General features: G+C 72.4%; 44 protein-coding genes and 1 pseudogene. 24 read left to right on the plus strand and 21 right to left on the minus strand.

Translation table 11 applies throughout. The annotated features are described in order from the left end of the window. Positions 1 to 55 precede the first annotated feature (55 nt). Positions 56 to 832, minus strand: a complete 777-nt coding sequence (locus tag AB0L25_RS36575) for an enoyl-CoA hydratase/isomerase family protein (protein ID WP_500177664.1) — start codon at positions 830 to 832, stop codon at positions 56 to 58. A 4-nt stretch (positions 833 to 836) separates the two neighbouring features. Beyond that, the gene (locus AB0L25_RS36580) at positions 837 to 1,739 is read right to left on the minus strand and encodes an SDR family oxidoreductase (protein WP_500177665.1); all 903 of its coding nucleotides are present in this window, start codon (positions 1,737 to 1,739) and stop codon (positions 837 to 839) included. A gap of 247 nt (positions 1,740 to 1,986) precedes the next feature. Between AB0L25_RS36580 and AB0L25_RS36585 the strand changes: the two genes are divergently transcribed. The 7 genes from AB0L25_RS36585 to AB0L25_RS36615 all read left to right on the plus strand — a co-directional run bounded on the left by AB0L25_RS36585 (position 1,987) and on the right by AB0L25_RS36615 (position 10,941). Beyond that, positions 1,987 to 3,027 carry an NAD(P)H-dependent amine dehydrogenase family protein gene (locus tag AB0L25_RS36585; RefSeq protein ID WP_500177666.1) on the plus strand — a complete coding sequence of 347 codons (1,041 nt, stop codon included), beginning with the start codon at positions 1,987 to 1,989 and terminating at the stop codon, positions 3,025 to 3,027. A gap of 41 nt (positions 3,028 to 3,068) precedes the next feature. Continuing rightward, on the plus strand, positions 3,069 to 3,959 hold the full coding sequence (locus AB0L25_RS36590) for a glutathione S-transferase family protein (protein ID WP_500177668.1): 891 nt from the start codon (positions 3,069 to 3,071) through the stop codon (positions 3,957 to 3,959). Positions 3,960 to 4,037: 78 nt separating this feature from the next. After that, complete coding sequence (locus tag AB0L25_RS36595; protein WP_026401192.1) at positions 4,038 to 4,709, plus strand: AIM24 family protein; 672 nt, start codon at positions 4,038 to 4,040, stop codon at positions 4,707 to 4,709. A gap of 533 nt (positions 4,710 to 5,242) precedes the next feature. Continuing rightward, entirely contained in the window at positions 5,243 to 8,926 is a 3,684-nt protein-coding gene (locus tag AB0L25_RS36600) for a multifunctional oxoglutarate decarboxylase/oxoglutarate dehydrogenase thiamine pyrophosphate-binding subunit/dihydrolipoyllysine-residue succinyltransferase subunit (protein ID WP_500177670.1), read from the plus strand. 75 nt (positions 8,927 to 9,001) lie between these two features. Continuing rightward, positions 9,002 to 9,181, plus strand: coding sequence for a DUF6104 family protein (locus tag AB0L25_RS36605; protein WP_378297840.1), 180 nt, complete (start codon positions 9,002 to 9,004; stop codon positions 9,179 to 9,181). Positions 9,182 to 9,332: 151 nt separating this feature from the next. Beyond that, positions 9,333 to 10,160, plus strand: coding sequence for a DUF4097 family beta strand repeat-containing protein (locus AB0L25_RS36610; protein ID WP_500177672.1), 828 nt, complete (start codon positions 9,333 to 9,335; stop codon positions 10,158 to 10,160). Between the two features lies 1 nt (position 10,161). Further along, a complete protein-coding gene (locus AB0L25_RS36615) occupies positions 10,162 to 10,941 on the plus strand; it encodes a PadR family transcriptional regulator (protein ID WP_500177673.1) in 780 nt (259 codons plus the stop codon). Between the two features lie 24 nt (positions 10,942 to 10,965). Here AB0L25_RS36615 and AB0L25_RS36620 read toward each other — a convergent pair whose 3' ends face one another. The 4 genes from AB0L25_RS36620 to AB0L25_RS36635 all read right to left on the minus strand — a co-directional run bounded on the left by AB0L25_RS36620 (position 10,966) and on the right by AB0L25_RS36635 (position 14,676). Continuing rightward, positions 10,966 to 11,934 (minus strand): zinc-binding dehydrogenase, encoded by a 969-nt coding sequence (locus AB0L25_RS36620; protein ID WP_500177675.1) that lies wholly within the window; start codon positions 11,932 to 11,934, stop codon positions 10,966 to 10,968. Positions 11,935 to 12,025: 91 nt separating this feature from the next. Beyond that, entirely contained in the window at positions 12,026 to 12,778 is a 753-nt protein-coding gene (locus AB0L25_RS36625) for an amino acid ABC transporter ATP-binding protein (protein ID WP_500177718.1), read from the minus strand. A gap of 70 nt (positions 12,779 to 12,848) precedes the next feature. After that, complete coding sequence (locus AB0L25_RS36630) at positions 12,849 to 13,760, minus strand: amino acid ABC transporter permease (RefSeq protein WP_500177677.1); 912 nt, start codon at positions 13,758 to 13,760, stop codon at positions 12,849 to 12,851. A 4-nt stretch (positions 13,761 to 13,764) separates the two neighbouring features. Further along, positions 13,765 to 14,676 carry an ABC transporter substrate-binding protein gene (locus tag AB0L25_RS36635; RefSeq protein WP_500177679.1) on the minus strand — a complete coding sequence of 304 codons (912 nt, stop codon included), beginning with the start codon at positions 14,674 to 14,676 and terminating at the stop codon, positions 13,765 to 13,767. A gap of 449 nt (positions 14,677 to 15,125) precedes the next feature. Here AB0L25_RS36635 and AB0L25_RS36640 point away from each other — a divergent pair, with 449 nt between their 5' ends. Next, positions 15,126 to 16,232, plus strand: a complete 1,107-nt coding sequence (locus AB0L25_RS36640; RefSeq protein WP_500177681.1) for an NAD(P)-dependent malic enzyme — start codon at positions 15,126 to 15,128, stop codon at positions 16,230 to 16,232. Positions 16,233 to 16,361: 129 nt separating this feature from the next. Beyond that, positions 16,362 to 16,925, plus strand: a complete 564-nt coding sequence (locus tag AB0L25_RS36645) for an ABATE domain-containing protein (RefSeq protein ID WP_500177682.1) — start codon at positions 16,362 to 16,364, stop codon at positions 16,923 to 16,925. Positions 16,926 to 17,005: 80 nt separating this feature from the next. Here the strand turns inward: AB0L25_RS36645 and AB0L25_RS36650 are convergent. Next, positions 17,006 to 17,260, minus strand: a pseudogene (locus AB0L25_RS36650) (S24/S26 family peptidase); the annotation flags it as partial. 102 nt (positions 17,261 to 17,362) lie between these two features. Here AB0L25_RS36650 and sodN point away from each other — a divergent pair. Continuing rightward, on the plus strand, positions 17,363 to 17,791 hold the full coding sequence (sodN, locus tag AB0L25_RS36655; RefSeq protein WP_500177684.1) for a superoxide dismutase, Ni: 429 nt from the start codon (positions 17,363 to 17,365) through the stop codon (positions 17,789 to 17,791). Positions 17,792 to 17,837: 46 nt separating this feature from the next. Here sodN and AB0L25_RS36660 read toward each other — a convergent pair whose 3' ends face one another. Beyond that, positions 17,838 to 18,323: a GNAT family N-acetyltransferase gene (locus tag AB0L25_RS36660; protein ID WP_500177685.1), complete on the minus strand. Its 486-nt coding sequence runs from the start codon at positions 18,321 to 18,323 to the stop codon at positions 17,838 to 17,840. Between the two features lie 498 nt (positions 18,324 to 18,821). Between AB0L25_RS36660 and AB0L25_RS36665 the strand changes: the two genes are divergently transcribed. Together AB0L25_RS36665 and AB0L25_RS36670 are read left to right on the plus strand one after the other, a co-directional pair. Next, positions 18,822 to 19,250: an ATP-binding protein gene (locus AB0L25_RS36665; protein ID WP_500177686.1), complete on the plus strand. Its 429-nt coding sequence runs from the start codon at positions 18,822 to 18,824 to the stop codon at positions 19,248 to 19,250. Continuing rightward, a complete protein-coding gene (locus tag AB0L25_RS36670) occupies positions 19,247 to 20,059 on the plus strand; it encodes an RNA polymerase sigma factor SigF (RefSeq protein ID WP_192760836.1) in 813 nt (270 codons plus the stop codon). Before AB0L25_RS36665 ends, AB0L25_RS36670 begins: the two co-directional genes overlap by 4 nt. A 36-nt stretch (positions 20,060 to 20,095) precedes the next feature. On the opposite strand, the gene AB0L25_RS36675 is transcribed toward AB0L25_RS36670, so the two are convergent. Next, complete coding sequence (locus AB0L25_RS36675) at positions 20,096 to 20,584, minus strand: hypothetical protein (RefSeq protein ID WP_500177687.1); 489 nt, start codon at positions 20,582 to 20,584, stop codon at positions 20,096 to 20,098. 122 nt (positions 20,585 to 20,706) lie between these two features. Between AB0L25_RS36675 and AB0L25_RS36680 the strand changes: the two genes are divergently transcribed. Then, entirely contained in the window at positions 20,707 to 21,645 is a 939-nt protein-coding gene (locus AB0L25_RS36680; protein WP_500177688.1) for a diacylglycerol/lipid kinase family protein, read from the plus strand. Positions 21,646 to 21,937: 292 nt separating this feature from the next. Then, positions 21,938 to 22,198 (plus strand): WhiB family transcriptional regulator, encoded by a 261-nt coding sequence (locus tag AB0L25_RS36685; RefSeq protein WP_026401217.1) that lies wholly within the window; start codon positions 21,938 to 21,940, stop codon positions 22,196 to 22,198. 121 nt (positions 22,199 to 22,319) lie between these two features. Here the strand turns inward: AB0L25_RS36685 and AB0L25_RS36690 are convergent, their stop codons facing one another. Continuing rightward, the gene (locus tag AB0L25_RS36690; RefSeq protein WP_500177689.1) at positions 22,320 to 23,999 is read right to left on the minus strand and encodes a GAF domain-containing sensor histidine kinase; all 1,680 of its coding nucleotides are present in this window, start codon (positions 23,997 to 23,999) and stop codon (positions 22,320 to 22,322) included. 74 nt (positions 24,000 to 24,073) lie between these two features. Between AB0L25_RS36690 and AB0L25_RS36695 the strand changes: the two genes are divergently transcribed. The 3 genes from AB0L25_RS36695 (at position 24,074) to AB0L25_RS36705 (ending at position 26,845) form a co-directional block, all read left to right on the plus strand. Then, positions 24,074 to 25,234, plus strand: coding sequence for an 8-amino-7-oxononanoate synthase (locus AB0L25_RS36695; RefSeq protein ID WP_500177690.1), 1,161 nt, complete (start codon positions 24,074 to 24,076; stop codon positions 25,232 to 25,234). Between the two features lie 112 nt (positions 25,235 to 25,346). Beyond that, entirely contained in the window at positions 25,347 to 26,078 is a 732-nt protein-coding gene (locus AB0L25_RS36700; protein ID WP_500177720.1) for a GntR family transcriptional regulator, read from the plus strand. A 113-nt stretch (positions 26,079 to 26,191) separates the two neighbouring features. After that, entirely contained in the window at positions 26,192 to 26,845 is a 654-nt protein-coding gene (locus tag AB0L25_RS36705) for a Uma2 family endonuclease (protein ID WP_500177691.1), read from the plus strand. A gap of 51 nt (positions 26,846 to 26,896) precedes the next feature. Here AB0L25_RS36705 and bioB read toward each other — a convergent pair whose 3' ends face one another. The 3 genes from bioB to AB0L25_RS36720 form a co-directional block, all read right to left on the minus strand. After that, positions 26,897 to 27,892 (minus strand): biotin synthase BioB, encoded by a 996-nt coding sequence (gene bioB / locus AB0L25_RS36710; protein ID WP_500177692.1) that lies wholly within the window; start codon positions 27,890 to 27,892, stop codon positions 26,897 to 26,899. Beyond that, positions 27,889 to 28,620, minus strand: coding sequence for a dethiobiotin synthase (bioD, locus tag AB0L25_RS36715; RefSeq protein ID WP_500177694.1), 732 nt, complete (start codon positions 28,618 to 28,620; stop codon positions 27,889 to 27,891). Before bioD ends, bioB begins: the two co-directional genes overlap by 4 nt. Before the next feature lie 80 nt (positions 28,621 to 28,700). Next, positions 28,701 to 30,368, minus strand: coding sequence for a carotenoid oxygenase family protein (locus tag AB0L25_RS36720; protein ID WP_500177695.1), 1,668 nt, complete (start codon positions 30,366 to 30,368; stop codon positions 28,701 to 28,703). A 156-nt stretch (positions 30,369 to 30,524) separates the two neighbouring features. Here AB0L25_RS36720 and AB0L25_RS36725 point away from each other — a divergent pair, with 156 nt between their 5' ends. After that, on the plus strand, positions 30,525 to 31,019 hold the full coding sequence (locus AB0L25_RS36725) for a GNAT family N-acetyltransferase (protein WP_500177697.1): 495 nt from the start codon (positions 30,525 to 30,527) through the stop codon (positions 31,017 to 31,019). Between the two features lie 12 nt (positions 31,020 to 31,031). Here AB0L25_RS36725 and bsaP read toward each other — a convergent pair whose 3' ends face one another. The 7 genes from bsaP to AB0L25_RS36760 form a co-directional block, all read right to left on the minus strand. Then, positions 31,032 to 31,265 (minus strand): biotin synthase auxiliary protein BsaP, encoded by a 234-nt coding sequence (gene bsaP / locus AB0L25_RS36730; RefSeq protein ID WP_500177699.1) that lies wholly within the window; start codon positions 31,263 to 31,265, stop codon positions 31,032 to 31,034. Between the two features lie 6 nt (positions 31,266 to 31,271). Then, the gene (locus AB0L25_RS36735; RefSeq protein ID WP_500177700.1) at positions 31,272 to 32,621 is read right to left on the minus strand and encodes an acetyl-CoA carboxylase biotin carboxylase subunit; all 1,350 of its coding nucleotides are present in this window, start codon (positions 32,619 to 32,621) and stop codon (positions 31,272 to 31,274) included. 116 nt (positions 32,622 to 32,737) lie between these two features. Continuing rightward, a complete protein-coding gene (locus AB0L25_RS36740; protein ID WP_500177702.1) occupies positions 32,738 to 34,087 on the minus strand; it encodes an HD-GYP domain-containing protein in 1,350 nt (449 codons plus the stop codon). Between the two features lie 22 nt (positions 34,088 to 34,109). Then, complete coding sequence (locus tag AB0L25_RS36745) at positions 34,110 to 35,456, minus strand: HD-GYP domain-containing protein (protein WP_500177704.1); 1,347 nt, start codon at positions 35,454 to 35,456, stop codon at positions 34,110 to 34,112. 595 nt (positions 35,457 to 36,051) lie between these two features. Then, positions 36,052 to 36,957, minus strand: coding sequence for an NAD-dependent epimerase/dehydratase family protein (locus AB0L25_RS36750; RefSeq protein WP_500177721.1), 906 nt, complete (start codon positions 36,955 to 36,957; stop codon positions 36,052 to 36,054). A 71-nt stretch (positions 36,958 to 37,028) separates the two neighbouring features. Continuing rightward, positions 37,029 to 37,334 (minus strand): mycothiol system anti-sigma-R factor, encoded by a 306-nt coding sequence (gene rsrA / locus AB0L25_RS36755; protein ID WP_500177706.1) that lies wholly within the window; start codon positions 37,332 to 37,334, stop codon positions 37,029 to 37,031. Between the two features lie 89 nt (positions 37,335 to 37,423). Next, positions 37,424 to 38,029, minus strand: a complete 606-nt coding sequence (locus AB0L25_RS36760) for a sigma-70 family RNA polymerase sigma factor (protein ID WP_026401230.1) — start codon at positions 38,027 to 38,029, stop codon at positions 37,424 to 37,426. Between the two features lie 354 nt (positions 38,030 to 38,383). Between AB0L25_RS36760 and AB0L25_RS36765 the strand changes: the two genes are divergently transcribed. Then, positions 38,384 to 39,178 carry a class I SAM-dependent methyltransferase gene (locus AB0L25_RS36765; protein WP_500177708.1) on the plus strand — a complete coding sequence of 265 codons (795 nt, stop codon included), beginning with the start codon at positions 38,384 to 38,386 and terminating at the stop codon, positions 39,176 to 39,178. Between the two features lie 6 nt (positions 39,179 to 39,184). On the opposite strand, the gene AB0L25_RS36770 is transcribed toward AB0L25_RS36765, so the two are convergent. After that, a complete protein-coding gene (locus AB0L25_RS36770; RefSeq protein ID WP_500177710.1) occupies positions 39,185 to 39,946 on the minus strand; it encodes an SOS response-associated peptidase in 762 nt (253 codons plus the stop codon). Between the two features lie 51 nt (positions 39,947 to 39,997). Between AB0L25_RS36770 and AB0L25_RS36775 the strand changes: the two genes are divergently transcribed. From AB0L25_RS36775 to AB0L25_RS36795, 5 genes are all read left to right on the plus strand, one after another. Continuing rightward, a complete protein-coding gene (locus tag AB0L25_RS36775; protein ID WP_500177711.1) occupies positions 39,998 to 40,984 on the plus strand; it encodes a DoxX family protein in 987 nt (328 codons plus the stop codon). Between the two features lie 36 nt (positions 40,985 to 41,020). Beyond that, a complete protein-coding gene (gene aroA, locus AB0L25_RS36780; protein WP_500177712.1) occupies positions 41,021 to 42,304 on the plus strand; it encodes a 3-phosphoshikimate 1-carboxyvinyltransferase in 1,284 nt (427 codons plus the stop codon). Between the two features lie 57 nt (positions 42,305 to 42,361). Further along, the gene (gene rsgA / locus AB0L25_RS36785) at positions 42,362 to 43,339 is read left to right on the plus strand and encodes a ribosome small subunit-dependent GTPase A (protein WP_500177714.1); all 978 of its coding nucleotides are present in this window, start codon (positions 42,362 to 42,364) and stop codon (positions 43,337 to 43,339) included. Positions 43,340 to 43,377: 38 nt separating this feature from the next. Continuing rightward, the gene (locus tag AB0L25_RS36790; protein ID WP_500177715.1) at positions 43,378 to 45,012 is read left to right on the plus strand and encodes a serine/threonine-protein kinase; all 1,635 of its coding nucleotides are present in this window, start codon (positions 43,378 to 43,380) and stop codon (positions 45,010 to 45,012) included. A 115-nt stretch (positions 45,013 to 45,127) separates the two neighbouring features. Further along, positions 45,128 to 46,666: a serine/threonine-protein kinase gene (locus tag AB0L25_RS36795; RefSeq protein WP_500177717.1), complete on the plus strand. Its 1,539-nt coding sequence runs from the start codon at positions 45,128 to 45,130 to the stop codon at positions 46,664 to 46,666. The last annotated feature ends 115 nt before the right edge of the window (positions 46,667 to 46,781 follow it).

The following is a 46,781-nucleotide window of genomic DNA, read 5'->3' on the forward strand; positions in this document are numbered from 1 at the left end:
AGCCGGATCACGAACGGGCGCTCGTCGCGGGCGACCGCGCGCAGGTGGCGGTCGATCACGCCGAGCGCGGCCGCGTCCACCTCCGTCGGCGGCTGAAGAACGCGAGGGTCTGCACGCCCGTCTCCGCCGCGAGCTGGCGCCGCAGGCCGGGGGCGTCCAGCGCCATGTTGAGCAGTTCCTTCGTGCGCCGCAGCCCGTACGGCGACTTGGTGAGCAGTTCGTCGGCGAGCGCGTGCGCGCCCGCGAGGTCCCCGCCCTCGTCGACGATCTCGGTCAGCAGCCCGAGGTCGAGCGCGCGCGCCGCGTCCAGCCGCTGCGCCCGGTAGGAGATCTCGGCGGCCTTCGCGGGGCCGACGAGCCGGGGCAGCAGCCAGGACAGCCCGCAGTCCCCGGCGGACAGGCCGAGGTCGGTGAACGGGACGACGAACCGGGTGGTCGGGTCGGCGACGCGCAGGTCGCAGGCCAGCGCCCACGACACGCCCATCCCGGCGACCGGCCCGTGCAGCGCCGCGATCACCGGCTGCGGGATCTCCCGGAGCCGCGCGGTGACCTCGCCGCCGTTCGCGATGCCCCGGTAGAGCCGCTGGACGCGCCCCTCCCGGGCCTCCGCGCCGTCGCCGTCCACGCCGCCGCCCTGGATGTCCATCCCGGAGCAGAAGCCGCGGCCCTCGCCGGTGAGCACGACGATCCGGGTGTCGGGGTCGCGCATGAGGCCGTTGAGGACGTCGAGCATCTCCTCGGTCAGCGCGCCGTCGACGGCGTTGAGGCGGTCCGGCCGGGACAGGGTGATCGTGAGGACCCCGTCCCGCCGGTCGAGCTTCAGCCCGCTCAACGGATCAGGAGGTGAGCTGCTTGATGAGCGGGCCCATCTGCTCGCCCACGTTCTTGAAGACCGTGAGCGGGTCGCCGGCGTTGATGGCCGCCCAGTTGTCCCGGACGTCCTCCACCGACAGCGTCGTCTTCTGCCCGTAGCCGGGGCCCTCCGCCACGAAGATCTTGGCGATGCGGCCGCCGCCGACCGTGTAGACCTCGCCGGAGTCCTCGACGCCGTCGTGCACGAGGTAGGCGACCAGCGGCGTGACCTGGTCGACGCCGAGCTTGTCGGCGAAGTCGGCGGGGAGGAGGTCCTCGGTCATCCGGGTCCAGGCGACCGGGGCGATCGCGTTGGCCTTGATGTTGTACTTGGCGCCCTCCTGCGCGAGGGTCTTGGTGAACCCGACGAGGCCCATCTTCGCCGTCGAGTAGTTGGCCTGGCCGAAGTTGCCGAACAGGCCCGCGGGGGACGAGGTGTTGACGATCCGCCCGTAGCTCTGCTCGCGCAGGTGCGGCCAGGCGGCGCTGGAGACCAGGAACGAGCCGCGCAGGTGCACGGCGATGACCGCGTCGAACTCCTCCGGGGTCATGTTCTTGAACGACTTGTCGCGCAGGATGCCCGCGTTGTTGATGACGATGTCGACCTTGCCGAACGTGTCCAGCGCGGTCTGGACGATCGCCTGCGCGCCCTCGGGGGTGGCGACGTTGTCGGGGTTGGCGACGGCCTCGCCGCCGTTCTTCTTGATCTCGTCGACGACCTGCTGCGCCGGGCCGGCGTCGGCGCCGACGCCCGAGCGGTCGCCGCCGAGGTCGTTCACGACGACCTTCGCGCCGCGGGAGGCCAGCTCCAGCGCGTGCTGCCGGCCGAGCCCGTGCCCCGCACCGGTCACGACCGCGACCCGGCCGTCGTAGCGCAGTTCCGCCATCTGTGTCTCCTCACATCGAGCACCGACTACGCCCCCCAGATAATCACCCGGGGGTTACCCAGTGGTACCACCTAACCGAATCCCGCTCGGGAGCGGCCCCCGTGGTTCCTTCCCGCCTGGACGGGACAGCAGTCCCGCGTACAGTGGGACAAGAGGGAAAGTTGCGTCAATTGCCGTATTCCGCCGGACGCCCGGCGTAGTCTCCTCCCCCATCGGCTCGCCCGTTCGACGCCGCGAGGAGCAGCCCATGAGCCCTTCCGACCGCCCGATCCGCGTCGTGCAGTGGGCCACCGGCGCGCTCGGCCGCAGCGTCATCCGCGGCGTCCTCGACCGTCCCGACATGGAACTGGCCGGCGTGTGGGTGCACACCCTCGCCAAGGAGGGCTCCGACGCCGGGACGCTCGCCGGGCGCGCGCCGACGGGCGTCCTCGCGACCCGCGACCTCGACGACGTCCTCGCCCTGGACGCCGACTGCGTCGTCTACGCGCCCGGACGGCCCCCGCTCGACGACATCGACACCGTCTGCGCCCTCCTCGCCTCGGGCAAGAACGTCGTCTGCACCAACGGCCTCGTCTACCCCGCGGCCCACGGCCCCCACCTCGTCGACGAACTCGAACGGGCGTGCAAGCAGGGCGGCACGTCCGTCCACGGCACCGGGTTCAACGGCGGCTTCATGGCCGACGTCCTCCCCCTCGTCCTGGCCCGGCTGGTCCGCCGCATCACGCACGTGTACTCGCGCGAGTGCTCCGATCTCTCCGGGCACCCGTCCTGGGGGATGGTCCACCACATGCTCGGGTTCGGCCGCGACGAGGACGCCTTCCTGCGCTCCCTCCGCCCGGCCCGCACCGCCATGCGCACCCTCTACTCCGAATGCCTCCACCTCGTCGCCGCCGGCCTCGGCGCCGACCTCGACGAGATCGACGTGGACGTCGACCACCGGCTCGCCGGGACCGACCTGGAGATCGCGGCCGGCCGCATCCCGCACGGCACCGTCGCGGCGGCCCGCTGGACGTTCAGCGGCCTCATCGGCGCCCGTCCCGCGATCACCGCCGAGGTCATCTACAAGGCCGACGCCGCGCGCGTCCCCGACTGGGGCGACCCGGGGCATTCCGTCCGCGTCGACGGCCGCCCGTCCCTCGCCCTCACCACCGACGACGCCTGGGTGTCCGACGACGTCTCGGCCGCCGCCGCGCACGCGCTGAACTCGATCCCCGCCGTCTGCCGCGCCGCCCCCGGCGTCCGCACCTACCTGGACCTCCCGGTCTTCTCCGGACGCATGGAGATCTGACTATCGTGGCGAGCAGCACCTTCTCCGAAGGAGGAATCGGCATGTCCGTGCAGGAGGTCGAGGGCGGCCGGTTCGTCCGGCAGCCGAACCGCTTCACCGACCGCATCACCGCCGACGGCTCGTCCGGATACCCCGCCGAACCCGGCCGCTACCGGCTGTTCGTGTCCTACGCGTGCCCGTGGGCCCACCGCACGCTGATCGTCCGCCGCCTCCTCGGCCTCGAGGACGTCATCGGCGTGAACGTCGTCGACCCCATCCGGGACGAGCGCGGCTGGCGGTTCCCCGAGCGCGACCCGGTCACGAACGCCGAGTTCCTCTCCGAGCTCTACCTGGCGCGCGACCCGTCCTTCGAGGGCCGCTACACGGTGCCCTGCATCTGGGACGCCCGCACCGAACGCCTCGTCACGAACGACTTCCCGAACATCACCACCACGTTCGAGACCGAGTTCGCCGCGTTCCACCGTCCCGGCGCGCCCGACCTCTACCCGGAGGCCCTCCGGCCCGAGATCGACGAACTGAACGACCTCGTCTACCGGACCGTCAACAACGGCGTCTACAAGGCGGGCTTCGCGACCTCGCAGGCCGCGTACGAGGAGGCGTTCGACGCCCTCTTCGCCACCCTCGACGCCCTCGAGGAACGCCTCGCCGACCGCCGGTTCCTCTTCGGCGACGACCTCACCGAGGCGGACGTCCGGCTCTACCCGACCCTCGCGCGCTTCGACGCCGTCTACTACTCGCACTTCAAGTGCAACCTGCGCCGCCTCACCGACTACCCGAACCTGTGGGCGTACGCACGCGCCCTGTACGCGATCCCCGCGTTCGGCGAGACGACGAACTTCGACCACATCAAGCGGCACTACTACGTGACGCAGCGCAACATCAACCCGTCCGGGGTCGTCCCCAAGGGGCCCGCGATCGCCTGGGACGAATGATCACGGTCTGGTCACCACTGTCCCGACCCATCGTTATGCTGCGGAACCGTTAGATACCAGCACCGAGAGGCCCCGACCATGCGCAGCCAGTTCTTCGGAAACATGGACCAGGGACAGCAGCTCCCCGGCCACTTCGCCCTCCAGAACTCCAAGATGCTCCGGATCCACCTGAACGGCGACGTCCTGGCCCGGCAGGGCTCGATGGTCGCGTTCCAGGGCCAGATGGACTTCGACTACGAGGGCTCCGGCGGCATGGGCAAGTTCCTCAAGAAGGCCCTCACCGGCGAGGGCGTGCCCCTGATGCGCGTCCGCGGCCAGGGCCTGCTGTTCGTCGCCAACGACGCCGACGACATCCACCTCTTCTACCTGGAGAACGAGGGCCTCACCGTCAACGGCTCCAACATCCTCGCCTACGACTCCCACCTGCAGTCCGACATCCAGCGGGTGCAGGGCGCGGGCATCGCCGCGGGCGGCCTGTTCAACACGACCCTCCAGGGCACCGGCTGGGTCGCCCTCACCACCCACGGCACCCCGGTCATGCTCGACTGCGGCCGCGCCCCGACCTTCGCCGACGGCCAGTCCGCCGTCGCCTGGAGCACCACCCTCCAGGTCGGGGTCAACAAGACCTTCAAGGCGGGCGCCCTCATCGGCCGCGGCAGCGGCGAGGCCATGCAGCTCGCCTACCAGGGCCAGGGCTTCGTCCTCGTCCAGGCCAGCGAGGGCCCCACGGTCGCCCCTCACACCCACTGAGCACGACCGCGTGCCCCAGGCGCCGCCTCCGGCCGAAGGCCGCGAGGCGGCCTTCCGTCTCGGCCCCTGGGCACGGGACGGGACGGTTCGGGCCTGACGGCACCCTTGACTCGGGGGGCGTCGCCGCCGGGGCGGGGCGGCTCTCCGCCGGGGATACGGAGGCGTGGCCGTCCGGCCTGATCCGCGACGATTTCGGCGTTTCAAACCGTGACCTTGGCCACACTATGGGAGGCTTCGTCCTGGGATGCGAGCGCCGATCTCGCCGGGACGGGCGCGGCGCTCGTCCCGTCCGGCCGACCGAGCACGAGCGGACCTGCACCACTGCGACTGCGAGCGAAGCCGGGGCGGCGCCTGCGCGAAGCCGGTCGCCGAGGGAGCCCTCGGGCGAGTCTGAGCGACGCGGCGATCGGACGCGGCGTCCGTCGGAGAAAGGCCCCCCGGTGTGCGACACCGAGGACGCCGCAATAAACACACGATAGCCTTGACACGTCTCAACACTTACCTGCGAGCTGCGGAAGAGGGCGATCTCCGCCGTGTCGACAGAGTCGTCGCAACCTAGTGCCGACCCGAAGATGACAGATTTCGGCGCCAACGAGTGGTTGGTCGACGAGCTGTACCAGAAGTACCTCGAAGACCCGAACTCGGTTGACGAAGCCTGGTGGAACTTCTTCGCGGACTACCAGCCGGACAGCCGGCCTGCCGCGACCACCCCGGGCCCGTCGACGGGCGCCGTTGCCCCCAAGGGCGCGAACGGCACGGCGGCTCCGCCGACACCGAAGCAGCAGCCGCCCGCGAAGCCGGCGCCGAAGGCCGAGAAGAAGCAGCCGGCGCCGCCGCCGGTGCCGGCGGGCGCGGAGGAGGTCAAGCTCCGCGGCGTCGCCGCCCGGACGGCCACCAACATGGAGGCCAGCCTGGCGGTGCCGACGGCGACGAGCGTGCGCGCCGTCCCGGCGAAGCTGCTGATCGACAACCGCATCGTCATCAACAACCACCTCAAGCGCGGGCGCGGCGGGAAGGTCTCCTTCACCCACCTGATCGGGTACGCGATCGTCAAGGCGCTCGTGGCGATGCCCGAGATGAACGCGGCGTTCACCGAGGTGGACGGCAAGCCGGTGCTGATCCGGCCCGAGCACGTGAACTTCGGGCTCGCGATCGACCTGCAGAAGCCGGACGGGTCGCGGCAGCTGGTCGTGCCGAGCATCAAGGCCGCCGAGACGCTGGACTTCCGCCAGTTCTGGGCCGCCTACGAGGAGATCGTCCGCAAGGCCCGCGGCAACAAGCTCACCCTGGACGACTTCCAGGGGACGACGATCAGCCTGACGAACCCGGGCACCATCGGCACCGTGCACTCCGTGCCGCGGCTGATGCCCGGCCAGGGCACGATCATCGGCGTGGGCGCGATGGAGTACCCGGCGGAGTTCGCGGGCGCGTCCGGCGAGACGCTGTCGCGCATGGGGATCAGCAAGGTCATGACGCTGACCTCCACGTACGACCACCGGATCATCCAGGGCGCGCAGTCCGGCGACTTCCTGCGCCGCATCCACGAGCTGCTGCTCGGCGAGGACGGCTTCTACGACGAGATCTTCGAGGCCCTGCGCATCCCGTACGAGCCGGTGCGCTGGGTCAAGGACATCTCCGCCACGCACGAGGACGACGTCGCCAAGGTCGCGCGCGTCCACGAGCTGATCCACGCCTACCGGGTCCGGGGCCACCTGATGGCCGACACCGACCCGCTGGAGTACAAGCAGCGCCGCCACCCGGACCTCGACATCCTCAAGCACGGGCTCACCCTGTGGGACCTGGAGCGGGAGTTCGCGACGGGCGGGTTCGGCGGCAAGCCGACGATGAAGCTGCGCGACATCCTCGGCGTGCTGCGGATGGCCTACTGCCGGACCGTCGGCATCGAGTACATGCACATCCAGGACCCCGAGGAGCGCGCCTGGATCCAGGAGCGCGTCGAGGTCCCGCACGACAAGCCGTCCCGCGAGGAGCAGCTGCACGTGCTGCGGCGGCTCAACAACGCCGAGGCGTTCGAGACGTTCCTGCAGACGAAGTTCGTCGGGCAGAAGCGGTTCTCGCTGGAGGGCGGCGAGTCCGTCATCCCGCTGCTGGACTCGGTGATCTCCGCGGCGGCGAAGGCCAGCCTGGACGAGGTCGTCATCGGCATGGCGCACCGCGGCCGGCTGAACGTGCTGGCGAACATCGTCGGCAAGTCCTACGGGCAGATCTTCGGCGAGTTCGAGGGCAACCTCGACCCGCGCAGCGCGCAGGGCTCCGGTGACGTCAAGTACCACCTGGGGGCGTCCGGCGACTTCGTCGCCGACGACGGCTCCAAGATCCACACCGAGCTGGTCGCGAACCCGTCCCACCTGGAGACGGTCGACCCGGTGCTGGAGGGCGTCGTCCGCGCCAAGCAGGACCTGCTGGACGTCGGCGAGGCGGGCTTCAGCGTGCTGCCGATCCTCGTGCACGGGGACGCGGCGTTCGCGGGGCAGGGCGTCGTCGCCGAGACGCTGAACCTGTCGCAGCTGCGCGGCTACCGGACGGGCGGCACCGTCCACGTGATCATCAACAACCAGGTCGGGTTCACCACGGCGCCCGAGTACTCGCGGTCCAGCGTGTACTCGACGGACGTCGCGCGGATGATCCAGGCGCCGATCTTCCACGTCAACGGGGACGATCCCGAGGCGTGCGCGCGGGTGGCGCGGCTGGCGTTCGAGTACCGGCAGACGTTCAAGAAGGACGTCGTCATCGACATGGTCTGCTACCGGCGGCGGGGCCACAACGAGGGCGAGAACCCCTCGTTCACGCAGCCGCTGATGTACGACCTGATCGACGCGAAGCGGTCGGTGCGCAAGCTGTACACCGAGGCGCTGATCGGCCGCGGCGACATCACGGTCGAAGAGGCCGAGCAGGCGCTCCGCGACTACCAGGAGCAGCTGGAGCGGGCCTTCACCGAGACCCGCGAGGCGGTCAAGAAGCCGCTGGAGCCGGGTTCGGTCGTCAAGCCGGACGTCGAGGAGAGCATCCCGATCGACCACGGGTCGGCGGGGACGGCGATCCCGGTGGAGACGGTCAAGCGGATCATCGAGACGCAGGTCACGCTGCCGGACGGCTTCACCGTGCACCCGCGGCTCCAGCCGATCCTGCAGCGCCGCGTGCAGTCGATCGACGACGATGCGTTCGACTGGGCGACCGGCGAGCTGCTCGCGATGGGCTCGCTGCTGATCGACGGGCACCCGGTGCGGCTCGTCGGGCAGGACACCCGGCGCGGCACGTTCGGCCAGCGGCACGCCGTGCTGGTGGACCGGAAGACGGGCGAGGAGTACACCCCGCTCAAGCGGTTCGACCAGGGCGTGTCGAAGTTCTACGTGCACGACTCGCTGCTCAGCGAGTACGCGGCGATGGGCTTCGAGTACGGCTACTCGATGACCCGCCCGGACGCGCTCGTGGCGTGGGAGGCCCAGTTCGGCGACTTCGCGAACGGCGCCCAGAACATCGTCGACGAGTACATCTCGTCCGGTGAGCAGAAGTGGGGCCAGCACTCCAGCGTCGTGCTGCTGCTGCCGCACGGCTACGAGGGCCAGGGGCCGGACCACTCGTCCGCGCGCATCGAGCGTTACCTGCAACTGTGCGCGCAGGACAACATGACGGTGGTCTACCCGACGACCCCGGCGAACTACTTCCACCTGCTGCGCTGGCAGGTGCTGTCGGGCCGCGGCAAGCCGCTGGTCGTGTTCACGCCGAAGTCGCTGCTGCGGCTGAAGGCGGCGACGTCGAAGGTCGCCGACATCACCGAGGGCGCGTTCCAGCCGGTCATCCCGGAGAGCGACCCGGCGATCGAGGCGAAGAACGTCCGGCGGGTGCTGCTGACCACCGGCAAGATCTACTACGACACGGTGAAGGCGCGGGAGGCCGCCGGCGCCACCGACACCGCGATCGTCCGGGTCGAGCGGCTGTACCCGCCGCCGGTCGACGAGATCAAGGCGGAGCTCGCGAAGTACCCGGCGGACGTCGAGGTCGTCTGGGTGCAGGACGAGCCGGCGAACATGGGCGCCTGGCCGTTCATGGCGCTGAAGCTGCCGCACCACATCGAGGGGCTGAAGATGTCGCGGGTGTCGCGCCCGGCGTCGTCGTCCCCCGCGGTGGGTTCGGCGAAGCTGCACCAGGCGGAGCAGGACGCGCTGATGGCGCGGCTGTTCGGCGAGCAGAAGTAGCGGAACGCGACACCCGAGGGCTCCGGCGCACGCGTCGGAGCCCTCGGCGTCCCTGGACATAGAGGATCTATCGGCATGTACTTCACCGACCGCGGCATCGAGGAGCTGACGGACCGGCGCGGCGAGGAGGAGGTGTCGCTCGCCTGGCTCGCCGAGCGCCTCCGCGAGTTCGTCGACCTCAACCCGGAGTTCGAGACCCCGGTCGAACGCCTCGCCACCTGGCTGGCCCGCCTGGACGACGAGGACGAGGATTGATTTCGCCCAGGGGGACGACCCCCTGGAACCCCCGTCAGTCGCCGGGCGCCTCCGGCCGCGCGCACCCATGGACACGCGATATGTCTTGACTTTCCGGTGACGCGACATATCGTGTTGAGTGGAACGGGTCCTCGGCGGAAGGGCAGGCGACATGTCGCGTTGGACGATCGACGAACCGACCACCCTCGACTTCGACGGCGTGGTGGCGCTGCGCGCGACGCTGATCGCGGGCAGCGTCTCGGTGCTGGCCTCCGACGAGCGGCCGTCGATCATGATCGGTGACGTGGAGGGGCCGCCGCTGGCGGTCTCGCACGAGGCCGGGATGCTGACGGTCAGCCACGAGAAGCTGTGGGAGGGCGTCCTCACCTGGCTGCGCACGCAGAAGGCGCGGGCGACGATCACCGTGACCGTCCCGCACGACTGCCCGGTGAGCCTGAACCTCGTGTCGGCGGACGCGGTCGTCACGGGGATGACGGTCCGGACGTCCATCAAGAGCGCGTCGGGCGACGTGACGCTCGACGGGGTGGCGGGCGCGATCGACGCGAACACCGTGTCCGGGGCGATCGAGGCGCAGGGACTGGACGGCACGGTCTCGTTCACGTCCGTGTCCGGGGACCTCGCGCTGGCCGGCGCGTCGATCGAGCGGCTCGGGGCGCGGACGGTCAGCGGGCGCATCGCCGCGGACGTCGACCTGCCCGGCGGGTGCCGGATCGAGGTCAACAGCGTGTCCGGGGAGGTGGCGCTGCGGATCCCCGAGTCGGCGGGCGCGCACGTGTCGCTGAACTCGGCCGCCGGGCGCATCGAGACGTCGTTCCCCGAACTGGACCACCAGGACCGGACGGTCTCGCGCAGCGTCAACGGCAAGATCGGCGACGGTTCCGGGCGGGTCGCGGTCAACACCGTGTCCGGCGCCGTCACGCTCCTCGGGCGCGCCGAGGACGACGCGCCGGGGATCGACGCCCCCGGAATGGAGAAGTGAGTTGAGCCCCGTTTTCGGCCACGGCCGCCTCCGCCTCTACCTGCTGAAGCTGCTGCAGGAGAGCCCGCGCCACGGCTACGAGATGATCCGGCTGCTGCAGGACCGCTTCCTCGGCGTCTACTCCCCGTCCCCCGGCACGATCTACCCGCGGCTGGCCCGGCTGGAGTCGGAGGGCCTGGTCACCCACGAGGTGATCAAGGGCAAGAAGGTGTACTCGCTGACCGACAAGGGTCGCGAGGAGCTGGAGCACCGGATGGACGAGCTCGCCGACCTGGAGGAGGAGATCTCCGCGTCGGCGCAGGAGTTCGCCCGCGGCGTCCAGCAGGACGTGCGGGAGACCGTCCGGACGCTGCGCGAGGAGCTGAGCCAGGCAGCCAAGACGATGCGCGACCAGGGCCGCGCGACGTCGAAGGACGCGTGGCGCGAGACGTCCGAGCGGCAGAAGGACGTGTGGCGGGAGACCACCGAGCGGCAGAAGGACGAGTGGCGGCGGCAGAAGGACTACTGGCGCGACCAGACGCAGGCGTGGAAGGAGGAGTGGCGGCAGACCTGGGAGGACGCCTGGAAGACGGCGACCGGGTCCACGGAGGACGTCGCCCGCCTCAAGCTCGAGCGGCACCTGCGGCGGTTCGTGGAGGACGTCCGCAAGGCCGCCGGGGACGCGCGGCTCGACGACGACGCCCTCGCCGCCGCCCGCGCCCTGCTGGACGAGACGCGCGAGCGGCTGCGGCGGGACGTCTTCGGCGGCCCGGACGGCCGGAACGGCGACGGGGGGCCGTGACGCGCACGGCCCCCCGCAGGGCCGTCAGGGCGTGAAGACGATTTTGCCGAAGAGGTCGCCCTCGGCCATCGCCGCGAACCCGGCGCGGGCGTCCCGCAGCGGCAGCACCCGGTCGACCGTCGGGCGGACGCCCGTCTTGACCAGGAACCGCGCGAGCCGTTCGAGCTGCCCGCGGGTGCCCATGGTGGAGCCGATGACCTGGAGCTGCAGGAAGAACACCCGGTTCAGCTCGGCCGGGGGCACCTGCCCGCTCGTCGCGCCGGACACCACGACGCGCCCGCCGGGCCGCAGCGACTTCAGCGAGTGCGCCCAGGTGGCCTGCCCGACCGTCTCGATCACCGCGTCGACCCGCTCGGGCAGCCGCGCGCCGGTCTCCAGCGCCGCGTCCGCGCCGAGTTCTTCCGCGCGACGGCGCTTGTCCGCGCTGCGGCTGGTGGCGTAGACGCGGAACCCGGCGGCGGACGCCAGCGCGATCGCCGCCGAGGCGACGCCGCCGCCCGCGCCCTGCACGAGGACGCTGCCGCCGGGCTCGAGGCCGGCCTTGTCGAACAGCATCCGGTACGCGGTGAGCCACGCCGTCGGGAGGCAGGCGGCCTCCTCGAACGACAGCCCGGCCGGCTTGGGGACGAGGTTGCGGCGCGGCACCGCGACCTTCTCGGCGAGGGTGCCGGGGTGCACCTCGGAGAGCAGCGACCGCTTCGGGTCGAGGGTCTCGTCGCCGCCGCCCCGGTCCGGGTCGCCGATCACCGAGTGGACGATCACCTCGTTGCCGTCCTCGTCGATCCCGGCCGCGTCGCAGCCGAGGATCATCGGGAGCCGGTCGGCGGGCAGCCCGACGCCCTTGAGCGACCAGAGGTCGTGGTGGTTGAGGGCGGCGGCCTTGACGGTGACGGTCGTCCAGCCGTCCGGCACCTCGGGTTCGGGGCGCTCCCCCGTCGTCAGGCCGGACAGCGGGTCGTCTGCGTCGATCTTCGTGGCGGTGACAGCGAACATGAACGCACACTAACGGCCCGTCCGGGACGCCGGACGGCCCGCCCCCGTGCGGGAGCGGGCCGTCCGAGCAACGCCGTCAGAGCACCCTGGATCAGAGCACCTTGGACAGGAAGTCCTGGGTGCGCGGGTGCTGCGGGTTCGCCAGCACCTCGCGGGGCGCGCCCTTCTCGACCACGACGCCCTCGTCCATGAAGACGAGGGAGTCGCCGACCTCGCGGGCGAACCCCATCTCGTGCGTGACGACGATCATCGTCATGCCGTCCAGGGCGAGCTGCTTCATGACCTCGAGGACCTCGCCGACGAGCTCGGGGTCGAGCGCCGACGTGGGCTCGTCGAACAGCATCAGTGCGGGCTCCATGGCCAGCGCCCGCGCGATCGCCACCCGCTGCTGCTGCCCGCCGGACAGCTGCGCCGGGTAGCTGTTCGCCTTGTCGCCCAGCCCGACCCGGGTCAGCAGGGCCGTCGCCCGCTCGCGGACCTCCGCCTTGGGCTGCCGCTTGACCCGGACGGGCGCCTCCATGACGTTCTCGAGCGCCGTCATGTGCGGGAACAGGTTGAACCGCTGAAAGACCATGCCGATCTCGCGGCGCTGCGCGGCGACCTCCTTGTCGCGCAGCTCGTACAGCTTCCCGCCCTTCTCCCGGTAGCCGACCAGGTGCCCGTTCACGTACAGGCGTCCCGCGTTGATCTTCTCGAGGTGGTTGATGCAGCGCAGGAAGGTGGACTTGCCGGACCCGGACGGGCCGATGACGCACATCACCTCGCCCGGCCTGACCTCCAGGTCGATCCCCTTGAGGACCTCCGTGCGGCCGAACGACTTGTGCACCTGCTCGGCGCGCACCATCGGGCCGCCGGACGCGGGGCCCTTCGCCAGAGCGTCGCTCACGGATTCCTCACCTCGCTCGTCCCGCCGGTCACTGGCCGCCACCGCCGCCGCGGAACCGGAGGCCCGCCCGGGCCGTCTCGCCCTTGCTGGTGCCCTTGCTGTAGTGCCGCTCCAGGTAGTGCTGGCCGATCATCATGATCGAGGAGATCAGCAGGTACCACAGGCACGCCATCACCAGCATCGGGATGATCTTGTACGTGGTGGCGTAGATCGTCTGCGCGGTGAACGTCAGCTCCGCGTACGGGACGGCCGCGACGAGCGACGTGTTCTTCAGCATCGAGATCGACTCGTTGCCCGTCGGCGGGACGATCACCCGCATCGCCTGCGGCAGCACGATCCGGCGCATCGTCTGCGCCCGCGACATGCCGAGGGCGCTCGCGGCCTCCTGCTGCCCCTCGTCCACCGAGAGGATCCCGGCGCGGACGATCTCGGCCATGTAGCCGGCCTCGTTGAGGATCAGCCCGAGGGCCGCCGCGCTCGCGGCGTTGATGAGCGCCTGCGTCTCCCAGGTCTTGAACTCGGGCCCGAACGGGACGCCGATCCCGACCGTGGGGAACAGCGTTCCGATCGCGCCCCAGATCAGCAGCTGGGTGTAGAGCGGGGTGCCGCGGAAGAACCACAGGTAGATCCAGGCCGCGCCGCTGAGCAGCGGGTTGGACGACAGCCGCATCAGGGCGAGCACGATGCCGATCGCCGTCCCGCCGACCATCGCGGCGAGCGTCAGCCAGACCGTGTTGCGGACGCCCTCCAGCACCGGCTCGGAGAACAGGTACTCCCACTGCTCGGACCACTCGAGGGCCTTGCTGGTCAGCAGGAAGTGGATGAACATCGCGACCAGCACCAGCACGACGGCCGCGCCGACCCAGCGTCCGGGGTGCCGGACGGGGACGGCCTTGATGGGGTCGGGCCGTCCCTTCCCGACGTCGTCGCCGATCGTCATGCGATCAGCTCTGCGCCGCGTTGATCGCCGGTTCGGTGATCGCGCCGCTCTCGACCCCGTACTCCTCGAGGATCTTCTTGTAGGTGCCGTCGGCCATCAGCGCCTTCAGCGCGCCCTGCACGGCCTCCTTGAACTGGCCGCTCTGCTTGTTGAGCGCGTAGCCGTAGGGTGCCGTGTCGTACGCCTCGCCGATGATCTCCAGCTTGTCGCCGGTCTGCTTGACGGCGTAGCCGACGATCGGCGAGTCGGCGGCCATCGCGTCGATCTTGCCCGCCACCAGGTCGTTGTTGACCTCGGTCTGCTGCTTGCGGACGACGCTCTTGATGGCCGGCTCGCCGCCGTCGGTGCACTCCTTGCTGCGGGCCTCCAGGTCCTCGACCTGGACCGTGCCCTGCTGGACGCCGACGCTCTTGCCGCACGCGTTGTCCGGGTCGACCTGCTTGGGGTTGCCCTTGAGCGCGGCCCACGCGGTGCCCGCCGAGTAGTACGTGACGAAGTCGACGGCCTGCTCGCGCTCCTTGGTGTCGGTGAAGGAGGAGACGCCGATCTCGTACTTGCCGGACTGCACGCCCGGGATGATCGTGTCGAAGCCCGCGTTCTGGAACTCGGTCTTCAGGCCGAGCTTGGCCGCGACGGCCTCGAACAGCTCGACGTCCCAGCCGACGATCTCCTGCGAGGCCGGGTCCACCGACTCGTTGGGCGGGTACGAGGCGTCCGAGCCGATCATGATCTTGCCGTCGCTCTTGATGTTCTCGGGGACCATGCCGGCGAGCTTGGAGTCGACGGCCACCCCGGACGCGGCCTCCGAACCACCGCCGCCGTCCTCCTCGGAGCCGCACGCGGAGAGGGCGAGGGCCCCCGTCAGGACGAGCGCGCCTGCCGCGACGGCGCGGCGGCGCAGAGAACCGGTGATCACGGGTTCCCCCTCCAGTCGAAGTCAGCGGATCCACGAGGATCCGGAGGTCAGGAGCACATTTTGGCGCATAACGGGCATTGCCTCGGTTAAGGGTGCGACACAATCGGACAACGAGGCAGCTCCGATCACGTCTCAGTCGTGCCCATGATCACCACGAGGTGTAACCGTCCGGCGACGATTCGCTCTCCCTTACGTGACGGCCGCCACCGCCCCGGCCCCCGGACCGGCAGCGGACGGTATGGCACAATCGGACAACGGGTGACCCCCGTACGTCGCGAGATGACCACCATGGTGACGGCCACCAGACCACACCACCGCGGCGGCATCACTCGAAAGCAGATCAACTTTCACAGACAGGGGTCGCTGTGGCTGCTCAGCCCATTCCCACAGAACCGCGCACACTGGACGACGATCCGGCATTTCCGCTGCACCGGGGCGGAAAGCTCGAAATGCGCTCGACCATCCCGGTGCGCAACAAGGAAGACCTCTCCCTCGCCTACACGCCCGGCGTCGCGCGCGTCTGCACCGCCATCGCCGACCGTCCCGAACTCGCGTACGAGTACACGTGGACGTCCAAGGTCGTCGCCGTCGTCACCGACGGCACCGCCGTGCTCGGGCTCGGCGACATCGGCCCGGCCGCGTCCATGCCCGTCATGGAGGGCAAGTCGCTCCTGTTCAAGGAGTTCGCCGACGTCGACTCGGTGCCGATCGCACTGAGCTGCACGGGCGTCGACGAGATCGTCGACACGGTGATCCGGATGGCGCCGAGCTTCGGCGGCATCAACCTCGAGGACATCAGCGCACCCCGCTGCTTCGAGATCGAGGAGCGGCTCCGCGAGGCCCTCGACATCCCCGTCTTCCACGACGACCAGCACGGCACCGCGATCGTCGCGCTCGCCGCGCTCACCAACGCCGCCCGCTACGTCGGCAAGCCCCTCTCGGAGCTGCGCGCCGTCGTGGCCGGCGCGGGCGCCTCCGGCATCGCCGTCTCGCAGATCCTCATCGAGGCCGGCATCGGCGACATCGCGCTGTCCGACAGCAAGGGCCTCATCTACGCGGGCCGCGACGGGCTCAACCCGATCAAGGAGCGGATCGCCGCGATCACCAACCGGACCGGCCTCAAGGGCTCGACCGAGGAGGCGCTCAAGGGCGCCGACGTGTTCATCGGCCTGTCCGGCAGCACGGTGCGCGAGTCCTGCGTCGCCACGATGTCCGACAACGCCATCGTGTTCGCGCTGTCCAACCCCACCCCCGAGGTGCACCCCGACGTCGCGCGCCGGCACGCCAAGGTCGTCGCCACCGGCCGCAGCGACTTCCCGAACCAGATCAACAACGTGCTGGCGTTCCCGGGCATCTTCCGCGGCGCCCTGGACGTCCGCGCCCACTCGATCACCGAGGGCATGAAGCTGGCCGCCGCGAACGCGCTGGCCGGCATCGTCGGCGACGACCTCACCGCCGACTACGTCATCCCCGGCCCGTTCGACGACCGGGTCGCGCCGGCGGTCACCGCCGCGGTCGCCGCCCAGGCCCGCAAGGAAGGCGTCAACCGGATCTGAGCTTTCCCGGCGGCCCGTGTTCCCGCGGAACACGGGCCGCCGCTTTTTCCGTACGAAACGGTGTAATTTCCGCCACGAGGGAATGCTCTTCGCCACTCGCCCCCCAGGACGACGCCGTCAGGAGCGACTGTGGATCTCGCCTCGTACGCGGACCTGGCGGTCGATCTCGTGAACACGCGGCGCCCGCACATCGACGAGCTGCACGACCTCGACGCCCTGCGGGCCCTGCTGGCGGACCGGCCGCACTTCACCGGACGCATCGCGCTCCGCGACCTGCACTCCATGCGCGAACTGCGCGCCCTGCTCCGCGCGATCTTCGACGCCGCCGCGGACGGCGCCGACGACGACGCCGTCCGACGCCTCAACACGCTCCTGATCCGCCACCCGATCCACCCGCAGATCGCCCGGCACGACGACCGCGGCTGGTACCTGCACTGCAACGAGCACGGCTCGATCCCCGACCGGTACGCCGCCCGCGCCGCGATGGGCCTCGCCGCCGAGATCGACGTGCACGGCGTCGCGCGCCTCGGCGTCTGCCGCTCCCGCCCGTGCGGCCGCGCCTTCTACGTCCGCTCCCCCGGCGGCGACCGCCGCCACTGCTCCGTCCGCTGCGCCGCGCGCGCCCGCGCGTCCGCCGCACTCCGCCCGAGCCTGCCCCGCGTCACCGTCCCCCACCGCGACGGGGGCCAGTAGCGCGCCACGACCCGGCCGAGCACGAGCCCGTCCGGGACGGCGCCGAAGTCCCAGCTGTCCCGCCGCCCGGGCGCCCGCTGGTTGTCGCTCTCCAGCCACCAGCCGTCCGCCTCCCGCCGCACCGCGCGCTTGACGATCAGCAGGTCCGTCCGCTCGGGATGCCGCGCCACCACGACGTCCCCCACCGCCGGCGCACCGTCCCGGACGACGAGCCAGTCCCCCGGCCGCAGCCCGGGCAGCATCGACTCCCCCTCGACCAGCGCCGTCCGCAGCCGCCCCCGCGCCCAGCAGGCTGCGAGCACGCCGACCACGAGCAGCGCCCCCCAGATCCGCATGTCCCTCCTCACCGGCGGCCGCCGGCCCGGGTCTTAGGCCGAAATACCGAGTCCCTGGCCGCACGCGGCCGGGGCCACAAGGGTAATGTCGGTGACCTGAGCATGATCCGCAACGAGGGAAGGGAATCGCAGGTGTTCAAGCTTCTGCGCCCGAAGACGACGGTCTCCGCGCACTGCGACCTGCCGTGTGGCGTCTACGACCCGGCGCAGGCCCGGATCGAGGCCGAGTCGGTCAAGGCGATCTGCGAGAAGTACGCCGCCAACGAGGACCCGGAGTTCCGCACTCGGGCGATCCTGATCAAGGAGCAGCGCTCCAACCTGGTCAAGGAGCACCTCTGGGTGCTGTGGACGGACTACTTCAAGCCGCCGCACTTCGAGAAGTACCCGCAGCTCCACGAGCTGTTCAACAAGGCCACCAAGCTGGCCGGTGCCGCCGGCACCAAGGGCAGCATGGACGTCGAGACGGCCGACGAGCTGCTGTCCCACATCGCGGAGATCGACAAGATCTTCTGGGAGACCAAGCAGGGCTGACCCCCGTGCTTCAAGGCCCGGCCCGACGGGGGCCGGGCCTTGGTCGTTACCGGACCGACGCCGAGGGCGCCGCCAGCGAACGCAGCGCGTCGCCGGTCAGGCGATAGACCGTCCACTCGTCCTGCGGACGGGCGCCCTGGGACTCGTAGAACTTGATGGCCGGTTCGTTCCAGTCGAGCACGGACCACTCGACCCGCTCGTAACCGCGTTCGTCCGCGACCCGGGCCAGCTCGGTGAGCAGGAGCTTGCCGTACCCGTGGCCCCGGACGTCCGGGTCGACGTACAGGTCCTCCAGGTAGATCCCGTGCGTCCCGTTCCACGTGGAGAAGGTCAGGAACCACAACGCGAACCCGACGACCCGATCATCGTGCTCGACGACGTGCGCGAACACCTTGGGCTCGTCGCCGAAGAGCCGCTCGCGCAGCTGCTCCTCGGTGGCCTTCACCTCGTGCAGGGCTCGCTCGTACTCGGCGAGGTCGCGGACGAGCCGCAGGATGTCGGGAACATCATCGGGTATCGCACGTCGAATCACGGCGGCCAGGCTACCCCGCCCCAGCTCAACCGACCGCTCCCAGACCCCGAACGCCCGACCAGCCGCCCCGCCCCCGGCCCCGGCCCCGAGGAGGGCCGCCCCAAAGCAGCAAAATCTCAACCAGCTTCCACCCAAACAACCAACACCCCGGGCACCCACCCCGGCCATCACGCCAGCCAGAGCGGACCGGAACCACTGCGATTGCGAGCGAAGCCAGGTTCGAGCGGAGCGAGAACCTGATCGCGCAGCGAGCCCCCTGGGGCGAGTCGGAGCGATGCAGCAATCGCACGCGGTGCCGGAGGCGCAGGGCGCCCAGCGCCCGGAGCCGCAGGCGACGCCATGAACACAGCAGCGATCGCACGCGCCGCCCGTTGAAGGAAGGCCGCCTCGCGGCCTGACGCCGAGGGTGGCGCAGGAAAACACGCGCGTTGGAGTCTCGCGGAGTGCTTCGCAGGCGGTAGTTTCGATGACAGCGGGACCATCCTGCGAGGGAGTGACGTGACCGAGGAAACCGCTGCAATGCCGGCCAGTACGAAGTTGTCCGTCCGCGACGTGGTGACGGTGAAGTTGCCCGCCGCGAGCGCGTACCTGTCCGTCCTGCGGACCGCCACCGCGGGGCTCGCCGCGCGGCTGGACTTCACGCTGGACGAAATCGAGGACCTGCGCATCGCGGTCGACGAGGCCTGCGCGATGCTGCTGGCCCAGGCCGTCCCCGGGACGGACCTGTCGTGCGAGTTCGAGCTGACCGGGGAGGCGATGCGCATCTCCGTGTCGGTGCTGACCGTGGACGGCCGGGAGCCCAGCCGTGACACGTTCGCGTGGACGGTCCTCTCGTCGCTGGCCGGCGAGGTGGACGCCCGGGCGGGCTCCGACGACCGGGTCACCGTGACGCTGCAGAAGCGGCGCGGTGCGGGTGTGGCCCAGTGACGGAGAAGACGACCCTGGCGGGCGAGGACAACGAGCGGTCCGACAGCGCGGTCCCGGACCGCGCGCGGGCGCGCGCCCTGTTCGAGCGCCTCGCCGAGCTGCCGGAGGGCGACCCGGAGCGCCAGCGCATCCGCGACCAGCTCGTGGAGCTGCACCTGCCCCTGGTGGAGTACCTCGCGCGGCGGTTCCGGAACCGCGGCGAGTGGCTGGACGACCTGATCCAGGTCGCCACGATCGGGTTGATCAAGTCGATCGACCGGTTCGACCTGGAGCGCGGCGTGGAGTTCTCCACCTACGCGACGCCGACGATCGTCGGCGAGATCAAGCGGCACTTCCGCGACAAGGGCTGGGCGGTGCGGGTGCCGCGCCGGCTGCAGGAGCTGAAGCTGTCGCTCACCAAGGCGATCAGCGACCTGGCGCAGCGGGAGGGCCGCGCGCCGACGGTCAGCGAGCTGGCCGCCCACCTGCAGATGAGCGAGGAGGAGGTGCTGGAGGGCCTGGAGTCGGCGAACGCCTACTCCACCGTGTCCCTGGACGCGCCCGACTCCGGTGACGAGGACGCGCCCGCGGTGGCGGACTCGCTCGGCATGGTGGACGAGTCGCTGGAGGGCGTCGAGTACCGGGAGTCCCTCAAGCCGCTGCTGGAGAAGCTGCCCGCGCGGGAGAAGAAGATCCTGCTGCTGCGGTTCTTCGGCAACATGACGCAGTCGCAGATCGCGGCCGAGCTGGGCATCTCGCAGATGCACGTGTCGCGGCTGCTGGCGCGGACGCTGGCGCAGCTCCGCGAGGGCCTGACCGCGGACGAGTGACCCGTGCGGGCCCGGTGGCTTCGGCCGCCGGGCCCGTTACTTTCCGCCGGACGACTTCCCCGCGGGCTTCTCCGCGTCCGTGCCGCCGTCCGAGTCGCCGCCGTCCGAGTCATCGCCGTCGTCGTCCTCGTCGTGGTCGGTGACGAGCCAGGCGGTGCTGGGCGGGCTGAGCACGGCGATCAGGGCGAGGACGGCGACGACGCCGAGCGGGACGCCGATGGCGTACTGCTCGGCCTGCCACAGCGACCACGCCACCGGCAGCGCGAACAGCTGGGTGAGGACGGCGGGGGCGCGGCTCCACTGGTCGGCGCGCAGCAGCCCCCGGGCGCAGGCGAGCATCCCGATCCCGCCGGCGAGGGCGAGGACGGTCACACCGATCGCGCTGACCGGGTCGACGGGTTCGCCGATGGCGGTCTCCACGCCGACGTACGCGCCGTACACGACGGCGGCGGCGCCCTCCGCGGCTTCGAGGCCGGCGGCGGCGTACACGGTCTTGGGGCGGGCGGCGCTCAGACGCTTGGACACAACGAAACCCTACTCGGCCCGGCCCGGTGGGCTCTCCCGGGTCGCCGCCCGGACGAACGCGCGGCGGCCGTCCGGGCGAACTCCGGGGGAACGTCCGGTGCGACTCTCGGTAACCTGGCGCCGTGCGCGCCATGCTCATCGCCAACCCCAAGGCGACCTCCACCTCCCGGCGGGCCCGCGAACTGCTGGTCCGGGCCTGCGCCGGCGACCTCGACCTCGTCATCGCCGAGACGGGGCACCGCGGGCATGCCGTCGAACTGGCCCGGAACGCCGCCACGGACGGTTACGACGTGGTGATCGCGGTCGGCGGGGACGGAACGGTCAACGAGGCCGCGAACGGCCTGCTGTCGGCGGGCGTCGCCGAGCCGCCCGCGCTGGCGGTGCTGCCGTGCGGGAGCGCGAACGTGTTCGCGCGGGCGCTCGGGCTGCCCGACGACCCGATCAGCGCGACCCGCGTGGTGCTGGAGGCGCTGCGGGCGGGCCGCTACCGGACGGTCGGGCTGGGCGTCGCGCGGCCGGGCGACGGCCCCGAGCGGTACTTCACGTTCTGCGCGGGCGTCGGGCTGGACGCGGAGGTCGTCCGGGAGGTCGAGCGGCATCGCGGAACGGGGCGGAAGGCCGATCCGTCGCTCTATGTTCGAACGGCCGTTCGTCATTTCTTCGCGGGCACGGATCGGCGCCGGCCGTCGCTCACCTTGGAACAGCCGGGGCGCCCGCCGAAATCGGGCCTGTTCCTGGCGTTCATCTCCAATACGTCGCCATGGACTTTCGTCGGCCGCCTTCCGGTGAATCCGAGTCCGCTCGCGCACTTCGCGCGGGGCCTCGACGTGTTCGGCATCCGGACGCTGCGGGTGGGGCCGACGCTGGCGGCCGTGGCGGGGATGCTGCTCGCCCGCACCCGTCCTGTGCAGGGACGGGACGTCGTCAACGTGCACGACGCGGCGGAGGTCACGGTGCGCGCGGAGCGTCCCGTCGCCTTTCAGTTGGACGGCGACTACCTCGGCGAGCACCGCAGTGTGACGTTCCGTTCGGTCCCGAAGGCGATCAGGATCGTCATATGAGGCGCCCCGGTCGTTGTGTTGAGATCCAAGTAACACGATCGACCCACTGATGTGACACATGCGACACCCATACTTTGAGAATCCTTTCTCAAAGGTCTTGCGCCTGCCAGTAGGCCCCTGACACGCTCAAAGTGCGCCCGACCAGGGGTCCCGATGACGCCGACCGCCTGCGCACGGCGCCGTCGAACAACCACCCCTGGACCCGGCCACCGCCGCCCCGGGCGTTCGCGACATGTGAAACCGTTCACAATTGAGTGGAGTGTCTCCACCACCTGACGAAGGAGTGGACCGCATGGACTGGCGCCACCGCGCAGCCTGCCGTGACGTGGACCCCGAGCTGTTCTTCCCGATCGGCAACACCGGGCCCGCGATCCTGCAGATCGAAGAGGCCAAGCAGGTATGCCGGCGCTGTGACGTCACCGACGCCTGCCTGCGCTGGGCGCTGGAGTCCGGGCAGGACTCGGGCGTCTGGGGCGGGATGGGCGAGGACGAGCGCCGCGCCCTCAAGCGCCGCGCCGCCCGTGCCCGCACCCGCGCGAACGCCGGCCTGTAACCGCCGTCCACGACACGGCGCCGCCTCCGAGCCCGCCCGGCCGGAGAGCCGAACCAGCGCCGCGAGACCACCGAAATGCCCGTGACCCCGAGGTCGCGGGCATTTCGCCGTGCCGGGACGGTCACCGGGGCGGGCCGCCCCGGTGGTCGGGGTCCAGCGGGACGTCCACGACGACCTCCGTGCCGCCGCCCTCCCGCCGCCGGAAGTCCAGGTTCCCGCCCAGCTCCCCCACGATCAGCGTCCGGACGATCTGCAGCCCGAGGCTGTTGCTGCTCTCCACGTCGAAGTCCGCGGGCAGCCCCACCCCGTCGTCCGCGACCACGACGACGAGGCGCCGCTCGCCCGCCGCGTCCCGGCCGTCCGGGCGGTCCGGCCGCGGCTCCGGCTCGCCCGCCGCCGACAGCTCCCCCCACACCGGCTGCCGCGCCGCCCTGCGCCGCAGGTCGGACGGCTCGTCGGCGGCGCCGTCGCGGCCGCCGCCCGTCCGGTGCGCGACGACCTCGAGCGTCCCGAACCGGTTCGCGAGCCCGTGCTCCAAGGCGTTCTGCAGCAGCTCCGTCAGCGCCATCGCGAGCGGCGTCGCGATCTCCGCGGGCAGCACCCCGAAGTTCCCGGTCCGCTTCGGCGTGACCTTGGTCTCCGGCGTCGACACCTCCCCCGCCATCGTGATGACCCGGTCGGCGATGTCGTCGAAGTCGATCAGCTCGTCCGGGGTGAGCGACAGCGTCTCGTGCACGATCGCGATCGACCCGACCCGCCGCACCGCCTCGTCCAGCGCCGCCCGCCCCTCCGGGATCCGCAGCCGCCGCGCCTGCAGCCGCAGCAGCGCCGCGACCGTCTGCAGGTTGTTCTTCACCCGGTGGTGGATCTCCCGGATGGTCGCGTCCTTCGTCATCAGCTCCCGGTCCCGCCACCGCAGCTCGGTGACGTCCCGGCACAGGACGATCGCGCCGATCCGGGTGCCGCCGACGACCAGCGGGATCGTCCGCAGCTGCATGATCGGGCCGTGCGCCTCCACCTCCACCTCGCGCGGCGCCCGGCCGCTGAGCAGCACGCTCAGCGCCTCCTCCAGCGGCTCCCCGGTGTCGCACAACTCCGCGGTGATCTCCCCGAGGTTCTCGCCCACCAGGTCCGCCGGGTAGCCGAGCCGCCGGTACGCCGACTGCGCGTTCGGGCTCGCGTACGTGACGCGCCCCGACCGGTCCAGCCGCATCAGCCCGTCCCCGACGCGCGGCGAGCGCACCAGGTTCGGCTCCTCCCCCGGCACCGGGAACCGCCCCTCGGAGATCATTTTCGCGAGGTCGCTGGCGGACTGCAGGTACGTCAGCTCCAGCCGGCTCGGCGTCCGCGCCGAACTCAGGTTCGTGCTCCGCTGGATCACCCCGAGGATCTTCGCGCCGCGCCGCACCGGGATCGACTCCTCCCGCACCGGGATGCCGCTCCCCCACTCCGGGTCGCCCTCCCGGACGATCCGGCGCTCCCGCCACGCGACGTCGATCAGCTTCCGGCGTCCCGTCCGGACCACCTTCCCGACCAGGTCCTCCGGGTACGCGGTGGGGCCGGTCGTCGGCCGCATCTGCGCGATCGCCACCCACCCGGGGACGGCCGCGCCGGTGTCGAGGGCCCGGCCGCGCGCGTCCGCGGGCGGCGCGTCCCCGATCCGCAGCGGCACCCACAGCAGCAGGTCGGCGAACGACAGGTCGGCGAGCAGCTGCCAGTCCGACACGAGGGCGTGCAGCCACTCCACGTCCGTCTCGGTCAGGTCGGTGTGATCGCGGACCAGATCGGTCAAGGTAGGCACACGACCATCATCGCCCATCGCCTTTGGCGCGGCCCGCGCGTCCCCCGTCCGCGGGCACCTGGCAGGATGCCCGCATGATCCCCGCAGATCCCCTCGCCAGGCTCCGGGACGCGGCCGCGCGGCGGGACGCGGCGGGACTGCGCCGCACGCTCCGGCCCCGCACCCGCGACCTGATCGACCTGGCGTCCAACGACTACCTCGGGCTGTCCGGCGACCCCCGCCTCGCCGCCGGCGCCGCCGCCGCGGCCCGCGCCTTCGGAACCTGCTCCACCGGGTCCCGCCTGGTCACCGGCACCACCGAGCTGCACACCGAGCTCGACCGGCGGCTCGCCGCGTTCACCGGCGCCGCCGCCGGGCTCGTGTTCTCCTCCGGGTTCCTCGCCAACCTCGGCGCCGTCACCGCGCTCTCCGGCCCCGACGTCCTCGTCGTGTCCGACCAGACGAACCACGCGTCGATCGTCGACGCGTGCCGGCTGTCGCGGTCCCGCGTCGCGATCGTCCCGCACCGCGACACCGCCGCCGTCGCCGAGGCCCTCGCCGACCGCGACGAGGACCACGCGATCGTCGTCACCGACGCCGTCTTCTCCGTCGACGGCGACCTCGCGCCGCTCGCCGAGCTGCACGCGCTCGTCCGGTCGCACGGCGCCCTCCTCGTGGTCGACGAGGCGCACGCCCTCGGCGTCGTCGGCGCGGGCGGCCGCGGCGCCGCGCACGCCGCCGGCCTCGCGGGCGAACCCGACGTCGTCCTCACGCTCACGCTGTCGAAGTCCCTGGCGTCCCAGGGCGGCGCGGTCCTCGGCGCCCCCGAGGTCGTCGACGCGCTGGTCGACACGGCCCGCTCGTTCATCTTCGACACGGGCCTGAACCCGCCCGCCGTCGGCGCCGCCCTCGCGGCCCTCGACGTCCTGGAGTCCGACCCCGGCCTGCCCGCCCGCGCCCGCGCCGTCGCCCGCCGGATGACCGCGCTCGCGGCCGGTTCCGGCCTCGAGACCGCGCCGCCCGCCGCGGCCGTCGTCCCCGTCTACCTGGGCGAGCCGCACGCCGCGCTCCGCGGCGCGGAGATCTGTGCTGACCACGGCGTCCGCGTCGGCTGCTTCCGCCCGCCCTCGGTACCGAAGGGACGCGCGTGCCTGCGGCTGACCGCCCGTGCCACAGTGGACGAGGCCGACCTCACAAACCTCGGGAGCGCCCTGGCGGAGATCGCGCGCGCTACCGGCCGTAGTCTTCACGCATAACATCGGGGAGAACCGATGATGAACGTGAGGAGATGCCGTGACGGAGGTCAGGGGCGGGCCCCGGCACGGGGGCGGATTCGAGCACGGATTCGATCGGGCCACGTTGAGCGACATCGGTAGGCACCACTCGAGCCACGCACCCCGCATCCCGAAGTACTACAAGCTGAAAGAGCTGCTGGTCGAGCTGATCCAGTCGCTCCCGCCCGGCAGCCCGCTGCCCCCCGAACGGGCCCTCGCGGAGAAGTACGAGACGTCCCGCACGACCGTCCGGCAGGCCCTCGCCGAACTCGTCGTCGAGGGCCGCCTGCAGCGCATCCAGGGCAAGGGCACGTTCGTCGCCAAGCCGAAGGTGTCCCAGGAGCTGCAGCTCGTCAGCTACACCTCCGACATGCGGCACCACGGCCTGCGCCCCGAGACCCGCATCCTCGAGGCCGGGTACGTCAGCGCCGACGAGCACCTCGCCACCCTCCTCGGCATCCGCCCCGGCGGCCGCGTCCTGCGCGTCCACCGGCTCCGCCTCGCCGACGGCGAGCCGATGTCGATCGACACCTCGCACCTGCCCGCGCGCCGCTTCCCCGGCCTCCGCCGCGAGCTGTCCCGCCACCACTCGCTGTACGAGACGCTCGCGACCGCCTACGACGTCCACCTCACCGAGGCCGAGGAGACGATCGAGACCGTCCTCGCCACCCCGCACGACGCCCAGCTCCTCGGCGTCGACGTCGGCCTGCCGATGCTCCTGCTGTCCCGGCACGCCTTCGACACGACGGGCCAGCCGGTCGAGTGGGCCCAGTCCCTCTACCGCGGCGACCGCTACAAGTTCATCACCCGCCTCCGCCGCCACTGACCTCCCCTCACCCCCTTCCCGGGACCCGCACGGAGCGCGACGTTTCGCATACACTCCGAACATGTGTTCCCTACGATGACGGGAGTCGGATCGTGAGGGAGAGGCGGCACCAGGTGAGCATCCAGCCGGAAGTGCGCGTGTCGGAGCTGCCCGACACGCCTTACAACCTCTGGCTGCGCGGCGAGCTCGATGACTTCGTCGACGCCCCCGAAGGGTCACGGATCGAGGTCATCGGAGGACAGGTCGTCGTGTCGCCCCCGCCGTCGTTCCCGCACAACACCATCGTCGACGACATCACCGTCGCCGTGGTGCGCGCGCGCGTGACCGACCCGGACTTCCCCTGGCGCACCAACCAGGGATCCGGCATGTCCCTCGTCTGCATCGGGGAGGGTTACATCCCGGATCTGGTGATCCTGGAAGCAAAGGTGTACGAGGCGGCCCGGCGGGACGAAGTCCTCAGGCTCGTGCCCGACCAGGTCGAACTGGTCGTGGAAGTCACCTCACCGAGCAACGCCGTGACCGACCGGCGGCCGTCCGAACGGCGGGCCGACCGGAAATGGTGCGCCTACGCCATCGCCGAGATCCCCTACTACCTCCTGGTGGATCGCTCCCCCAAGATGCCAAGGACGACGTTGTACTCCATCCCCGACCAGGCCACCGGCGCCTACCTGCACCAGGAGTCCTGGGAGTTCGGCGAGACGATCCACCTCCCCGATCCGTTCGGCGTCGACATCGAGACCACCGAGTGGAGGCCCTGGAGGAAGTGAGCGTGCCCTCCTGGGCGTCCACCACGGCCACGACGGTGACCGGAGGGCGCCCTAGAGGGTCTTGCTGAGGGCCTTGATGGGCATCTGGAGGTCGGTGAGCAGGTCGAGGTCCTTCTCGGCGGGGCGGCCCAGGGTCGTGAGGTAGTTGCCGACGATGATCGCGTTGATGCCGCCGAGCATGCCCTCGCGGGTGCCGAGGTCGCCGAGGGTGAGTTCGCGGCCGCCCGCGTAGCGCAGGATCGTCCGGGGCAGGGCGAGCCGGAACGCGGCGATGGTGCGGAGCGCGTCCGGGCCCTCGACGAGCGGCAGGTCGGAGAACGGGGTGCCGGGGCGGGGCGCGAGGAAGTTCAGCGGGACCTCGTCGGGCTCCAGTTCGGCGAGCTGCCCGGCGAACTCGGCGCGCTGCTCGACGGTCTCGCCCATCCCGACGATGCCGCCGCAGCAGACCTCCATGCCGGCGTCCTTCACCATGCGCAGGGTCTCCCAGCGCTCCTCCCACGAGTGGGTGGTGACGACGTTCGGGAAGTGCGAGCGGGCGGTCTCCAGGTTGTGGTTGTAGCGGTGGACGCCCATCGCGGTCAGCTCGTCGACCTGCTCCTGGGTGAGCATCCCGAGCGAGCACGCGATGTTGATCTCGACGGCGTCGTTGATGGCCTTGATGCCGTCGCGCACCTGCGACATGAGGCGCTCGTCCGGGCCGCGGACGGCCGCGACGATGCAGAACTCGGTGGCGCCGGTCTTCGCGGTCTCCTTCGCGGCCTCGACCAGCTCGGGGATGTTCAGCCACACCGAGCGGACCGGCGACTCGAACTGGCCGGACTGGGAGCAGAAGTGGCAGTCCTCGGGGCAGCCGCCGGTCTTCAGCGACACGATGCCCTCGACCTCGACCTCCGGGCCGCACCAGCGCATCCGGACCTCGTGGGCGAGCGCGAGCAACTCCTCGAGACGGTCGTCCGGCAGGGTCAGGCACTCCAGGACCTGGTCGGCCGTGAGGCCCTTCCCCTCTTCAAGCACCTGCCGCCGAGCAGTCTCCAAAATGTCGCTCACGTGTTCTCCTTGTCGAGTCCGTAGCTGTCGCGGAAGGTACCAGGGTCGAAGGCGCCGCCGAACGCGGGGGCCAGGCCGCGGTGCGCGGCGACGAGGAACTCGGGGGCGTCCAGGGCGCCCGCGCCGGCGGGCAGCGCGCCCGCGAGGGGACGGGCGGCGATGGTCTCCAGGTCGCGGATGTTGCTGCGCTGCGCGAGGTCCGGCTCGTCCGGCCAGGCGCCGATGACGACGCCCGCGAGCTGCACGCCGCGGTGCGCCATCGCCTCCAGCGTCAGCGCCGTGTGGTTGAGGGTGCCGAGGTCCGGGCGGGTGACGACGACGACCGCCGCGCCCAGCCAGCGGGCGAGGTCGGCGATCGTGCCGCCCTCCTCGTCGTAGCGGACGAGCAGGCCGCCCGCGCCCTCGACGAGCACGAGGCGGCGGTCGTCCGACAGGGCCCGGACGCGTTCGGCGACCTCGGGCAGCCGCACCGGCGGCGTCCCGGCGACCCGGGCGGCGGCGGCCGGCGACAGCGGGTCGGGGAAGCGCGCGAACTCGTGCACGTCCTCGATGCCGGCGAGCCGGCGGACGTCGTCCAGATCGCCCGGTTCGCCGGGGCCGACGCCGGTCTGGCCGGGTTTGACGACCGCGACCGACGTGCCGCGCGCGGCGGCGACGGCGGCCAGCGCGGCCGTCACGACGGTCTTCCCCACGCCGGTACAGGTCCCGGTGATCACGAGCACGCTCACGCCCGGCACACTAGCGCGGGCCCCGGCGCCCGGTCCGTCGCCGAATCCCACAGGATTCGGCGGGGCGGTTTGTAATCGGCTCAGCCCCCGAGGGCTTCGGCGACCTCCCGGGTGACGGCCCGCAGTTCGGGGTCGAGCTGGTCGAGGCGCGCGTCCAGGTCGGCGGCGAAGGACAGGCGCTCGACGTCCGGGGCCGGGCAGGCCTCGGGCATCCACGCGGAGTGGATCAGGAACGGGACGGTCGTGCCGTGCGGGGGCGCGAGGACGGCGACGGGCCCGCGGCCCACGTCGGCGGCGTCGAACAGCTCGACGCGGAACCGGTCGTCGTTGTGCACGGCGACGACGAGGTGGCCGTCGTGGCCGCCCGGGGACGCCCCGGCGTACCGGGTGCCGCCCGCCGGGGCGGCGCCGCGCGGGACGAACGCGGGCGACGTCGGGTAGTCGTCGAGGGCGAACGTCCACTCGGCGAGGGGCTTGAGGTCGTCGCGGTCGTGGGTGACGAGGACGGCCGGGGTCTCCTCGGCGGGGAACAGCGCGGTGTCGACGCGGCCCTCGTAGTTGCGGAGGGCCCGCTGGTTGACGGCCTCGGGATGGAACCCGATGTAGATGAGATGGTGCCGCGTCGGGTCGGTCTGCCCTTCGAGGCTCCAGTCGATGGCGGACAGTTCGGCCTGCCACCAGCGGGACGGGTTCTGGGCGCGCGCGCGTTCGCGCACCTGGCCGCTCTCCGGGTCGAACTGCATGATGGTCGTGAACGCCGGGGTCATGCCGTGGCAGTACATCCCGCGCAGGGCGGGGTCGATGGGACGACCGTGCACGTCGAGGTCGTCCTCGCGCAGGTACATCCCGATGTCCACGCCCGGGGTGTTCTCCATGACGATCTGGACGCCGTCGGAGTCGTCGTAGCGCGCGTAGAAGTGGTTCACCTCGGGCGCGATCCGGAACTCCTTGCAGGCCACCGTGGACCTGCCGGGGGCGAGGTCGTCCTTGCGGATGAGCAGGAGCGGCCCGTCGGGGTTGTTGGCGACCGTCCGGTCCCCGCCGAAGATCTCGTCGGCGTCGATCTTGAAGGCGGTGTCGGCGAGGACGAGCCAGTCGCGCGTCTGCGTGATGGTGTGCGTGGCCTGCGGCAGCGTCGCGTTCTCGACGTCCCAGCGGTGCACCCGCGCGCCCGTCCCGTCGTAGCGGATCACCGAGACGGTGCCGGTGAGAACGTCGCGGCTGACGTTCCACATGCAGCCGCGGTCGGGGTCGACGACGGGATGCGCGGTCGTCGAGATCAGCGGCAGCACGGCCTGGTCCATCGCGGGCTTCCAGTCGTCGCGGTGCCCCACCTCGGCGACGAACGCGAGCGTGACCGGGTCGATCTCGACGGGCCGTCCGGCGTCCCACGTCGCGAACAGGCGGTCGCCCCACGGCAGCGGGGCGGTGTTGGCGCAGTTGACGAATCCCCACGGCGAGCTCGTGCCGACGGGCCCGGCGGTGAACAGGTCGGGACGCGCCCGCTTCAGCCGGACGGACGGGGTGTCGAGCACGCGGGCCCGCCACGGGAACCGTCCGTCCGGTCCGGGCCGCAGCGGGAGCCGCGCCATGATCCCGTCGCCGAAGAACGCGTGCAGGGGGTGGCTGCGCTGGTCGGAGGCGCTGACGACGAAGTGCCCGTGCACGTCGTCCGGCCAGGCTCCCGCGATCACCTCCAGGTCCATGTCGGGGTGGTCCTCGCCGAGGATCGAACGCGGTATCGGCATGACGCCTCCAGGGGGTCGGCTCCCGCCAATCAACCTCGGGAAGGCGGGCGTCGTCAACCCTCTAACGACTATGTCCGGGACGTCCCGGTGCGCGGCTAATCTGGGCTCCGCCCCGTCCGTCCCGGCGGGGCGCGAACCGGACCCGGAGGTGCATCGGTGCCCGAACCCGCGATCGTCCGGACGGCCCGCCCGGACGAGTACGACCTGATCGGCGCGCTGACCGTCGAGGTGTACGTGCGCAGCGGGCTGGTGTCGCCGGACTCGTCCTACGTGGCGACGCTGGCCGACGCCGCCGACCGCGCCGCCAAGACCGAGCTGCTGGTCGCCGACGTCGGCGGCGAGGTCGCGGGCGCCGTCGCGTACTGCCCGCCCGGCAGCCCGTACGCCGAGCTGGCCGCGCCGGACGAGGCCGAGTTCCGCATGCTGGCGGTCCTGGCGAGGGCGCGCGGCGCGGGCGCGGGACGCGCGCTGGTGACGGCCTGCGTGGACCGCGCGCGCACCGCCGGGCTGCGCGGCCTGCGGCTGTCGACGCAGCCGAACATGGTCGACGCGCACCGCCTCTACGAACGGATGGGCTTCGCCCGCACCCCCGACCGCGACTGGTCGCCCGTCCCCGGCCTGCGCCTCCTCACCTACGCCCTGACCTGGTGACGGAACGGCCCGTCAGGCGTGCGCGGCGGCGTCCTCTCCGGGGCCGGCTTCGGAGCCCGGGGCGTCACTGGCCAGATCGCCGTGCCGGGAGCAGCGCGCCGTCCAGCCCAGCGGGGTGACCTGCACGATCATCCGGCGGCGGCAGCGCGCGCAGTAGCGGGGCGGCTCCATCCGCCGTGCGGCGCGGCACGCCGCGTGGTCGCCCCGGTCGGCGGGCTCGCCGCAGCGGTCGCAGTACGTCTCCACGGTGGGCTACCGTACCGCCGGGTCGGTGCGCATGCGCCCGACCAGTCCCGTGTCGTAGGAGCCGTCCGCGAACTCGGGACGGCGGAGCAGCTCCGCGTGGAACGGCAGGTTCGTCGGGAGCCCCTCGATGCGGAACGCGTCCACGGCGGCCCGCGCGCGGCTCAGCGCGTGCGCGCGGTCGTCGCCGTGCACGCACAGCTTGGCCAGCAGCGGGTCGTAGTGGGGGGTGACCTTGTTGCCCTCGGCGTACCCGGCGTCGATGCGGATGCCGTCGCCGACGGGCTCCTCCCACACCTTGATGCGGCCGGGCGCGGGCAGGAAGCGTTCGGGGTCCTCGGCGTAGACGCGGAACTCGATGGCGTGGCCGCGGGGCCCCATGAAGGCGTCCGGGACGGGCTCGCCGGCGGCGATCAGGAACTGCGCCTCGACGAGGTCGACCCCGGTGACGAGCTCGGTGACGGGGTGCTCGACCTGCAGGCGGGCGCTCATCTCCAGGAAGTGGCACTCCTGCGCGGCGGGGTCGACGAGGAACTCGACGGTGCCCGCGCCGCGGTAGCCGACGGCCTCGCCGGCCCGGACGGCGGCGGCCAGCATGCGCTCGCGGAGTTCCGGGGAGACGCCGGGCGACGGCGACTCCTCGACGAGCTTCTGGTGGCGGCGCTGCACGGAGCAGTCGCGGTCGCCGAGCGCGACGACCGTCCCGTCCGGCAGGCCGAGGATCTGCACGTCGACGTGCCGGGCGTGCGGCACGAAGCGTTCGAGGAGGATGTCGGCGCGGCCGAAGATGCGCTCGCCGCGGGCGCGGGCGGTCTCGTAGGCGCGCCGCAGACCCGCCTCGTCGTGCGCGGCGCTCATCCCGATGCCGTTGCCGCCCGCGGCGGGCTTGACCATGACGGGGTAGCCGATGCGCTCGGCCTCCTCGACGGCGGTGTCGGCGTCCGGGACCGGCTCCCACACGCCGGGCACGACCGGGACGCCCGCCTCCTTCACCAGGTTCCGGGCGTTGATCTTGTCGCCGAGCCGGGCGATGGCGAGCGGCGGCGCGCCGACCCAGACGAGGTCGCGGGCGGCGACCTGCCGGGCGAAGTCGGCGTTCTCCGCGAGGAACCCGTAGCCGGGGTGGACGGCCTGCGCGTTCGTCCGCCGCGCCGCCTCGATGATCGCCGGGGCGTTGAGGTAGCTGCGCGCCGCTTCGGCGGGGCCGATGAGGATCGCCTCGTCGGCCTCGGACACGAACGGCAGGTCGGCGTCGGCCTGCGAGTACACCGCGATGGCCTTGAGGCCCATCGCGCGTGCGGTGTGGATGATCCGGCTGGCGATCTCTCCCCGGTTCGCCACGAGCACGGACTCGAACACCTGCGGACTCCTTCGGGGGACGGCGGACCGGGCGGCCCGCCCCGGCCGACACTAGCGGCCGCGGCGGTGCTCCGCCGACCGCGCGGGTGACAAATACCTGACCGTAGTTTTGTCGATCACGGCCGGGTGCGGCGGTCCACGACACGGCTGAGCGCCTCGACGACCGTCGGATCGTACTCGGCGGCGGAGTCGAGCCGCAGTCGTTCCAGGACGGCCGCGCCGCGGTCGCGGTCGGGGGACTCGCCGACGAGGTCGTCGTAGGCGTTGGCGACCTTGATGATGCGGCTGGCGAGGGGCGGCGCGACGGGACGGTCGGCGTCGCCGTCGCCCGCGTCGGACGCGTCGTCCGCGGGACGTCCCGTCCGGTAGGGGTGCGAGGAGAGCCGGACGATGTGCGCGACGCGGTCGAGGACGCCGGTCTCCTTGATGACCTCGGCGCCGAGTTCGGCGATGCGGCGCTGCTCGGCGGGGGACGCGAGGACGGTGGCGCCGCCGGGGATCGGGTCGCCGAGGGACAGCTGCCCGATGTCGTGCATGAGCGCCGCGTACTCCAGTTCGAGGAGTTCGGCCTCGGCCATGCCGAGTTCGCGGCCCATCGCGACGGCGAACGCGGCGACCCGGCGGGAGTGGCCGGTCTCGACGTAGCCGCCGACCTCGGTGACGCGCGACAGGGCGCGGACGGTCTGCAGGTAGGTGGCGCGGACGCCCGCGTACCGGCGGAACGCGAACTGGGTGACGAGGATCGGCACCGTGAAGATCAGCAGCGCGGCCTGCCCCATCGCGGTGGTGGAGACGGCGATGAGCATGGCGGTGGCGCTGGTCGCCGCGCACAGCGCCATCTTCGCGCCGATCTCGTCGCGCAGCGCGATGCCGAACCGGGTGCGGACGGCCTCGGCGCGGATCAGCGCGGCGACCACCACGTCGGTGAAGCAGGACGCGATGACGATCAGGCCCATCGTGGCGAGCAGCAGGTACCAGGCGAGGTCGAGGTCGAGGAGCGGACGGAAGCACAGCGCGACGATCGAGACGGTGAACAGCCGCCGCGCCATCGCGTCCGGGCGGGGGGTGCGGCCGACGGCGATGTGCGGCAGCGAGCCGATGAGCATGCCGACGGCGGTGACGGCCACGACCTGCAGCGGCGAGTGGACGGCGGGGACGACGCCGAGCGGCGCGTCCGCCGGGGCGCCCTCGGGCCCGGCGCCGATGAGCAGCGCGTAGCCGATGGCGCCGGCGGTGGCGATGGGGGCCATCTCCCGGTTGCCGGGCATCACCATGCGGAACAGTTCGCCGAGCGCGATGAGGACGCCGAAGATGACCGCGAGGTCGGGCTGGACGAGCCCGACGGCGGCGACCTGGGTGATCGCGACGACGACGAACAGCCCGGCCGTGGCGATGAGCAGGAGCTGGCCGGAGTCGATGGACTGCCACGCGGCCCGTTCGCGGGCGCGGATCTGGGTGCTGGTCACGCTTGCTTTCCCGCCGGGTCGGTCACTTGCGCACTTCGTCCCCGGCGACGCGCAGCGGCGTGCTCGGGTCGTCGTGGTCCTGCCGGGTGGTCTCGGCGACGTCGTCGTCGGGCGGCGTCATCGGCGCGGGCGGCTCCCAGCCCTCCCGGTCGAGGGCGCGCAGGAACGCCTCGACCATGACGGGGTCGAAGTGGTCGCCCATCCCGCGCCGCAGTTCCTCGACGCCCTCCTCGACGCTGCGGGCGGCGCGGTAGGACCGGGTGGAGGTCATGGAGTCGAAGGCGTCCGCGACGGAGATCACGCGGGCGAACTCGGGGATCTCGTCGCCGACGAGGCCCATCGGGTAGCCGCGTCCGTTCATCTTCTCGTGGTGGTGCATGATCCCGGCGAGGGCCTCGTCCAGGAAGCCGATCTCGCGGACGATCTCCAGCCCGCGCATCGGGTGGAGCTGGATCGCGGCGAACTCCTCGGCGGTGAGCGAGCCGTTCTTCTGCAGGACCTTGGTGGGGACGCCGAGCTTGCCGACGTCGTGCAGCATCCCCGCGTAGCGGATGGCCTCGACCCGGTCGGGCCGCATCCCGATCTCCTTGGCGATCATCACGGAGCCGCGGGAGACGCGTTCGGAGTGGCCGCGGGTGTAGTAGTCCTTCGTCTCGACGGCCTGGCAGAGCGACGCGAGGGTGGCGGCGTGCGCCTGGTGCTGGTCGTGCGCCTGCTCCATCGCCCAGCGGGCGATGAACAGCGGCAGCAGGACCAGGACGGCGGCGAGCGGCCCGACCCGCGGCCACAGCCCGGCGATGAGCAGGCCGAACATGCCGTAGGCGAGGCACCCGACGGCGAGCTGGCCGCTGTCGCGGATCAGCTCGCGGGGCGCCGCCTGGCGGCTGAGCAGCAGCACCCCGGCGGTGAGCGCGAGGTTCACCAGGACGAACGCGACGAGCGCGCCGAGGAACGGGCCGATGACGTTCTCGACCCAGCGGGCCTGCTCGGGGCGGAAGCGGTCACCGCCGAGCAGTACGAAGACGGTTCCGGCGATGAAGCCGCTGAGCGCGAACTGCGCGCCGTTGAACAGCCGCTTCTCCGGGGCGAGGATCCGCTGGCCGGTGACGACGGCGCAGCAGCCGAGCAGCGCCGCGCCGGCGGGGCCGAGCAGGACCACCGACGCGAGGCTGGCGGCGAAGCTCATCGAGACGCGCGCGCGCTCGACGTTCAGTCGGGCCGGTGCGGAGTCGCACACGAGGAAGAGCACGGCCAGGACGGCCAGCTTCTTCCAGTCCAGCTCCGCGAAGGACGACGTCGCGATGAGGCCGGCCGCGAGGACGACCACACCGCACACGTACGCCCAGGCAGCGAGAGGTAGTCCACGCATTGCCGCCCCCTCGGGGATGACGAATGGGCGGGCCGCCGCCGGGATCGCTCGTGCCTGCCGGCACTAGACCCAGGACACGCCCTTGGGCATCATCAGCGACGACGCCGTGGCGCTCGAGTGCCGGGCCGTCCGGACAGGCATCTCGCGATGCAGCATGACTCCTTGCCTCCCCCCGCGGAAATCCGGAACGCCGGTGCACGACCGGCGGGCCGGGACTCTGACGGCCCCGACCTCCGGGCGAGCACATACCCCGAATTCCCGGGTGCGCACCGTGCTCCCGTCGCTGAATTCGGCACAAGCCTAACGCGAACTGCCCAGGTCACACAGGCATGCGGGGAATCGTGAGCAAAGTGTGAACCAACCGTCACCTATAGTGATCATTTCTCGGCCGTAAAACACGCAACGTATGCGCACCAAGCTTATGCACGATCTAAATGCACGTGCAGAAGGCAAACAGTAAACTAAACAACCAGAAACAGCCCCGGAAAGGGATGGGCCGGTCATTCAACGGCCTTCGGCGTCGCAGACGGCATCACGGGCGGTTCCCGGACGCTTCCGCACACGGCGTTCCCCGCACCCACCGGACGAACGCGCCTCAGCGGCGCTCGCGCGCCCACGCGACCGTCTCGGCGAGCCCGTCGGGCAGCGACACCCGGGGCGTCCAGCCGAGCGCCCCCTGGGTCGGCCCGGGGTCGATCGCCATCGCCGGGAGGTCGCCGAGCCGGGGGGGCGCGAACTCGGGCTCGTCCGGCGCACCCGCCGCCGCGGCGACGAGCGTGTGCAGCTCGCGGTCGGTGGTCTGCAGCCCGGTGCCCACGTTGAGCCGCAGCCCGCCGCCGCGCTCGTCCACCGCGCGGGCGAACGCGTCGACGACGTCCAGGACGTACACGTAGTCGCGGGTCTGCGTGCCGTCGCCGTACACCTTCGTCGGACGCCCGTCGAGCAGCGCGTCCGTGAAGATCGACACGACGCCCGCCTCGCCCTCGGGGGTCTGCCGCGGCCCGTACACGTTCGCGAGCGTGAGCGTGGTGAAGTCGACGCCGTGCAGCGCCCGGTACGTCTGCGCGTAGACCTCCCCCGCCACCTTCGACGCGGCGTACGGCGACGCGGGCCGCAGTTCGGCGTCCGGCGGGACGGGCAGCGCGTCCGGCACGCCGTACACGGCGCAGCTGGAGGTGAAGACGATCTTGCGGCCGCCCGCCGCGCGCACCGCCTCCAGGACGTTCGCGGTGCCGAGCACGTTCGTCCGGGCGTCGCCCAGCGGTTCGGCGACGCTGGCCCGCACGCTGACCTGCGCGGCCAGGTGGCAGACGACCTCGGGCCGCCGCGCGGCGGCCCGCTCGACGAGCGCCGGGTCCGCGACGTCCAGCTCCCAGAACTCGACGCCGGGACGGACGTTCGCGCCGGACGACAGATCGTCCACGCCGACGACCTCGTGGCCGTCGGCGAGGAGCCGGTCGACGAGATGGGAACCGATGAAGCCGGCCGCGCCGGTGACCATTACGAGCACGGGAGAACGATAACCCGCGGCGCCCGGAGGGTCCGGTCAGGCGGTTCGGTCAGGCGGTTCGATCAGGCCGTTTCGGTCTCGGCGCGTTCGGCGCCGGAGTCGGTGGCCTTGATCTCGCCGCAGATCTGCTCGATGCGGCCGAGGACCTTGCTGCGCAGGTCCTCCGGCGCGGGCTCGCAGCCGCAGGACTTGTTCACCAGCTTCTTCACGGCCTCCTCGAGGCCGTACTCGCGCAGGCACGGCCCGCACTCGTCGAGATGCTGACGGACCTCGCCGCAGCCGCCCTGGTCCAGCTCGCCGTCGAGGTAGGTGTAGACCCGGGCCAGGACCTCGTCGCAGGAGGTGTCATGGTGGTCGCCACAGCTCATGGCTCACTCACCCTTCTCGCTCACCGCGCGGCGTCCGCCCGCGGTGCTCGGCATGTCGCTCCGCTCCCGGCGGCGGACGGGCGAGCGCGTCATGACCGCCCCCCGTTCGCCCGCGTGAGACCGCGCTCCTGAGCGTAGTCCTCGAGCATGCCGCGCAGCTGGCGCCGGCCCCGGTGCAACCGCGACATCACCGTGCCGATGGGCGTGCCCATGATCTCGGCGATCTCCTTGTAGGCGAATCCCTCGACGTCGGCGAGGTAGACGGCGATCCGGAACTCCTCCGGCAGGTCCTGCAGCGCCCGCTTCACGTCGGAGTCGGGCAGGTGCTCCAGCGCCTCGGCCTCGGCGGACTTCAGCCCGCTGGAGGTGTGCGACTCGGCGCGCGCGAGCTGCCAGTCCTCGATCTCCTCGGTGGCCGACTGCTGGGGCTGGCGCTGCTTCTTGCGGTAGGAGTTGATGAACGTGTTGGTCAGGATGCGGTAGAGCCACGCCTTGAGGTTCGTGCCCTCCTTGAACTGGTGGAAGGACGCGAACGCCTTGGCGAACGTCTCCTGCACGAGATCCTCGGCGTCCGCCGGGTTGCGCGTCATGCGCAGCGCGGCGGAGTACAGCTGGTCCAAGAACGGGAGCACATCGCGCTGGAAGCGCTCCTGGCGCTGCTCCACGGTCTCCGTGGTGCCCGGTACCTGACCCACCCCCTCGACTGCGGCGACACCGGCCGTGTCGTCCCCGCTAGACGATATCGGGCCGCGCAACCTGAGCGCGCCCCTGGGTGCCGGTGCCTTGCCGAGGGGCGATACCCCGGCACCGCGCGGGTAATCGGCAACGGCCGTGGTCATGGAACCCCCACCTCCGGCTGTACTCGTTCGTCTCACGCTTATGAGACGGTGCAACGCCGGGACGTCCCCGTCGATTCCCGCGATCTCGATCACGGTCGCGGCCCGGGGGGAGGGCCCTTCCCGGAGTGTCCTGCACGGAGGGTGATGACCGGGCCCGGACGGGGAAGAAGTGACTTATATGGCGAGAACAGGAGCAAAACGGTGCTACCGGTGCCGGCACGACCTCCCGAGCCCACCATCGCCAGCCTGCGCGATCCCTCCGGCGACGGAGCGGGGGACTCTCTGGAGCGCTACTGGACCTTCTACTGGGCGGTGGCCGATGCTCAGCTGACGCGATGGCTGCCCCGGGCCCCGTCCCGGGTCCTGGACCTGTCCGGCGGGGACGGGCGGTGCGCCGGGCTCGCGGCCGGCGCGGGGCACTCGGTGCTGGAAGTGCGCGACCCGCTGCTGGACCGGGCCGCGCCGGACGGCGGGTCCGCCGCGTCCGGCGACGGGCGCGGGGCCGCGACCGTCCCGGTGCTGGGCGACTCGGGGACGCTCGACTTCCTCGACGACGCGTCCGTGGACGCCGTCGTCGCGGAGAACCGCGTCCTGTCGCGGCATCTGGCGACCGAGGCGACGGTCGGCGAGATCGCCCGCGTGCTGCGCCCGGGCGGCCGCGTCCTGCTGTGCGTCGACTCGCTCACGCTCGGCATGGCGCTGCTCGCCGAGCGCAACTACTGGGCGCACCTGTCGGACGTGCCGAGCGCGGAGGTCGTCCTGGTGCCGTGGCCGGACGGGACGATCACGCGGTGCTTCGGCGCCGAGCAGCTCCGCGAGCTGCTCGGCGGCGCGGGCCTGGAGGTCGAGTGGGTCAGGCCGCGGACGGTGCTGTCCCCCTCGACGGTCGAGCACGTCCTCGGCCGCTCGCCGCGCGCGCTGGACCGGCTGGTGCGGACCGAGCTCAACGCGCCGTCGGGCGACGAGTCCGGGATCCACCTGCTGGCGAGCGCCGTCCGGCCCTGACCGGGGTCAGAACAGGGCGTCCGGCGGGCCGGCGGGGTCGTCGGACGCCGGCACGACGAGCTCGGGCCCGTTGTTCTTCACGCTGTTGACCGCCTTCGACACCGGGTAGGCGTCCATCGTCCCGGCCATGGCGGGGACGAGCAGCCCGCGGACGCGGTCGGGGTCGGTGAGGGACGGGTCGAGCCAGGCGTCCCAGCGGTCCGGCTCGACGACCATCGGCATGCGGTCGTGGATGCGGCCGAGGTCGTCGGGCGCGTCGGTGGTGATGACCGTGCACGTCCAGAGCCACTCGTCCTCGGGCGTCTTCCACAGCTCGTACAGCCCGGCCATGGCCATGACCGCGCCGTCCTTGGGGCGGATGAAGAACGGCTGCTTCTGCGGCCGCTTCTTCTTCTCCGTCTCCTCGCTCTCCAGGACGTACCACTCGAAGTAGCCGTCGGCGGGCAGCAGGCAGCGGCGCTTGGCGAACGCGCGGCGGTAGGACGGCTTCTCGTGCACCGTCTCGGCCCGCGCGTTGATCATCCGGTTGCCGATGGCGGGGTCCTTGGCCCAGGACGGGACGAGGCCCCAGCGGACGGTCCGCAGCTGCCGGACGGGCGCGACCTCTTCGGGCGCGTCCTTCGGGGCCCGGTCGAGGATCACGGGGACCTGCTTGGTCGGGGCGACGTTGTAGTCGGGTTCGAGCTCGCCTTCGAGGGCGTCGACCTGCACGCGGAACTCGTCGAGCAGTTCCTGGCGGGCCCGGGAGGTGGCATATCGACCGCACATGGCTCCATCCTGCCGCGCTTGAGGCGCGGCGTGTTGGGCATGTAGCGCTTCATGCGACCGTTCACGACTCTGGCCCGCCCGTTCGTGGCGGCCCCATTCATCATGACCGGACTGGACGCCATGCGGGACCCGCGGGAGCGCGCCGAGCGGGTCGCGCCGGTGGCCAGGCCGGTGACGGACCGGCTCGAATGGCTGCCGAAGGACCCCGAGACCCTCGTGCGGATGCACGGCGCGCTCAGCGTCGGCACCGGCGCCCTCCTGCTGACCGGCCGGTTCCGCCGGCTGACCGCGCTGCTGCTCGCCGCGCAGGTCGTCCCCGCGCTGGCGACCGAGCACCGCTACTGGACCGAGGACGACCCGGACGACCGGGCGAACGAGCGCGCGCACCTGCTGAAGAACGCCGGGCTGTTCGGCGCGCTGCTGATGGTGGCGGCCGAGCCCCGCCGGGCTCCCCGGCTGGCGGAGGTGCGGCGCGCCGCCCGGGAGACGCAGATCAAGCGCGGCGCGGAGGCGCGGGCGCTGCGCCGCGAGGCCGCGACGACGCTGCGGGACGCGCGCCGCGAGGCGGCCCGCCAGGTCGCGATCGCCCGCGCGGAGAGCGGGAAGAAGGCCGTGAAGCAGACGGCGAAGGCGGCGAAGGCCGGCAAGGCGGCCAAGACCGGCATCGGCTTCCGCGCCGGGAAGAGCGCCGGCAAGGGCGCGGGCATCGTGCAGAGCGCGAAGAGCGCGACGAAGGGCGCCGGCAAGGGCGCCAAGGGCCTGACGAAGGGCATGGGCAAGGGCATGGGGAAGGGCGCCCGCAAGGGCGGCAAGAGCGCCCGGACCATCGGCATGGGCCCGTTCAAGGCCGTCGCCAAGGGCGCGGGCAGGAACGGCACCGGCACCCTCCAGGCGCGCATGCAGCAGGGCAAGCAGGCGGGCCGGACGGTCAAGGCCGGGACGAGCGCGCAGGCGCAGCGGGCGATGAAGGCGGGCCAGTCGGTCCGGACGGGCACGGCCGTCCAGGCGGGCAAGGTCCTCCACGCCGTCAAACGCTGATGCCGCGCGCGTCCGGCCACCGATAGCCTTGGGGGTATGGCCTCCTCCTCTCCGCATTGGCTCGCGCCGGTCGCCGACGGGCCCGTGGACGCCACGGTGGCGCTGCCCGGGTCGAAGTCGATGACCAACCGGGCGCTGATCCTGGCCGCGCTGGCCGACGAGCCGGTGTGCGTCCACCGCCCCCTCCACAGCCGCGACACCGAGCTGATGGCGGACGCGCTGCGCGCGCTGGGGGTCGGCATCGGCGAGGACGGGGGCGACTGGCAGACCCTCCCGGGTGAGCTGGCGGGCCCGGCGCGGGTGGACGTGGGCCTCGCGGGCACGGTGATGCGGTTCCTGCCGCCGGTGGCGGCGCTCGCGCGCGGCGAGGTGGCGATCGACGGCGACCCCCGCGCCCGGGAGCGGCCGATGGGGCCGATCATCGCGGCGCTGCGGGCGCTCGGCGCGGAGATCGACGACGGCGGGCGCGGTGCGCTGCCGTTCACGGTCCGCGGGACGGGCGCGGTGGCGGGCGGCGCGGTGACGATCGACGCGTCCGGGTCGTCGCAGCTGGTGTCGGGGCTGCTGCTGGCGGCGCCCCGGTTCGGCAAGGGCGTGGAGGTGCGGCACGAGGGGCCGCCGGTGCCGTCGGCGCCGCACCTGGCGATGACCGTGCAGATGCTGCGCGCGGCGGGCGCGACGGTGGAGACCGGCGAGAACCTGTGGCGGGTCGCGCCGGGGCCGCTGCGCGGCGGCGAGTGGGTCATCGAGCCGGACCTGTCGAACGCGGCGCAGTTCCTCGGCGCGGCGCTCGTCGCGGGCGGGCGCGTCACCGTCCCGGACTGGCCGGACGCGACGACGCAGCCGGGCGACGCGCTGCGCGGGCTGCTCGCGGAGATGGGCGCCGAGGTGTCGCTCGGCCCGGACGGGCTGACGGTGCGGGGCCCGGGCGCCGGGGAGTACGCGGGGCTGGAGGCCGATCTGCACGAGGTCGGCGAGCTGACGCCCGTCCTGGCGGCGCTCGCGGCGCTGGCCGGGTCGCCGTCGCGGCTGACCGGCATCGCGCACCTGCGGGGGCACGAGACCGACCGGCTGGCGGCGCTGGTCGCCGAGCTGAACCGGCTGGGCGGCGACGCCCGGGAGCTGCCGGACGGGCTGGAGATCCGGCCGCGGCCGCTGCGCGGCGGCGTGTTCCGCACCTACGACGACCACCGGATGGTGATGGCCGCGGCGGTGCTGGGGCTGGCCGTCCCCGGCGTCGAGGTGGAGAATCCGGGCACGGTCGGCAAGACGATGCCGGACTTCACCGGGCTGTGGGCGTCGCTGCGGGCGTCCGCCTGAGGACGAGGGGGCGGGACGCTGGCACGACGACGCGAATACGACGAGGACGACGTCCGGGTGCGGCCCGGGCGGCGGGGGTCGCGGCCGCGCACCCGGCGCCGTCCGGCGCACGAGGACGCCACCCCGGCGCTGGTGATCGCGGTGGACCGGGGCCGCTACCGCTGCCTGGCCGATCTCGGCACCGGCGACGAGCGGGCCGTCACCGCGATGCGCGCCCGCGAGCTCGGACGCAAGGGCGTGGTGGTGGGCGACCGGGTGGCGCTGGTCGGTGACGTGTCGGGCGACACCGACACGCTGGCCCGGATCGTCCGGGTGGAGCCGCGGACGTCGTCGCTGCGCCGGACGGCCGACGACACCGACCCGTTCGAGCGGATCGTCGTCGCCAACGCCGACCGGCTGGTCATCGTGACGGCGCTGGCGGACCCGGAGCCGCGGCCCCGGATGATCGACCGGCAGCTCGTCGCGGCCTACGACGCGGGCATGGATCCGCTGCTGTGCCTGACCAAGGCCGACCTCGCCGACCCGTCCGAACTGATCGCCGAGTACGCCCCGCTGGGCTTCCCGTGCGTGGCGACGCGGCTGGCCGGGGCGGACGACGGTGACCTGAGCGAGCTGCGCGGGCACCTGTCCGGACGGACGAGCGTGCTGGTCGGGCACTCGGGGGTCGGGAAGTCGACGCTGGTGAACGCGCTGGTCCCGGACGCCGAGCGGGCGGTCGGGAACGTCAACGCGGTCACCGGGCGGGGCCGGCACACGTCGTCGTCGGCGATCGCGCTGGAGCTGCCCGGCGGGGACGGGTGGATCATCGACACCCCGGGCGTGCGGAGCTTCGGGCTCGCGCACGTCGACCCGGCGAACGTGATCAACGCGTTCGAGGACCTCGCGGAGGGCGCGGCGGAGCGCTGCCCGCCGCAGTGCGACCACTTCCAGGACGACTGCGGGCTGGACGCCTGGGTCGCCGAGGGGCACGCGGGCCGGGCCCGCCTCGAGTCGCTGCGCCGGCTGCTCGCCAGCCGCGAGGGCGAAGCGGAATAGCCGTCCGCTTGGGGCGGGACGTCGGTATCGTCCTCCCCATGCGCCAAGTGATCGCCGACCGGTACGAGCCGGTGGAGCTGCTCGGCCGCGGCGGGATGGGCGCGGTGTGGCGGGCCCGCGACCGCGTGCTGGACCGCGAGGTCGCGATCAAGGAGGTCACGCCGCCCGCGGGCCTGGACGACGAGCAGATCGGCCGGGTGTACACGCGGACGTTCCGGGAGGCCCGGTCGGCGGCGCGGCTCGACCATCCCGGGATCGTCACGGTGTACGACGTCGTGGAGGAGGACGGGCGCCCCTGGATCGTCATGCAGCTCGTCCGGGCGAGGTCGCTCGACGCGATCGTCAAGGGCGAGGGTCCGCTGCCGCCCGAGCGGGTCGCCGCGATCGGCCTCGACCTCCTCGACGCGCTGCGGACGGCGCACGCGGCGGGCGTCGTGCACCGCGACGTGAAGCCGGGCAACGTGCTGCTGCCGCCGAACCGGGCGGTGCTGACCGATTTCGGCATCGCGACCGTGGCGGGCGACGAGACGATCACGCAGACCGGCGCGATCATCGGGTCCCCGGCGTACCTCGCGCCCGAGCAGGCCCGCCGGCAGAAGGCGTCCCCGGCCTCGGACCTGTGGTCGCTGGGCGCGACGCTCTACGCGGCCGTCGAGGGCCGGTCCCCGTACCAGCGTCCGGACGTGTGGGGCGTGATGGGCGCGCTGCTGGCGGACGAGCCCGATCCGCCGCGGCGGGCCGGGCCGCTCGCGCCCGTCCTGCACGGCCTGCTGCGCAAGGATCCGGAGCAGCGGATCGGCCCGGAGGAGGCGGAACGCCTGCTCCGGCAGGCCGCGTCCGGGACTCCGGCGCCGTTCGCGCCGCCGGACTCTCCCGCGCCCGTCCCGCCTCCCCCGCCGCACCTGACCGCCGCCCCCGGGGCGGGTTCCCCGGGCGAGGCGCCGACGTACCCGCCGCCGCAGCCCGGCACCGTCCCTCCCGGCACCGTCCCTCCCGGCACCGTCCCTCCCGGCGGCGGACGGACGGGCGGGGAACGGCACGGCGTGCGGTGGGCGCTGCTCCTGCCGATCGGGGTGTTCGCGGTCCTGCTGGCCGCCGGGGTGCTCTCGGCCGCCGTCTTCCTGACGCAGGGCGACCGGAACGACGAGCGGCCGGGGCAGTCGGGTTCGCCGGGCGCGAGCACGCCGGGAAACGGATCCGGCGGTACCGGGTCGACGAGCGGCGGCGTGCCCGCCGGGTACGTGCCGTACCAGGGGCCGGGGTTCACGGTCGCGGTGCCGAAGGGGTGGAAGGCGGAGGCGTCCGGCGACGACGTCACGTTCGCCGACCCGGCGGAGGGCAGCAGGCGCGGCATCGCGATCCAGCGGATCGCGGAGAGCGCGGCCGACCTGGGCGGTTCCATGGCCGACGCGGCCGGGCGGTTCAAGGACGATCCGTCCTACCAGGACTACAGCCAGGTGAATTTCAAGCGCAGCCTCAGCTACCAGGGCGGCGATGCGGCGGAACTGGAGTTCACGTTCACGCAGGACGGCGTCGCGGGCCGCTGCCGCGCGCGTGTGTTCCGCTTCAACGGCGCCGTCTACCAGGCCGTCCTGGTCAGCCGCGCGGATTCCTGGCAGTCGGTGGTCCCGTACTACGAGACTTTCCTGCGGACGCTCCGCGGATCCTCCTGACGAAACAACAAGGCAATTCGCCACATATCCGGCGGCCGGTTCCGGTCCGGGCGGCGTCCCGCGCAGGCCATGACCGGCCAGCCCGCGGCGGGGAATTCCGCATACCGTCATTGACATGACCCACGTCGTCGCCGGACGGTACGAGCTGGTGGAGCCGCTCGGCCGGAACGGGACCGGCCCCGTCTGGCGCGCACGCGACCTCCTCCTCGACCGCGAGGTCGCGGTGCAGGAGGTCGCCCTCCCCGACCGCCTCGGCCCCGACCGGATCGGACGGGCGCACGCCCGCGTCGTCCGGGAGGCGGGGGCGGCGGCGCGGCTCGACCACCCCGGCCTCGCCACCGTGCACGACGTCGTCGAGGAGGCCGGCCGCCCGTGGGTCGCGACCCGGCTCGTCGGGGCGCCGTCGCTCGCGGCGATCATCGAGCGGGACGGGCCGCTGCCGCCCGAGCGGGTCGCGGCGCTCGGCCTCGACCTGCTCGGCGCCCTGCGCGCCGCGCATGCCGCGGGCCTCGTGCACCGCGACGTCGAACCGGGCACCGTCCTGATCGAGGCCGGGCGGCCCGTCCTCACCGGCCTCGGCGCCGCCCCGGAGACGGCGGACGAGCGCGCGGCGCCGCCCGGCGCGTTCGGCTGCCCGGCGCCCGAGCAGGCGGCCGGGCAGCCGGCCACCGCGGCGTCCGACCTGTGGGCGTTCGGCGCCACCCTGTTCGCGGCGGTCGAGGGGCACCCGCCGTACCCGCACGCGGCGGCCGCGGCGTACCCGGAGCCGGCGGTGACGCGGCTCGCGGGCCCGCTCGCGCACGTCCTGCACGGCCTGCTGCGCCGGGCCCCGGAACGGCGCATCGGCCACGACGAGGCCGAGCGCCTGCTCCGGCAGGTCGCGGCGCCCGGCGCCGCGCCGTGGGCCCCGCCGATGACGCCGCCGACGACCCCGCCGCCGTTCCCGCCCGGCCTCCCGCCGCCGGGTCCGGTCCCGGCGGGCGCGCCCGAATGGGCGCCGACCGCCCCCGGCCCGCACGCGGGCGGGCCGCCGCCGCGCACGGGCTCGCGGTGGACGGTCATCGTCCCGGTCGCGGTCCTGGCGGTGGTGCTCGTCGTCGCGGCCGTCGCGGTCGCGGTACTGCTCGGCCTGGAGGACGACGAGGGACCCGCGGCGCCGATCGCCGGAGCGACGTCCGCGACCCCGGGCACGGCGGCCCCGTCGAACCTGGCCGGATACCGGGAGCACCGCGGGGACGGCTTCGCGGTGAGCGTGCCGTCCGGGTGGGAGACCGAGCGCGACGGCGAGGAGGTGTCCTTCACCGACCCCGTGGAGATCCAGAGCATCGCGCTCACGAGGATCGGCGACGAGGACCCCGTGGCGCCCACCGACGTCGCCGACACGCTCAAGGACGCCGCCGAATCGTTCGCCGACGACCCGGCGACCTACCCGGGGTACCGGCAGGAGCGGTTCACCGAGCTCGGCTACATGGGCGACGACGCCGCGGAGCTCCAGTTCACGTTCACCGCGGCCGGCGTCGAGTCGCGCATGCTGATGCGGCTGTTCCGCTTCGACGGCGGGATCTACAGCGCGATCCTGACCGCCGACTTGGGGCAGTGGGAGGAGTCGCTCCCCCACTACGAGACGTTCCTGCGGACGCTCCGCTCCGGGTGACGCCCGCTAGATCGTTGATGGGGGTTGTTGGGTGCCCTAGTCAGTGGTCGTAGGCGATCAGTGATCGTTTGACCGGGGCGCCGATGAGCCAGTTGTGCCAGATGGCGGCGTTGAG

It is taken from the genome of Spirillospora sp. NPDC052242, assembly GCF_040679555.1.
In the GTDB taxonomy this organism is placed as follows: domain Bacteria; phylum Actinomycetota; class Actinomycetes; order Streptosporangiales; family Streptosporangiaceae; genus Spirillospora.

Excerpts from the sequence above, each read along its gene's own strand:
- aroA (WP_500177712.1), top strand. The coding sequence starts at position 41,021 with ATGGCCTCCTCCTCTCCGCATTGGCTCGCGCCGGTCGCCGACGGGCCC.
- AB0L25_RS36695 (WP_500177690.1), top strand. The coding sequence starts at position 24,074 with ATGATCCCCGCAGATCCCCTCGCCAGGCTCCGGGACGCGGCCGCGCGG.
- AB0L25_RS36580 (WP_500177665.1), bottom strand. The coding sequence starts at position 1,739 with ATGGCGGAACTGCGCTACGACGGCCGGGTCGCGGTCGTGACCGGTGCG.
- AB0L25_RS36625 (WP_500177718.1), bottom strand. The coding sequence starts at position 12,778 with ATGGTGCGCGCCGAGCAGGTGCACAAGTCGTTCGGCCGCACGGAGGTC.
- AB0L25_RS36595 (WP_026401192.1), top strand. The coding sequence starts at position 4,038 with ATGCGCAGCCAGTTCTTCGGAAACATGGACCAGGGACAGCAGCTCCCC.
- AB0L25_RS36745 (WP_500177704.1), bottom strand. The coding sequence starts at position 35,456 with ATGCGTGGACTACCTCTCGCTGCCTGGGCGTACGTGTGCGGTGTGGTC.
- AB0L25_RS36610 (WP_500177672.1), top strand. The coding sequence starts at position 9,333 with ATGTCGCGTTGGACGATCGACGAACCGACCACCCTCGACTTCGACGGC.
- AB0L25_RS36590 (WP_500177668.1), top strand. The coding sequence starts at position 3,069 with ATGTCCGTGCAGGAGGTCGAGGGCGGCCGGTTCGTCCGGCAGCCGAAC.
- AB0L25_RS36685 (WP_026401217.1), top strand. The coding sequence starts at position 21,938 with ATGGACTGGCGCCACCGCGCAGCCTGCCGTGACGTGGACCCCGAGCTG.
- AB0L25_RS36770 (WP_500177710.1), bottom strand. The coding sequence starts at position 39,946 with ATGTGCGGTCGATATGCCACCTCCCGGGCCCGCCAGGAACTGCTCGAC.
- AB0L25_RS36605 (WP_378297840.1), top strand. The coding sequence starts at position 9,002 with ATGTACTTCACCGACCGCGGCATCGAGGAGCTGACGGACCGGCGCGGC.
- AB0L25_RS36630 (WP_500177677.1), bottom strand. The coding sequence starts at position 13,760 with ATGACGATCGGCGACGACGTCGGGAAGGGACGGCCCGACCCCATCAAG.
- AB0L25_RS36775 (WP_500177711.1), top strand. The coding sequence starts at position 39,998 with ATGCGACCGTTCACGACTCTGGCCCGCCCGTTCGTGGCGGCCCCATTC.
- AB0L25_RS36640 (WP_500177681.1), top strand. The coding sequence starts at position 15,126 with ATGCGCTCGACCATCCCGGTGCGCAACAAGGAAGACCTCTCCCTCGCC.
- rsrA (WP_500177706.1), bottom strand. The coding sequence starts at position 37,334 with ATGAGCTGTGGCGACCACCATGACACCTCCTGCGACGAGGTCCTGGCC.
- AB0L25_RS36795 (WP_500177717.1), top strand. The coding sequence starts at position 45,128 with ATGACCCACGTCGTCGCCGGACGGTACGAGCTGGTGGAGCCGCTCGGC.
- AB0L25_RS36620 (WP_500177675.1), bottom strand. The coding sequence starts at position 11,934 with ATGTTCGCTGTCACCGCCACGAAGATCGACGCAGACGACCCGCTGTCC.
- AB0L25_RS36790 (WP_500177715.1), top strand. The coding sequence starts at position 43,378 with ATGCGCCAAGTGATCGCCGACCGGTACGAGCCGGTGGAGCTGCTCGGC.
- AB0L25_RS36750 (WP_500177721.1), bottom strand. The coding sequence starts at position 36,957 with ATGGTCACCGGCGCGGCCGGCTTCATCGGTTCCCATCTCGTCGACCGG.
- sodN (WP_500177684.1), top strand. The coding sequence starts at position 17,363 with ATGATCCGCAACGAGGGAAGGGAATCGCAGGTGTTCAAGCTTCTGCGC.
- AB0L25_RS36585 (WP_500177666.1), top strand. The coding sequence starts at position 1,987 with ATGAGCCCTTCCGACCGCCCGATCCGCGTCGTGCAGTGGGCCACCGGC.
- AB0L25_RS36720 (WP_500177695.1), bottom strand. The coding sequence starts at position 30,368 with ATGCCGATACCGCGTTCGATCCTCGGCGAGGACCACCCCGACATGGAC.